Source organism: Collinsella sp. HCP28S3_B9 (genome assembly GCF_052066095.1).
Taxonomy (GTDB): Bacteria; Actinomycetota; Coriobacteriia; order Coriobacteriales; family Coriobacteriaceae; genus Collinsella.
In genome coordinates, this window is the sequence record NZ_JBQHST010000013.1 from 1 (window position 1) to 54746 (window position 54746).

A 54746-nucleotide genomic window follows, 5' to 3' on the forward strand; every position below is an offset into this window, starting at 1 on the left:
TCAACTGGGAAAATGGCGCCCCCGGGGCCCGAGAGGGGCCGCGGGGGCGTTCGGTTAACTGCGGGAGCGTGCCGTCAGCTCAATGTGTTCGGCTGAGATCGGAAATCAACCTTGTTGCAATGGGGACAGATCGCTTTGCCCAATAGATGCGATGCGGAACAACCAGGCGCGGGAGGGGATTCCGGGACACGGTTTCCCAGACGGCACCCTTTCGGAAACCGCGCCCCACTATTCAGGCGAATTCCGGGATGCAGTTTCCCGATGGGGGCTCCTGGGGAAACTGCATCCCACTCCGAAACGCTAAAACGGGATGGGCTTTCCGACTGAGGTCTCTAGCGGAAACTGCGTCCCGGAATAGGCGCTCGTACTGGGACGTATTTTCCCGATCGAGCCCCTCGGGGAAACTGCGACCCGGAATCTGTGCCCGAAACGGGACGTGGTTTCCCCGAGGACCGAAACAGCCGCCCGCCCCTCGTCAAAATCATCCGCTTTCCTCCGTTGTATGCGGAACATCCAAGGAGTGTCCCAGAGTGCCGGCAATAGGAACGTCCCCAGCTGCCGGTAGCATTTCACCGCAACTGCAAAAACCCGCGCAGGCAACCGTAGTCACCTGCGCGGGTTTAGTGGGCGCTCACAAAGGTGCGTTACAGAGGCCCACGTCAGTTATGGATTACCGAACGGCACCGGCACGCGATGCCTCAGTCGGCTTACCAAGCGATGAAGCTTGCCGCAGTCCTAGACAATCGGCGCAATGCCGGCAAAGTGCAGATACAGCGAAATAATTGCCACGACAATGACCACCGCTGCGATCAGCTTGTCGTGCAGATGCGGAAGCACCGGCTTACCGCGGCCTCGCTCACCCAGCATATAGACGGGAATGGCCGGAGCAAAAAGAATCGTCGTGATCATAACGCCCTGAAGACCCGTCGACCACACCAGGAACAATGTGTAGATGAAGCCGAGCGTACCGAAGAAGCGGGCTTTGCCGACGCTGGGCGCATGCGGCCCGTCCAGATGCTCGTTCTTCCAGCCAATCACCATGTAATAGGCAGCCGAGCAGACATACGGAACCAGAATCGTGTTGACTGCGCAGCTATAGAAGAACTGGTAGGTGCTCGCCGCCACATACGACACGATCAAGAAGAGCTGCGTGATGCCGGAGCTCACAAGAACCGTTACCACCGGGGCGTCGTGCTTGTTCGTCTTGGCAAACGCCAGAGGGAAGGATCCCTGGCGCGCCGCCTCGAACGGCGTCTCGGACGCAATGATGACATAGCCCAGCAGCGCGCCGACCAGCGAAAGGATAACGCCAAGGTTTACGATGGCAGCGCCAACCGGACCGATTGCACACTCGAGAATTCCCGCCATGGAGGGCGTTGCGAGCTGCGCCATCTCCTCGCGCGGCATAATGCCGAGTGACAGCATCGAGATGATCAGATACAGCGTAAATACAGCCGCAAATCCGAGCGCCGTCGAGCGGCCGACGTCACGCACGTACTTTGCACGGCCCGAGATAACGACAGCGCCCTCGATGCCCGTGAAGACCCAGACAAGGGCGATCATGGTCGAGACAACCTGCTCGCCAAAGCCAGGACCAGCCGGCTCTCCCCAGAAGTTGTCCATAAAGATATCGACGTTGAACTTACCCAGGAGCACGATGCTCAGCACAAAGAGCCCCAGCGGCACCAGCTTCGCCAACGTGACGATAGTGTTAATGCCCGCAGCCTCCTTAACGCCACGAAGCACAAGGACGGTAAGGAACCACAAAAACACGCTGGCGCAGACGATGGAAAGCAGGTTGTTACCCGCGCCAAACGCAGGGAAGAAATAGCCCAGCGCGCTAAACAGCAAGAGCGCAAAGCTCACGTTGGAAAGACATGCGCTGATCCAGTAACCCCAGGCGGAGTTGAATCCAATGTAATCGCCAAAACCGGCCGCAGCGTATGCATAGATGCCGCCGGTCAGGTCGGGACGAGCCTGAGACAAACCGTTGAACACCATCATCAGCGCAAAGACGCCGATAAAGCAAATTCCCCACGAGACGATAACCGCACCGGTATTTGCCCCGCCTGCTGCCATATCGCCGGCAAGCGAAAAGATACCGCCACAAATACTGGCGGTAATGACCATCATGGTCAGACGAAAGAGATCGAGGCCATTAGGGTCGATAATCTCGTCGTTTTGAGCTTTAGAGGCCATTGTATGTGCACCCCCTTCATCATGTGATCGAACGAAAGATGGCCCGGACGTCCCGAATCGGGTGCCGGGCCATCGGTCAAGCGATCATCAGACTGTTACAGCTATCGCGTTAGAAGCGCAGCGATAGGCAAGAAAGGCCGCCGTCGACCTTGCGATACTCGGAGGTATCGACGACGAGCGTCTTGTAGCCCAGATCCTGCACGGCCTTGAGCACGGTCGGATAGCCCTCGGCAACGATGACCGTACCGTTGACCCAGATGCAGTTGGCGCCGTAAGCCTCGTCCTCGGGCACGACGATCTTGTTGTACTGGGCAAAGTCGGGTTTATCGATAAACTCACCGGAAACGAGCATGTTGTTGTCCTCGATGTAGTTGACGCCCGTCTTGAGGTGTAGGACCTCCTCCAGCGGAACCTCGGAACCCTCGAGGCCCCAGCCCTCGAGAATCTCACAGAACTGTCGGATGCCCTCTTCGTTGGTGCGAGCGGAGCGACCGACGTAGAAATGGTCGCCGACCATCATGACGTCGCCGCCGTCGAGCGTACCCGGAGAAACGATGTGCTTGACATGCTCGTCGTCAAAGAAGCGACGGACAGCCGGTTCGATCTCGTCCTTCTCGCCGTTGCGGCTGTCGGCACCGGGGTTGGTAATGATGGCGCCGCAGCGAGTGATGACGGCCGGATCCTCGACAAAGCAGCTGTCGGGATACTGCTCGAGCGCCGGCAGCACCGACACGTCAACGCCGCACTGCTCGAGCGCATGCTCGTAATCGTAATGCTCCTCGATGGCGCGCTCGTAGATGGGCTGGCCAAGCTCGGGGGCGCTCGTGATGCCATTGCTCAGGGACTTGCCGGGACGACGGATGATGACGTGGCTGAACTTGGTCATGGTGATCCTCCTTGGATCTCTTAGCAGAGAGCGGGACTTCTTTGCGCCCGCCTTCCTTTCGATGGCTTTATCTTAGGGCGGTTTTCCTATTTTGTATATTGTATACAATCCTGAACGGTAGGTATTCATCGGTAAGCGTATTCTCACCTATCGGCGCAAAGTAGCGAAATTTAACTGGTCGTTCTATAATTCAACAGAGCTATTCAATCGAAACGTATTTAATTTTGAAAATATACAGTTGAGGAACACAAGCTCATGGAAACACTCAGAAGACCCTTGAAGGATCATGTATACGACTATATTTCGAGCCGCATAGATGCCGGTGAGCTTTCGGCTGGCGACCGCGTGAGCGAGCAAGCGATCTGCGATGCCATGGGCGTGTCGCGCACGCCGGTTCGCGAGGCGCTCATTCAGCTGGCAAGCGATGGCTACCTGGACAATCTCCCCCGTCGCGGATTCCGTGTCCGTGGGTTCGATCAACAAAACGCCGTTGAAGTCTTTGAGATTATGGGGCCGCTCGATGGGCAGGCGGCATACCTCGCCTGTCCCCTCCTGACAAAAGAGGACATCATGCAGCTGAAGTTTTTGGTTGGGTCCATGGACCTTGCGATCCAAGGCGGTCTTATCCGAAAGTACGACGACATTCAGCGAGACTTTCATCTGACGTACTTCAACCGCTGCGGCAACGATCGTCTACGCGATATGATTTCGCAGCTCGAGCGCTGCTTTATCAAACGCGATTACGAGACTGTCGATCAAGAGACGGCGTGCAAGCTGCTCGATAAAGCCAATGCCGAACATGCCCATATTCTTGAGCTGTTCGAAGCGCGGGACGCGGCAGGCGTGCGCGATTACGTACGCGATGTCCATTGGAACACGGAGAACGCCCAGTTCACCGTTTGGTAGGAAAGCAGCGGGCGGTAGCGGACCAATTCTTGGCACCGCCGCTCAAAATGATTCATTTCCCTCCGTCACCAAGGGATCATTGGTGCAATGGGAGCAGGTTACTTTGCGCCAATAAGTAGGATGCGGAGCAACCAAACGGCGGGACTCCGGGCCGCAGCTTCTCAAACGACACCCTTCCGGAAACCGTGTCCCACTATCCGGGCGAATTCTGGGATGCAGCTTCCCAATGGGGCCCCTTGGGGAAATCGCATCCCGGAATTCACGCCCGAAACGGGATGTAGTTTCCCAAACGGACCCGCCGCGGAAAATGCATCCCGGAATCGTCGCTCAGACCGGGACGCATTTTCCCGATCGACCCTCTGCGGGAAACTGTATCCCACCTTGAGGGACAAAACTGGGACGCGGTTTCCGGTCCGGGCATCAAAACGAAGTTACGGTGGAATAGTTCCTGTTTGGGGCTTTAACCAGCAAAAACAGGAACTATTTCACCGCAAGTTATGAGGGACGGGATGGGGCTGGCCCTCTTACTCTCTTACAGATGGCGCTCCAGGAAGCGGAAGGCTAGGCGAATCCAAGGGCGGACTGCCACCTGCTTGTCCTCGTTGTCGACCGCGGTATTGGCATTGCCGAGCGAAAGGCCGTGACCGCCTTGGTCAAAGACGTGCATCTCGCAAGCGACGCCCTCCTCGGCCATGCGTTGAGCAAACGGATAGACCTGCGCGATCGGCGCCGTTTTGTCATCGGACACGCCCCACACAAAAGTCGGGGGCATCTGGCGCGAAACATGCGTGGTAGGGCAGATATCGGCCAGGTGCTCTTCGGTGGCCTCGCCGCCGGTCACCATCGACAGGTAATCGTTGAGCAAATCGCGCCCCGTCTTGCCACCTGTCTTGGGCACGCGCAAGTCGATGCGCGGATCGCGCGTCTGCATGTCGCGGACATAGGCAAAGTCGAGCAATGGATAGCCCAGCACCACGGCATCGGGACGAATGTCGTCCGGACGCGCCCCGACAAGTGCCGCGAAGGGGCCGGTCTTCCACTGCGTTGCCAGCGAGGCGCAAATCATGCCGCCCGCCGAAAAGCCCACAACGCACACGCGCTTGGGATCGACATGCCACTCGTCGGCATTCGCACGAACCGTGGCGACCATCTTGGCAAGATCTGCCTGGGGGTGCGGAAAGCTCACGTCACCCGTGCCACTCGTGACATAGTTGAGAACAAAGGCCTGGTACCCGTGATCCAAAAATGCAAACGCCACCGGGTCCTGCTCGTGCGGAGCGATGTGCGTAAACGCGCCTCCGCCGCAGATGATCACTGCCGGGCGACGACCATTGGGCTTGCCGGGCAGCGGTTCGGCCCCCATATAGGTAAACGTCGCCGGATATTCCTCGGTCGGCTCCTCGCCCCACAGCGCATGGCTCTCGACGATCATATATGCTCCCTTCGCGCGATTCGTGCGCACGTTATGTATCGCCTTCAAGCGTACCCCACTTGGACGCACGGCATCGAAACGTATCCGCAATAAGTTCCCTTCAACTGATATATCACATAATCCCAGCTCAGGGACGTCGTTGAGCAGCGTAAAATAGAGACGCTGACCGAGCCGGTAACACACACGAAACGTTTCCGGCAAAACTACGCGTGCGCCACATGCGCACTTGATACGTTGGAGGCATCTATGGGTCTGCTCGATTCGCTCAAGTCCACGTTCAACTCGTCGGGCGAGGCGTCCGTACCGCCCGCAGCAAGCTTCGCCACCCGCGAAGGCGTCATCTACGCTCCCGTTAACGGTGTGCTCGTCAATCTAAACGAGATTCCCGACGAGACCATCGCCTCGGGTATGCTCGGCCAGGGCTACGGCATCGAGCCCATCACCGGCACCATCTATGCGCCCGCTAACGGCCGCATCGGCGCCACCACCGTCACCAACCACTCTATTGGCATGATCACCGAGGACGGCCTTCGCGTGTTCATCCATGTCGGCCTGGGCACCGTACAAATGAACGGCAAGGGTTTTGCCCGCTTTGTCGAGATGGGCGATGTGGTCAAGGCAGGCCAGCCGCTCATCAGTTTCGACCGCGATGCCATTAAGGCCGCTGGCCACGAGGACATCGTGACCGTCATCATCTCCGAGCTCGATCGTCTTAAGAGCATCGACCATGTCGGCGAGTCTGGAACGCTTATCGGCGGCAACCCGCTCGTCAAGCTGGGCGACCCGCTGCTGGTGGCTAAGACCAAGTAACGAGTCCTGCGCCGTACAGCCAATAGGCAACACGTAAGCGCCCACGACCATCTGGCCGCGGGCGCTTTTCGTTTGAAAACCGTCCCGTCAATGCCTTATCTGTATAGCCCAAATGAGCCGAGTTGCTAGAATATCGAACTGTATGGATAACTATCATTCAACCGTTATGGGAGGATACGTGAACCGCACCAAAATCGCGCAGCTCTATGCCGATTCCGAGTCGCTCGGCGGCCAGACCGTCACCGTCGCCGGCTGGGTCAAGTCCGTCCGCGACATGAAGAACTTTGGCTTCGTCACGCTCAACGACGGCAGCTGCTTCCGCGACCTGCAGGTCGTCATGAACCGCGAGGCGCTCGGCAACTACGACGAGATCGCCCACCAAAACGTCTCGGCTGCACTCATTTGCACCGGCACCGTCAAGCTGACCCCCGATGCGCCCCAGCCTTTCGAGCTTTCTGCCACCTCCATCGAGGTAGAGGGCACGAGCGCCCCGGACTACCCGCTGCAGAAGAAGCGCGCAACCGTCGAGTTCCTGCGTACCCAGCAGCACCTGCGCCCGCGCACCAACCTGTTCCGCGCCGTGTTCCGCATCCGCTCTGTCGCGGCTGCCGCCATCCACCGCTTCTTCCAAGAGCAGGGCTTTGTCTACGTCAACACCCCCATCATCACCACGAGTGACTGCGAGGGCGCCGGCGAGATGTTCCGCGTGACCACGCTCGACCCCAAAAATCCGCCTCTCACCGAGTCCGGAGAGGTCGACTGGAGCCAGGACTTCTTTGGCAAGCACGCAAGCCTTACCGTGTCCGGCCAGCTCAATGCCGAGAACTTTGCCATGGCCTTTGGCGACGTGTACACCTTTGGCCCCACCTTCCGCGCCGAAAACTCCAACACCACGCGCCACGCCGCCGAGTTTTGGATGATTGAGCCCGAGATGGCCTTTGCCGACCTGAACGACTACATGGATAACGCCGAGGCCATGCTCAAGTACGTTCTTAAGGACGTTATGGCCACTTGCCCCGACGAGCTCAACATGCTCAACAAGTTTGTGGACAAGGGCCTGATCGAGCGCCTGAACCACGTTGCAAACTCCGACTTTGCCCGCGTCACCTACACCGAGGCCGTCGAGATCCTGGAGCAGGCCGTCGCCGCCGGTCACAAGTTTGACTATCCTGTCAGCTGGGGCATTGACCTGCAGACCGAGCACGAGCGCTTCCTGACCGAGGAGCACTTTAAGCGCCCGACCTTCGTGACCGACTATCCGGTCGAGATCAAGGCCTTCTACATGCGCATGAACGATGACGGCAAGACCGTCGCCGCCGCCGACTGCCTGGTTCCCGGTATCGGCGAGATTATCGGCGGCTCCCAGCGCGAGGAGCGCCTGGATCTTCTCGAGGCCCGCATCAAGGACCTTGGCATGGCCCCCGAGCAGTACAAGTACTATCTTGACCTGCGCCGCTATGGCTCCTGCAAACACGCCGGCTATGGCCTGGGCTTCGAGCGCTTGGTAATGTACCTGACGGGTGTGGGCAACATCCGCGACGTCCTTCCGCACCCCCGCACCGTGGGCAACGCCGATTTCTAATCGCCACAACTCCGTCCCGCGCGTTACAGCGTGTCGCACCAGCGCCTCTCGGCAAGCCGAGGGGCGCTTTTTTCAACAGCATCCGTCAAGCTTTTGTCAAGCTTTTGGTCAGCTGATCAGGGCTGTTAAAAACTCGACCCGCCGCTTGCCGACGACTACCGACCACCCAGAGTGCCCTGTGCCCCTAAGCAAACCCCGTGTCCTAGGCTCCGTAGCGTCATCACCCAAAAACGGAAAGGACGTGAACGCAATGGCCAAACCCGCTGTTGAGAACTACGAAGCCACGACCAGGGGTGCTGCTTCCATGGCAGCCTATCGCGCTGTGCGCATCCTGCAACTCTTAAGCGAGCATACCGGTGAGGACAAAGCGCTTCCTCCCGATGAGCTGATCGAGCGTCTCGCCCATCCCGACGACCCCGCTCGCATGCCCATCTCGGCAGCGCGGCGCAGTATCCATACCGCGATTTCCGCCCTGCGACATGCCGGATACGAGATTGAGTACAAGCGCGGCGCGGGTTACCGACTTCTCACCCGACCGCTCTCCGACGAGGAAATCATTCGACTCCATGGCATGGTCATGCGCAACCGCTCCACACCCATCGAGACCAGGAAAAGCATAGCGCGCCATCTGGTCGCCATGGCAAGCGCCGACGTTCGCGGCTATCTCGATACGTCCGAGCCGGCACCAAGCTCAGAAGGCAAACCCGCCAAGACCACGCGACCGCCCGCCAAACACATCGATACCTGCGAGCTCATCGAGCGGGCCATCGACCACGGAACCACGGTGAGCTTTGACATTTCAAGCGTCACGACACACGACAAGATCGAAGTGACGAGGATGACCGTTCGGCCTTTTGCCATCAAACAGCGAGACGGCGTCTCGTATCTGCTGGGAACGGTCGTCGACGGGCACGGCTCCGACGACACCCTACGCACCGTCGAGGTCAGCCGCATGAGAAACGTTAGTACGCGCCTGCTCGACGGCAAGAAGCTCTTTGCCGCGCTGGACGAGGGGGAGCGGCCCGCGCCCGCCGCCTAAGTCTTGCCGTTGCCCGCCGAATCCCCCGCCGTCCATCCGGTTCAGTATTAAAAAACCCGACAGGTTGTTGAAAAAATGGGCATCGGCGCTACTATAGACCCACTTGCACTTTGTTTGAGTGCAGTGTTTCCAGCAATTTCTATACTGGGGGTAATGACATGAACGACATCACCATCAGCCGCAGGAGCCTTCTGGTCTCCGCCGGCCTGCTCGCACTGGCCCCGCTCGCCGGATGCGGCGGCAACTCTGGTTCCGGCTCTGCAGCCGCCGGTTCCGACTACACCATCGGCGTTCTGCAGCTCACTGAGCACTCCGCGCTCGACGCCGCCAACGACGGCTTTGTCAAGGCCATCAAGAAGAGCGGACTCAAGGTCAAGATCGACCAGAAGAACGCCCAGAACGACCAGTCCACGTGTAAGTCCATCGCCGACAAGTTTGTGGGCGACAACGTCAACTTGATCTACGCCATCGCCACGCCTGCCGCACAGGCTGCCGCCGGCGCCACGGCCGATATCCCCATCGTGGGCTGCGCCATCACCGACTACGCCGCCTCCGGCCTGGTCCAGGACAACGACAAGCCCGGCACCAACGTCACCGGCGCCTCCGACCTCACCCCGGTCGCCGAGCAGCTCGAGATGATGCAGAAGGTCCTGCCCGACGTTAAAAAGGTCGGACTGCTCTACTGCACCGCCGAGTCCAACTCCGACGTCCAGATCAAGGCCGCCAAGAAGGAACTCGACAAGCTGGGCCTGGAGTACACCGATTTCACCGTCTCGAGCTCCAACGAGATCCAGTCCGTCGTCGAGTCTGCCGTGGGCAAGGTCGACGCGCTCTACTCTCCCACTGACAACACTATCGCCGCGGGCGCTTCGCAGGTCGGTCAGATCTGCAAGGAGAACAAGCTTCCCTTTGTGACCGGCGAGGAGGGCATGTGCATGGCCGGCGGCCTGTTCACCCTTTCCATCAACTATGAGGACCTGGGCTACGCCGCGGGCGAGATGGCCGTTAAGATTCTGAAGGGCGAGGCCAAGCCCGAGGATATGCCGATCAAGCACCTCTCGAGCAAGGATCTGGTCGTCGTCAAGAACGACGAGATGGCCGAGGCCCTGGGCATCGACCTTTCCGCTCTAGACGAGTAGCGCCATGCGCGGTAACGCAGCTAGGCACGCGCTTGCGCCATAGCTGTGTTATTCAATATCTGAGTCATTGGGGCGAACGCTAAAGACCGGCGTTCGCCCTGCTTGTTTTTGGTAAAACAAAATGTCCGTCCGCTGCTCTTTTATGCATTGGTACCGCTATTATGGAAAATCACGTGTCCACCCTATCCTAGGAGGTATGAAGCATGCTCATTGCATTGCAGGGCGCCGTTTCGCAGGGTGTCCTCTGGGGCATTATGGTGCTTGGCGTGTTTATCACGTTCCGCCTGCTCGACATCCCCGATATGACCTGCGACGGCAGCTTTGCCCTCGGCGGCTGCGTCTGCGCCGTGCTCATCGTCAACAACAATGCCGACCCGTTGCTCGCCGTTTTGGCCGGCATGTGCGCCGGCGCCATTGCGGGCGCGGTCACGGGCATTCTGACCACCGTCTTTGAGATTCCCGCGATCCTCGCCGGAATCCTCACCCAGATCAGCCTGTGGTCCATCAACCTGCGCATCATGGGCAAATCCAACACGCCCATCCTTGCCAAGGGCACCGTGTTCTCGGCCGTCAGCAATATGACGGGCCTGCCGCAGTCCACCGTTGCCATCATCCTGGGCATCTTGCTCGCCGTGGCTATCGTTGCCATCCTGTATTGGTTCTTTGGCACCGAGATCGGCTCGGCGCTGCGCGCCACCGGCAACAACGAGTACATGATCCGTGCCCTGGGCGTCAACACCAACTCCACTAAGATGATCGCCCTCGTGCTCTCCAACGCCCTCATTGGCCTTTCGGGCGCGCTCATCTGCCAGAGCCAGAAGTACGCCGACATTGGCATGGGCACCGGCGCCATCGTTATCGGTCTCGCCGCCATTGTTATCGGCGAGGTGCTCGGCCGCCTGCTGCCCGGCGGTCTCACGCAGTTTAGCGTCCGTCTTGCCTCCGCCGTCTTTGGCTCCGTGGTGTACTTCCTCATCCGCGCCATCGTGCTGCAGCTGGGCATGGACGCCAACGACATGAAGCTGCTCTCCGCCGTGATTGTCGCCGTGGCCCTATGCGTGCCCGTGGTTTGGGAGCGCTATAAGCTCCGCAGCTCCTACACGAAGGGGGATGAGGCAGATGCTTAAGCTCTCGCACGTCAAGAAGACCTTTAACAAGGGCACCGTCACCGAAAAGCGCGCTCTTACCGGCGTCGACCTTACCCTCAACGATGGCGACTTTGTAACCGTGATTGGCGGCAACGGCGCCGGCAAGTCCACGCTGCTCAACATGATCGCCGGCGTGTATCCGCTCGATTCGGGCGTTATCGAGCTCGACGGCACCGACATCTCGCGTCTGAGCGAGTCGCAGCGTGCCAAGTACCTGGGCCGCGTGTTCCAGGACCCCATGCGCGGCACCGCAGCCGACATGCAAATTGCCGAGAACCTGGCACTCGCCAAGCGTCGCGGCCAGCGTCGCGGCCTTTCGTGGGGCGTCACCAAGGCCGAGAAGGACGAGTACGTCAAGCTGCTCAAACGCCTGGACCTTGGTCTGGACACGCGCCTCAACGCCAAGGTCGGCCTGCTCTCGGGCGGCCAGCGCCAGGCACTCACCCTGCTCATGGCCACGCTCACCAAGCCGCGCCTGCTGCTGCTCGACGAGCATACCGCGGCACTCGACCCCAAGACGGCCTCTAAGGTGCTCAATCTGACCGAGGAGATCGTCGACGAGAACCACCTGACCACGCTCATGGTCACGCATAACATGAACGACGCTATCCGTCTGGGCAATCGCCTGATCATGATGCACGAGGGCCACGTAATCTACGACGTGGCGGGCGATGAGAAGAAATCGCTCACCGTGGCCGACTTGCTTCAGAAGTTCGAGGAGGTCTCGGGCGGCGAGCTCGCCAACGACCGCATGCTGCTGAGCTAAACCTACCAAAAAGGGACAGGTTTATTTTGGCAGGTTTTATCTGCGCAGACGTCAAAACCGCCGCAAAGGGACAGACACCTTTGCGGCGGTTTTTGTTAAAGAGTAAGGAGACCGCCATGAAAAGACTCCCCCGCCTTGCGTTAGCTGCCGCGTTGTTTGCCGGCGCGCTCACAGGCATCCCAAGCCTCGCTTTCGCGGGGAACCTGCCCGCCGCTATTGACGGCTCCGTGGCCGTCATGCACACCAATGATATCCACGGCAGCTACAAGTACAGCTACAACGCAAGCAAGGGTACCGGCACTGTCGGCTTTGACGGGCTGGCAGTTCTCTATAGCGCTCAAGGCAGTGCCCCCGATCTTTTGCTCGATGCGGGCGATACCTTCCACGGGCAATCCTTCGCCACTATGAGCGAGGGCAAAAGCATCGCCGAGCTCATGGACACCTTTTATGCGAACGGCTACGACGCGACCACGCCGGGCAACCACGACTGGAGCTACGGCGCGGACAAGCTCCGCACCATGACCGGCTACAGCACCACCGGCACGCCCTTCGCCATGCTCTGCGCAAACGCGAAGTCTACGAGCGGCGTATGGAGCTCGAGCATCACCAAGACGCTCGACCGTACCTGGGAGGACAGCGAAGACCACTCCACATTCGACTACAAAATCAAGGTCGGCGTCGTGGGTGCCATGGATGAGTCGCTGGGATTCTCACTGCGCGAAGGCCTTGTCCAGGACACGTCGTTCTCGGATGCGGCAGCCGCCATCAATGCCGAGGCCAAGCGACTGCGCGAGGATGAGGGCTGCAACGTTATCGTCTGCATCGCGCACACGCTCAACGCCAAGGCCTTTGCTGCAAAGCTCGTTGGGGTCGATGCACTGGTCGCGGGCCACGAGCACATCAACTTAGACGAAAACGTGACGGGGGCCGACGGCAAGCCGGTCCGCGTCGTCGAGGCGGGCAGCGCCTTTGCCGAGGTCGGCCTGCTTTCCATTCCGTACAAGTACGACACGAATGGCACCGTGACGACCGACGATGACACGGTCACGATCCCCGCAGACGACAGCGACGAGAAGCTCTACACCGCCAAGAACGTCAACGACCTTTTGGCAGACCCCGACAAGGGCGCCTTCTACCAGAGTCAACTCGATGAGGTTCGCAATAACAAAATCAAGCCACTCGACGACGCCTTTAAAATCGAGTCGAACAAAGTGATCGGCATATCCGCCACTGACTATTTCTACGGCGAAGACGCCGCGGGTACGCATGGCTGGGAGATGGTGCGCACCACCGATTTGCGTCCCAGCAAAGCGAGCGACACCACCAAGGCCCAGACCATCGGGCATGTGATCTGCGGCTCTTATCTTGCCCTGACGGGGGCAGACCTCGCCATCGAAAACGCGGGCGGCATCCGCGGCGGCATCGCGGCGGGCGATGTGACCGCCGGCAACGTCATCGCCATCTCGCCTTATGGCAACACCGTGGAGACCTGGACCATGACCGGTGCAAACTTCCTCGCAGCGCTTGAGCACTCACTGCAGATCAGCGACGATTGCAATCACAGCTACGAGCTTCAGCAAGCCTACGTGGCAGCCGGCCATACCGAGCAGGAGGCGCAAGACAAGTACAAGTGGCGCGATGACTCTGGCAGCGTTCTCTCCTTTGGCGGCATTAACGTGACGATTGATTGGACGCAGCCCGAAGGCAAGCGCATTGTGAGCGCCACACTCACCAAGGATGGCAGCGCGCTCGACCCCGCCAAGAACTACGCCGTCGCCACCAATAACTACATCATTACCAACACGACCGTCTTTCCCACCTTTGCAAAAGCTAAGAAGTGCGCCGAGTGGAGTACGTGCGAGGCAGCGCTGAGGGCACTGATCGGGCAGGACGACTGGGAGAACAAGATGGCCTCGCTCGCGGGCACCATCAGCTTTGGCTCCGCCGAGAGCCCCGCACCCCATCCGACCCCAACGCCTGAGCCCTCATCCAAACCCGGCACGACGACCACGCAGATCACCACCAAGAAGACGGCCGGTAAGCTTGCCGCAACGGGAGACCGTACGCTGACCGTGGTCGGTGCATGCCTCATCGGCGGCGTCATCGTCATCATGGTCGGCATTATCTGGAAGCGCCGCCGCTAAGCTACGCCGCCGGGCCTTGCAGCCCCGCCGTACAAACCTTATATCGAGCGCAAAAGCCCGTCCGTTGTGATCGGACGGGCTTTTTGGTGGGTATCATGGTTGAACGATCTTGAGGAGGTTTTCCCTACATGGAATTGTTTGAGCCGATTCTTCATTTCTTTGAGCAGCGGTGGGTCCACAACATCATCTGGGCTGGCATCTTGGCGATAGGCACCGCCGTCGCCGCCAAAGTCGTTTCCAAGACGCTGCGTCACCTGCTCAACCGCGACGATAACCCGCTTCCGGCATCGAGCATCTTCATCAACATTGCGCGCGCCGTCATCTGGATGATCGGCGGCAGTTTTATCCTCGACAACTGCTTTGGCATTAACGCAAACGCGCTCGTCGCCGCTCTTGGCGTCGGCGGCATTGCCATCTCGCTCGGCTTTCAGGACACGCTGTCGAACCTTATCGGCGGCATGCAGGTGACCTTTATGGGCATCATCAAGCCCGGCGACAATATCGAGGTCGGCGGCGTGTCGGGCGTGGTACAGGACATCACCTGGCGCCACACGACCATCGAGGATGCCAACGGGCAGACCATCATTGTGCCCAACTCCAACATCTCCAAGGACACGCTCGTGCATCTGATGCCCTTTGGGCGCGTGGCCGTGCCCGTTGCCGTAAAGGACACGTCTAAATGGGTTTCCCTTGACGCGCTGGCAGACGAGCTGACCAGCGCCACCAAGGCCGCCGTGCTTCCCATCTCGGGCTTTGACCAGGAGCCCTACGTGCTCTTTAGCGAAATCGGCGACTTTGGCATCAAGGGCAAGATCATCTTTATCGTCAGTGACGACAGCACCACACTCACCGCTGCCGACGCCTGCATCCGCGCTATCGCTCCCATCATCGCCTAAAGCACCACAAAGGGGACAGTGAACTGCCTCCCATTTCTTTGACATCGGAAAATGGGAGGTTTTCATTCGTGGTACCATAGTTCATACAGTTGTTTAAACGACTAAGGGAGCAAACTATGGAAGAGGCCTACCGTCAAGCACGCAAGCGCGGCGAGCAAGGACGTCGACGCGCCATTAGCCAAAGCGAGCATCCATACCTTACGGACCTCGACAGTTTGGTTGCCCAGCTCCCCCTAGGTCAGCGAGAGAATGTCGGCCTGCGGGATATTCCGCTCGAAATGGTTGTCGGCACGGTTACCAAGGGCCGTCAGTCCGCCTTTTCATGCAACTTTATGCCCCTGCTGCCGTTTAGCACCGAGTTCGCCCGCAAGTGGTCCAACCTCTACGACATTCAGGTAACCGAGGGCTATCGCGACCCCATCATCGTCACCGAGTTCATGCATCGGTTCTATGTCCAGGAGGGCAACAAGCGCGTCAGCGTCCTCAAATTCCTGGACGCTCCAACGGTTTCGGCTAGGGTCACCCGCCTCTACCCCGGCAAATGGGATTCCGTCGAAAGCCGCCTGTACGGCGAGTTCTGCGCGTTTTGGCGCGTCTGCCCCCTATACGAGATCGAGTTCTCGCGTGAGGGAAGCTACGAAACGCTCGCCAAGATGCTCGGTCAGAACCTTATCGAAAAATGGCCCCAGAAAAAGGTCGATTACCTGCGCCACACCTTCCTACTCTTTAAGCGCGCCTACCTTCGCGCGGGCGGCGACCACCTGGACATTACGCCCGCCGACGCCATGCTCGTCTACCTCAATGTGTACAACCAGGACCGCCTGCTGGATACGCCGACAGATATCGTCGTAAACCGCCTGTGCAAGATCTGGCGCGAACTGGTCATTGCCGGGAAAAGTGACGAGGACAAGGTCGATCTTGTCGAAGCGCCAAACGTCGATGAGGAGGAGTCGCCCGCCAAGTCCACCTCCGGCATGCTCAACTTCTTTATGGGCAAGACCATCTATTCGGCGGCCAACCCCCTGCGCATCGCCTTTATCCATGAATTCACCTGTGCGACGTCGAGCTGGGACAGCCTGCACGACCAAGGGCGTCAGTATCTCGATGAGCACTTTGGCGGTATCGTGCGCACCGAGGCGTTTGAGGACTGTCACGACCCGGACGTGTTCTACGCCGCCGTGGAAACGGCTGTCAAACATGGAGCAAACGTCATCTTCTCGACCTCGCACCGCCTGATGGAATACACGCTCAGGGCTGCCGTTGAATATCCCCGGGTTCGGTTCCTTAACTGCTCCATCGGCCTTCCCCACCAAAGCGTCCGTTCGTACTTTGGCAAGATGTACGAAGCCAAGTTTCTCCTGGGCGCCCTTGCCGCCAGCATGGCGGACAACCACCGCATCGGTTACCACGCGTCGGTCTTCGCCTCGGGTGCACTCAGCGAGATCAATGCCTTTGCGATTGGCGCCTCGCTGCTCGACCCCCGTGCGCAAATTATCCTGACTTGGGGCGATGTGCCCGCCGGAGGCCTTGCCGAGGCCATGCGTCGCGAAGGTGTGAGCGTCATGACCGGCGCCGACATGTCAAAGTCGCTCGAAGACCCCACGGCCTACGGACTCCACCGCCTGGTCGATGGCAAGGTTGCCGGCATTGCCATGCCGGTATGGAACTGGGGCCGATACTACGAGCTTATCGTGCGAAGTCTACTGCATGGCACCTGGGACGAGACCAGTGACGACAGCCAGGTTCGCGCCGTCAACTACTGGTATGGCATGAGCTCGGGCGTTATCGATATTCGCTACGCTCCGGGTCTGCCCTATCAGACGCGCAAGCTTGTTCAGCTCCTCCGCAATGGCATCGTCGAGGGCTCCATCAATCCATTTGGCGGCGAGCTCCATAGCCAAGACGGCGTGGTGCAGATTGAGGGCTTTCCCCCACTGCCGAGCACGCAAATCGTCGAGATGGACTGGCTGGCAGACAACATGGTGGGCACCATTCCGCAGCCCGACGATGAGCCGAAGGTCCGTGCTCTATGAAAATCCTTGCCATAGCCGATACCGAAGAGCGATGCCTGTGGGAGTGCTTTCGCAAGGAACGCTTTGAGGGTGTAGACCTAATTTTGTCCGCTGGCGATCTGGACCCGGACTATCTTGAGTTTTTGGTCACGGTCATCAACAGACCGCTCATCTACGTGCGTGGCAATCACGATGACCGCTACGCGCGTCATGCACCGGGCGGCTGCATCTGTGTCGAAGACACCGTGTACGTGTATCGCGGCGTCCGCATTGCGGGGCTTGGCGGCTCCATGCGCTATCGAGATGGCGCTAACATGTACACCGAGCGCGAGATGGCCAAGCGCATGCGTAAGCTGTCCCGCAAAGTGAGGATGGTCGGCGGCTGCGACATCTTGCTCACCCATACGCCCGCCGCCGGCATGGGCGATCTGGACGATCTGCCGCATCGAGGATTCGAATGCTTTAACACAGCACTCGAGACATGGAATCCCGACTACATGGTGCACGGGCATGTGCACCAATGCTATGTTCGCGACTTTCAACGCGAACGCCAGCACGCATGCGGGGCAACGATCATCAACGCCTGCGGCTATACGCAGTTTGAGCTTGACGAGGCGCGCTACCCCATCCGTGGCTGGCAGGCAGCCTGGCTCAATTCGCAAACCATGCGCCGCGAGCTCAAGCGCCACGAGGCAATAGAGTCCTCAACCGCCAGAACCCCCTGGTAACCACCACAAAGGGGACAGGTGCCTTTGTGGTGGTTCCGGACATCTCGACGCTACAGTGCAGCGATGACCTTATCGCCCATCTGGGTCGTGCCGAGGATCTTATCGGCAGGGGTGCTGGCGTCGGCGATGTCGCGGGTACGCCAGCCTTCGTCAAGCACACGTGCCACGGCATTTTCGATCCAAGCAGCCTGCCCACCCATGTCGAGCGCGTACGTGAGCAGCATTGCCGCCGACAGGATCTGCGCGAGCGGGTTAGCGATACCGAGCCCCGCGATGTCGGGCGCGCTGCCGGCGCTCGGCTCAAACAGCGACACACCATCGCCTAGCGAAGCCGAGGCAAGCATGCCGAGCGATCCGGTAATCTGCGCCGCCTCGTCGGAGAGAATGTCGCCGAACATGTTCTCCGTAACTACGACGTCAAAGTCGGCCGGTCGGTTAATGAGCTGCATGGCGGCGTTGTCGACGAGCAGGTCCTCAAGCTCTACATCTGGATACTCATCGTCATGCACGCGATGCACGACCTCACGCCACATGCGGCTCGTCTCCAATACATTGCGCTTGTCCACGCTTGTCACCTTGCCGCGACGCTTGCGAGCTGCCTCGAACGCCTGGCGGGCGATGCGCTCAACTTCGTACTCGCGGTACTCCATTACGTCAACCGCGCGCTGGCCAGCCACACCGTCGGTGCCCGCACCGCCCTCGTCATAAAAGCGCTCGTGCTTGCCAAAGTAAATGCCACCGGTAAGTTCGCGGACGAGTACCATGTCAACGCCCTTGATGACTTCGGGACGAAGCGTCGATGCGCTGGCAAGTGCGTCGTAGATTTTTACGGGGCGAAGGTTGGTATAGAGGCCGAGTTCTTTGCGGATACGCAGCAAGCCTTGCTCGGGGCGCGGGGCCGCCGGATCGGTCGAATCCCACTTTGGGCCACCGACGGATGCCAACAGCACGGCGTCCGACGCCTTTGCCGCCACAAGGGTTTCATCGGGCAGCGGATTGCCGCACGCATCGATCGCCGCGCCACCAATCAGGTGATCCTCAAAGGCAAACTCTACGCCAGCGCGCTTGCCCACGGCAGCCAGCACCTTCTTACCCTCGGCAATGACCTCGGGCCCAATGCCGTCACCAGGAAGACAGCAGATCTTATAGGTCTTCTTCACGTTGCAGCTCCAGCTCTCGCTACTCGGCCCGTTTGCAAACGGATTATCCAGCTTGACCGTCATAATCGCTTACGCCTCCTGACCCTTTGCCGCGACAATCTTGGCACGCGTGCGCGCAACCAAACCGCCGGCCTCGATAATCTCGGCAATAAATGGCGGGAACGGCTCAGCTGTAAAAGTCTCGCCAGTACGCTCGTTGGTGATGACACCCGCATCGGTATCGACCTTCACGGTATCGCCGGCACAAATCGCATCGACAGCTTCGGGGCACTCCATAATGGGCAGGCCCACGTTAATGGCATTGCGATAGAAGATGCGTGCGAAGCTCTTAGCAATAACACACGACACCCCTGCAGCCTTAATGGCAACCGGGGCATGCTCACGCGAAGAACCGCAACCAAAGTTCTCCTCAGCCACAATGATGTCACCGGGGCTCACGGCAGAGGCAAACGCGGGATCAATATCCTCCATAGCATGCGCCGCCAAGTGCGCATGATCCGACGAGTTCAAATACCGAGCAGGAATGATGACATCCGTATCAACGTCACGACCATATCGAAAAACCGAACCTTCAAAGTTCATATCATTCTCCGTTCAAACATGGAATGCGGGGGATTTGATATTTACTTACTTACTCGGACAGTCCTGCTCGCACGGAGAGCACATTAAGTGCTCTCCGGCTCGTGCGTAACTCGACGCAAGCAAATATCAAATCCCTCGTTCGCGTTTCGGCTACAAAAAAGCTAATGGAAAGTTAGCGTTCGCCTTCGGCGAACAAAAAAAGTGCCAGGACTGTCCGCAGTAGCGAGCAAAGGTCGAAGGACCCCGTAGCCCCTACAGGTCAGACGGCAAGCATATGTGCCCCGCCACGGCAGAAGCAGCCGCCACGGCCGGCGAGGCCAAATAGACCTCGGACGTGGGGTCGCCCATACGGCCGACAAAGTTGCGGTTGGTCGTAGAAACGCAACGCTCCCCCGCCGCCAAGATGCCCATGTAGCCGCCCAGGCACGGACCGCACGTGGGCGTGGAGAACACACAGTTGGCATCTAGGAAAATGTCGGTCAATCCCTCCTTCATGCACTGGCGGAAGACCGCCTGGGTCGCCGGAATCACGATGCAACGCACCCCGTCGGCAACCTTATGGCCGCGCATGACTTCGGCCGCAGCACGCATATCCTCGATACGTCCGTTGGTGCACGAGCCGATTACCGCCTGGTCGATCATGATGTGACGGCTCTCGCTCACCGGATGGGTGTTGCTGGGCAGATGCGGCCACGATACACACGGCTTAATGTCGGCCGCGTCAATGGCAATAACCTGGGCATACTCGGCGTCTGGATCGGCGTGATACTCAACGTAATCGCGCTCGCAGCGCCCCTTGAGCCAGGCGCGGGCAACATCATCGACCTCGATAATGCCCGCCTTGCCGCCCGCTTCGATCGCCATGTTCGAAATTGTCATGCGACCTTCCATCGACAGGCCCTCGATGGTGCTGCCGGCAAACTCCATGGCCTGGTACAGGGCACCGTCCACGCCGATCATGCCGATAATGTGCAGGATGATGTCCTTGGCGGTGGCACCGTCCTCAAGCTCGCCATTAATCTCAAAGCGAATCGTCGGCGGAACCTTAAACCATGCGCGCCCCGTGGCAATGCCCACGCCGGCGTCTGTTGAGCCCACACCGGTCGAAAACGCACCCAAGGCGCCATACGTGCAGGTATGCGAGTCGGCACCGATAATCAGATCGCCCGGGACCACCACGCCGCGCTCGGGCAGCAGGGCATGCTCAATGCCCGCGCAGCCTTGCTCGTAATAGTGCGTCACATGCTGCTCGTGCGCAAAATCTCGCATCTTCTTGGTCTGCTCGGCGCTCTTGATGTCCTTGTTGGGCGCATAGTGATCGGGCACCAGGCAAACGCGGTCGCGATCGAACACCTCGGTGGCACCCAGCTCGCGAAAGACATCGATCGCGATAGGTGCGGTAATATCGTTGGCGAGCACGATGTCCAGGTCGCATTCGACCAGCTGGCCCGGCTTTACCTCATCGAGCCCGGCGTGTGCCGCCAAAATTTTCTCTGCTACGGTCATGGGACGTGCCATGTGATTCCCCTCTCAAGCGGGCTTTGCCCTGCCGAATATCGTTACTTTCCCGCCTTGGAACGGTTGGTCTGAATCATGCGGTTAATAGCGTTGATGTAAGCCTTGGCCGAGCTCACGATAATGTCGGTATCCGCGCCGCGGCCGGTGTAGATCTTGCCGTCCTCGGCGGTGATGCGTACCGTCACCTCACCGATAGCGTCGATGCCACGCGTGATGGCTTTAACGTTGAACTCCGTCAGCTCGCCATGGGCAGAGATGGCCTTGTCGACCGCCTTGTAGGCCGCATCAACCGGACCAGTACCCGTCGAGCAAACCACCCGTGTCGCGCCGTCCTCGTCCGTGATGGTTGCCGTGGCCGTAGGAATAAGCGGGTCGCCGCAGGAAACCTGGAGCGCGTCGAGGGTGTAGATCGCCTTGACCTCGCGCTGGCGCTCCTGAATCATCGACTCCAGGTCCTCGTCAAATACTTCCTTCTTTTGATCTGCAATCTCCAAGAAGCGCTGGTAGATCGACTCGAATTCCTCATCGCCAAACGTATAACCCAGCTCGGCGAGACGATGGCGCAGTGCCGCATGGCCCGAACGTGCCGAAAGGATAATCTCGGATCCCGCTGCACCCACGTCCTTGGGATCGATAATCTCGTAGGTGTCACGCGCCTTGAGCACGCCGTCCTGGTGAATACCCGAGCTGTGGGCAAACGCATTAGCGCCCACAATAGACTTGTTGGGCTGCACGTTAATACCAGTAATTGAACTGACGAGCTTGGATGCGCGCGTGAGCTCGGTCGTCACGATATCGGTATGTGCATCCAGGTCCTGCTCGTGCATCCTCATGGCCATGACGACCTCCTCGAGCGCCGTGTTGCCCGCGCGCTCGCCCAAGCCGTTGACGGTGCACTCGATCTGCGTCGCGCCATTGCGGACCGCCTCGAGTGCAAGGGCTGTGGCCATGCCCAAATCGTTATGCGTGTGGACCGAAATCGTAACGTCCTCGATGCCGGCCACGCGCTCGCGCAGATCGCGAATACGGGCGCCAAACTCCCAAGGCATGTTATAGCCCGTGGTGTCCGGAATATTCACGACCGTAGCGCCGGCCTTGATCGCTGCCTCGATAATGCGGACCAGGAACTCCTGATCGGAGCGGCCCGCATCCTCGGCATAAAACTCGACATCGTCGACAAACTTACGAGCGTGCTTTACGGCGTGAATAGCGCGCTCGATAGCCTCGTCTTCGGTCATATGGAGCTTGTCGCGCAAATGGCTGGGACTCACACCCAGACCGGTGTGGATACGGGGCCTCTGAGCCGTCTTGAGGGCTTCTGCGGCCACTTCGATATCCTTATCGACCGCACGGGTGAGACCGCATACCGTGCACCGGTCACCCGCGATCTTGCCAATCTCCTGTACGGAACGATAATCACCGGGGCTCGAAATAGGAAATCCCGCCTCGATCACGTCGACATTCATACGTACCAGCTGGCGTGCAATAACGAGCTTTTCCTCGGTATTCATGCTGGCGCCGGGAGACTGCTCCCCGTCACGAAGCGTTGTGTCAAAGATTGCGATTTTGCGGCTCATGATTTCCTCCTGACAGGCTAAAGATACAGATGGCTTTCAGGAGAGATGGAGTGCCTCAAGATAGAATAATACCCGTGTCGCCCATCACGCCCAAAAGCGGCGGAAGATAGCGCACCCGGGTACAACTAATCGTTATAGCGAAATTACAACCCTAGCGCGCTATCCAATCTAGTAGCGCTAGGCCTAGGAGCTGCTGTTTGTTATAGAACATGTCTGGCTCCTTTCAGCCTCGGGTATTCACTACATTGGGCTAAAGTGTAACACAGGCAAAACGACGCGCAACGGGGATTTTGAACCAAAACCACCACAAAGGCGCCTATCTCCTTCGTGTTGGTTTTGGCCCGAAACAGCAAGGAACCCGGTCCTGCACGAGACAGAACCGGGTTCCTTTAGCAATGCTTGCTTTGCTCAGGCAGTAACTAGAAGTTACTCAGCCAGGAAGTCACGCTGGACAGCGGGATCGACCTTGACGCCAGGGCCCATGGTGGAAGACACAGAGATGGACTTGACGTACTTGCCCTTAGCAGAAGAGGGCTTGACGCGCAGGATCTCGGTGTACAGGGCAGCGTAGTTCTCAACGAGCTGCTGCTCAGAGAAGGACTTCTTGCCCAGGGGCACGTGGCAGATGCCATAACGGTCGGCGCGATACTCAACGCGGCCGGCCTTGAGCTCGGAGACCATCTTGGCGACGTCCATGGTCACGGTGCCGAGCTTGGGGTTCGGCATGAGGCCACGGGGACCAAGGATCTTACCGATGCGGCCAACCTTGGCCATCATGTTCGGCGTAGCGATAGCGGCGTCGAAGTTGATCTCGCCCTTCTGGATCTGGGCGACGAGCTCGTCGGAACCGATGATGTCGGCACCGGCAGCCTCGGCCTCACGGGCCTTCTCGCCCTCGGCGAAGACGGCAACACGAACGGTCTTGCCGGTGCCGTGGGGCAGGGAGATGGAACCACGGATGTTCTGGTCAGCCTTACGAGTATCGATGCCCAGACGGAAGTGGGCCTCGACGGTCTCGTCGAACTTGGCGGTGTCGAGCTCCTTGATGAGCTTGGCAGCCTGAAGGGGGGTGTAGAGCGTGGCGCGGTCGACCTTCTCGGCAGCGGCGTTATAGCTCTTACCATGCTTAGCCATGTGCATTACCTCCTGTGGTTAAACGGGCGTGAGCCCTCCCACATCGTATCGTGTGCCCGATTGCACACATTTAACGGGCGCCCCGGTCGGAGCATCCGTCGTTACCTAGAAAAACGCTACTCAGCGATGGTGACGCCCATGGAACGGGCGGTACCGGCGATGATCTTCTTGGCGGCGTCAATGTCGTTGGCATTGAGGTCCGGCATCTTGATCTCGGCGATCTTGGTGAGCTGCTCCTGAGAGAGCTGGCCAACCTTGTCGGCCTGGGGCTTAGCGGAACCAGACTTGAGGTTCAGCTCCTTCTTGATGAGGTGAGCCGCCGGCGGAGTCTTGGTGATGAAGGAGAAGGACTTATCCTCGTAGACAGAAATCTCAACGGGGATAATGTCGCCCTTCTTGTCCTGCGTCTCGGCGTTAAAGGCCTGGCAGAACTGCATGATGTTCACGCCAGCAGCGCCCAGGGCGGGGCCGACGGGAGGAGCGGGGTTAGCGGCACCAGCAGGAATCTGGAGCTTAATGACGTTGGCAACCTTCTTCTCAGCCATGGTCATTCCTTTCGAATCACGAGTGTGAAGTACTTGCTATATCGTAAGCACGCACGTGTTAGAAGCACTCCTGAGATGAGCAGTCACAGAAGAAGCACGCTCGCGCGAACGGACGAAAACTTAAGCGATGACAGCGACCTGGTTAAAGTCAAGCTCGACCGGCGTCTCGCGGCCAAAGATCATCAGCGTGACCTTGAGCTTGCCTGCCTCGGCGTTAACCTCGGAGACCTTGCCATCAAAGTCGGTAAGCGGGCCATCGGTGACGCGGACGGACGTACCAACCTCAATATCAACCGACGTACGCTTGGGCGAATCGCCCTTACCGGGACGACGAGTCATCTTATTGTACTCGTCGCGGGAAAGCGGAGCGGGCTTGCCGTTGCCGCCCAGGAAACCGGTGACGCCGGGCGTGTTGCGAACACACGTCCATGCATCGTCATCCATCTCCATGCGAACCAGGACATAACCCGGGAAGATCTTAGAATCCTTGGTCTCGCGCTTGCCACCCTCTTTGATCTCGGTGACGCGCTCCATAGGAATCTCAATATCAAAGATACGATCCTGCATGCCCATGGTCTCGATGCGATGCTCGAGATCGGACTTAACGCGGTTCTCGTATCCAGAGTAAGTGTGAACGACGTACCAACGCTTAGACATGGTTTAGCCCCTCAATCCAGAGAACAGAGCAAGAGCCTCGCCAAAGCCAGCATCGAGCAGAGCGATGACGACGCCGACGACGATCAGAGAAGCGCAAACGACGACCGAGTAGTTCACGAGCTCCTTCTTATCGGGCCACGTGACACGCTTCATCTCGGACTTCACCGAAGCAAAATACTTCTTGGTGCGGGCGAAGAAACCGGGCTTCTCGTTCTTCTTGGACTTCGCAGCCTTCTCGCTCTTCTTGGCAACGGCCTTCTTGGCCTCAACCTTGGAGTTGGCGGCAGCTTTGTTGGCAGGCGCCTGCTGCTGTGCCTTCTTCTTGTTCTTCTTGTTGGCCATTTGGGTTACCTCCGCGCAATGCGCTTATACATGAGTAAACCGTAAGCCCCCAAATGGGAGCTTACGGAATAATGACTGGCACGCCAGGAAGGACTCGAACCCTCAACACTCGGTTTTGGAGACCGATGCTCTACCAATTGAACTACTGGCGTATGTGACTAGAGACTAGCGAGTCTCTTTGTGCAGCGTGTGGTGACGGCACCAGGGGCAATACTTCTTGATCTCCATACGATCAGGCATGTTCGCCTTGTTCTTAGTGGTCGTATAGTTGCGGCGCTTGCACTCAGTGCACGCAAGAGTAACTAGAGTACGCATGTATCCTGAACCTTTCATATCCGCCCCGTACGGGCACGAGTTGGTACTTTATCAGCTCTACGTAAGTGCTGTCAATGAAAACCTCGCATCAATTGGTTCTCGGTAGATCCATTCATATTTGGAACACATCAATGGAGCCAACGAGATCTAATCGATTCCTCACGCTCAACTTAAGAGCGAGCTAAGCGTAATCATCAGGCAAAAAGACCCACGTAGAAAAGAACCCGGCACCCATATAAGTGCCGGGTTCTCTAAGTCAGCTGTATCAGAGAGCTAATTTACTCAATGATCGTGGAGACGATGCCCGAACCGACGGTGTGGCCACCCTCGCGGATAGCGAAGCGCAGGCCCTCCTCCATAGCGATCGGGTGAATGAGGTCGCCCTCGATGGTGATGTGGTCACCAGGCATAGCCATCTCGGTGCCCTCGGGGAGCTTGACCGTACCGGTAACATCGGTGGTACGGAAGTAGAACTGAGGACGATAACCATCGAAGAACGGGGTGTGACGGCCGCCCTCCTCCTTGGTCAGAACGTAGATCTCACCGGTGAACTTGGTGTGCGGGGTAACCGAACCGGGCTTGCAGAGAACCTGGCCGCGCTCGATGTCCTCGCGCTTGATACCGCGGAGCAGCAGACCGACGTTGTCGCCAGCCTCGCAGAAGTCCATGGACTTACGGAACATCTCGATACCGGTAACGACGGTGTTCTGGGTATCCTTGATGCCGACGATCTCGACGGGCTCGTTGAGCTTGAGCTCACCGCGCTCGACACGGCCGGTAGCAACGGTACCACGGCCGGAGATGGTCATAACGTCCTCAACGGCCATCAGGAACGGGAGGTCGTTGTCACGAGCAGGCGTCGGGATGTACTCGTCGACGGCAGACATGAGCTCGCGAATGGCGTCCATCCACTTGGCGTCGCCCTCGAGAGCGCCCAGAGCGGAACCACGGATGACGGGGATGTCGTCGCCGGGGAATTCGTACTCGGAAAGGAGCTCACGGGTCTCCATCTCGACGAGATCGATGAGCTCGTCATCGTCGACCATGTCGCACTTGTTCAGGAAGACGACGATGTAGGGAACGCCGACCTGACGGGCGAGCAGGATGTGCTCGCGGGTCTGAGCCATGGGGCCGTCGGTAGCGGCGATGACCAGGATAGCGCCGTCCATCTGAGCAGCACCGGAGATCATGTTCTTGACGTAGTCAGCGTGGCCCGGGCAGTCAACGTGAGCGTAGTGACGGGCAGCAGTCTCGTACTCGACGTGGGAGACGGAGATCGTAATGCCGCGCTCGCGCTCCTCGGGAGCCTTGTCGATGTTCTCGAACGCAGTGAAGTCAGCCTTGCAGCCCTCGGTCTCGGAGAGAACCTTGGTGATGGCAGCGGTCAGCGTGGTCTTGCCGTGGTCGACGTGACCAATGGTGCCGATGTTAACATGCGGCTTAGTGCGCTCAAACTTCTCTTTGGCCATAAAGCCCTCCTCTAAACAGGTCGTCCCCGGACGGGACTATGCCTTTATACCATAGTGGCCTCTCAACATACTATTGAGAAGCCACCGTGTTACCTATGGTAGCGGTGACTGGATTCGAACCAGTGACGCCACGGGTATGAACCGTGTGCTCTAACCAACTGAGCTACACCGCCGGATGGAGCCTGCAACCAGACTTGAACTGGTGACCTCTTCGTTACCAACGAAGTGCTCTACCGACTGAGCTATACAGGCACTTGACGGGTGGGAGCTATAGGATTCGAACCTATGTAGGCAGAGCCAACGGGTTTACAGCCCGTCCCCATTAACCACTCGGGCAAACTCCCAATCGTTCAAGTATCCGCAGGTTCTTTGGTCTTTTGGGCCTCCGCCCCCGCGAACGAAAAAGATAATACGATGCAACCTTGGGGGCTGTCAACGAAAACCTCTAAATACACGGTGCCGGGCGTATCTATATACCTTTGACCTGCGGTTTTGCTGAATTTAGATATGAAGGACGGCGGATTTGGCTGCGCTGGCGACATTTCCCGAGGGAACACTTTTGTGTGGTGGAGTACCCTTGCGGTATCGACTTTCGATAACGATCCTCGTGCGTCCGAATATCCTCGCTCAACCAGGATGGCTGGGACCGGTCCGGCCTTTGTCTCGATCTGTAACATTTAGAGAACATTTTCTCCCCTATTTGTTACAGATCGAGATGTTTCGCAGAGACTCTGGCTTACGTCTCATTCTGTAACAGTACGAACGGTTTTCCGCCCCTTCGTGTTACAGATCGAGATATTATCGGCCAACCCTTGGCATTGTCTCAATCTGTAACTATAAGGAGGGTTTTCAGCCCACCCGTGTTACAGATTGAGACAAACCTGAAGCTTGGTGGGAGTCAAACCCGCTTACATATCGACATAAATAGAAACGGACCCTGTCCCACAAGGAACAGAGCCCGAAACTCTCATGGAGCCAGTGACAGGAATCGAACCTGCAACCCACTGATTACAAATCAGTTGCGCTACCGTTGCGCCACACTGGCACACTTGGCGCTTTCGCGCGAAGCCAATTAAGAATAAAGGAATTGCGGGCAAGGCGCAACAGGCCTTTGATCGACCACATCTCAAAACTATTCGTCAGAACGAATAGTATTAATTACAATGGAATAGATAAAACTATTCGTTCTGGCGAAGGGTTTCGCGATGTTGACCACGAAGGAAGCTGCAGAGCTACTCGACATCACCCCGCGCAGGGTGCAAGAGCTCATAAAAAACGGAGCACTTGAGGCACGCAAGGCTTCTGGTGTATGGCTCATCGACAAAGGCAGCGTCAACGCACGACTCCGCTCCGTGACCAAAGCGGGGGGACGTCCCCGTCGAGGCCATGGAAAAAGCGAGATTACGTTTACCCTCATGAACCGCACGCACGAAGTCGCCCAGCTGGTCTACAGCACATCGCGAAAAGACTTTACCCACATCGGTGCCGACATCGATTACACCCACGCCCCTATTGGAATACTTGGCCCCAATAGTCCCGTGTCGCTCGACTCTTTCCGCATTTGGTGGCGAGGCCGCGGTATCCCGCTCGCGCGCATAGGACTTGCATCCCTGTTGGCAGAAGCAGCAGTCGATGTTCCCGACGAACTCATCCAGCGAAATCTCGGCCTCTCCCTATCCGACCAGTATTGGATTAGACCCCAAGATTCCGGTCTCGCGTGGGAGGATATTAACTTCTTCAATAATGCTTTTGACGACGTCTCTCTGTCCATCGCACCCTTCGCCCCAGAGGGTAAAGCAGCCGCCGCAAAGCCCGATAACACCTCGGACGGCAACCTTCAGAAGTATTGGACATGCGAGGGCGGGCGTCGAATTCTGCACAAGGCAGGAGCGCACCTGAACCAAGAACCATATAACGAGCTGGTAGCGACCGCGCTCCATCGTCGCATCCTAAACGCCTGCGATTATGTGCCTTACTCGCTCGAGGGCACGGGCACTTCCGCCCTGAGCATATGCGATGTCTTCTTAACTGATGAAGAAGAGTATGTCCCTGCGTTCTATGTAAACCAGTACGCAAACGCAGATGAAAGACTAACCGACTACGAGCGATATGTAGCAAACTGCGAGAAGCTCGGGGTAACAGGCGTCAAGGATGCCCTTGACCGCATGATCGTGTGCGACGACATCATCGCCAACTATGATCGTCATTGGCGTAACTTTGGCCTTGTGCGAAACGTCAACACGCTAGCCTGCAGACCTGCCCCCATCTTCGATTCGGGCTCATCGCTCTGGTGCAACGTTTCTCTAGAGGAGCTTAAGGCAGGGGAGCACAGTTTTACCAGCGCGCAGTTTCATTCAAGCCCCGCGAAACAAATGCTGCTTGTCGAGGATATGAGCTGGTTTGACGACGGCAAGCTCGAGGGTTTCGTTGACGAGGCAATCGAAATCCTATCCAAAAACGACGCTCTTACAGCAAGACTGCCTTATCTAAAAGAGGCGCTAACATGGCGCCTCAAAAGAATGATCGACATCGCTGAATGGAGTTAGCGAAACAGTATCGCCCCGCCAACTCCCCTACCTCCCGCGCAGTGCCTTGAGCTTGGCCAGTGCCTCGGGGCTCAGGCGACTGCCCAGAGTCATCTTGATCTGCGGAGCTTCCTCTGCCTCGCGGACGTCGTTATCGATCTGTTTGATCTCGTCCACCAGCATGCGGCTCGATATGCGCGTAACGCCCTTGCCCATGACGACGGCTTGAATTGTGCCGTCACTCGATACCACGGAGCACGCGCGACCTTCCTCGCGCGCCTCGATGCAGAGCTTTTGCACCACGGTATCGGCCGATACGCCCGTCGGCGAAAACTCGATGCGCACGCCGCGAGCCGGCAAGTTGGGACGCTCGCTGGAGATATTGCCTGCACCGTCAAACACGATTACGGCCTCGTAGCGGCCCTGGGCAAAGGCGGCGACGTCGTTGATAAGGGCGGTGCGCGCCATATCGTGAACGTCGCTGGAATACGGATCGTCGGAATGGTCGTACACGAGCTTTTCGTAGCGCGGCGTGCAGTGGATCACGTTGTAGCCGTCGACCACCAGCAGCTCGGGCTTATTGGAGTGCACCGTCGAGACCGGGTCGGCGATAGCCTGCGCAAACGCATTGCCGCCCACGCCATAGGTCGCGGCCGAGACAATCGGCTTGGCCGAGCCTTCGCCAAAGCGCTTGGCCTTAGACTTGGCGCGGTTCTTCTTGGACATGCGCTACTCCTCCCCCATGAGCTCGCCGGCGTTGCGACGTAGCCACTCAAAGCACAGTGCCGTCGTTGCCTGGGCAACGTTAAGGCTCTCGGTCATGCCACGCTGAGGAAGCTTGGTCAAAAAGTCGCATTTCTCGAGCACCAGGCGCGAGATGCCGTCGCCCTCGGAGCCCATGACAAGCGCCACGCGGCCCTCGAAGGGAGCATCCCAGCAACTGCCCTCGGCGTGCTCGGAGGCACCACCCACCCAAAAGCCAGCGGCCTTAAGATCGTCGAGTGCACGAGCGATATTGGGGACCTGCGCGATAGGCAGATGCATGACGGCGCCGGCGGAGGTCTTGTAGCTACCCACGGTCACGCCGGCAGCGCGCTTGTTGGCAATAATGACGCCCGCCGCGCCCACGACCTCGGCGGAGCGCACGATAGCGCCAAAGTTACCGTCGTCGGTCACGTGGTCGAGCACCACGACAAGTGCCGGACCCTCGCCTGCACGGTCGAGGATATCGGCGACATCCGCATAAGGGAAGTTGCCCACCTCGAGTGCAATACCCTGGTGAGCGCCGTGGCTCGACAGCGCATCGAGCTGCGCGCGCGGCACGTACTTAATGCGGACACACGCGGCGTTGAGGTCATCGACCAGACGAGACAGGGCGGCATCGCGCTCCCCGCCCTCGGCAATGAGCGCGCACTTGATGGGAAAACCGGTGCGCAGCGCCTCGACGGCAGCACGACGGCCTTCGATAAACTCGCCCTTGGAAGCCTGGACAGCGTCGCGGTTGCGATCGCGCTGCGGACGCGCAGCTTGGGTGCGATCGCGCTGGCCCTTGGAAGCGGCAGCGCGGTCATTTCGGCGAATCGGACGCGAGCCAGAAGCGGCCTGCTTGCCGCCACGAGGCGCACGCTTGCGATTGTCGGCCATAGGACGGCCTCCTAAATACAACTATCAAACGAAACAAATAGACCGACCGCCCGAGGTGCGGCAGATTGCCTTGAAAGAAGAGGGCATAGACCTTGAGGTCATGCCCGACGATTGAAAGGCAAGGTGCCGTGGCTCGGGCGGTCGGGTGCTCGGGAAACCCGCAGGGGTTAGAGGGATTTGATACGGGTGCCGGCGGCGGTATCTTCAATCGTCAGGCCCAGGTCCTTGAGTTGATCGCGGATGGCGTCTGCCAAGTCCCAGTTCTTGGCGGCACGGGCCTCGGCGCGAGCCTCGAGAATCTTGGCAGCGGCCTCGTCCACGTCGTCACCAGTGTAGGCGACCAAGCCGGCGGCAACGCCCAAAAGGCCCAGCGGCAGCTCGACCTTGGGCTCGGGAAGCTCAACGCCAAACGTATCGAGCAGCTCGACCAGCGTATCGGCGGCAGCAAGAGCCGCGGCCTTGTCGGCAGCGTCGCCCGCCTGCTCCAGATACTGATTGCACTCGGTGACAAAACCAAAGACGGCGCCCATGGCACCGGCGGTGTTAAAGTCGTCGTCCATGCACTCCTTAAAGGTGGCACGGGTCTCGGCAGCCTTGGCGGCAAACGCCTCGGCGGCAGCCGCATCGGCATCGGCCGTCGCATGGTTCGCGGCCCAGCGCAGGTTCTCGACCGTACCGGCGATACGCGTGAGCGAATTCTCGGCACCCTCCAGGCGCTCCCAGGAAAAGTCGAGCGGCGAGCGATAGCTCGTCTGCAGCATCAGCAGGCGCAGGGCGGCAGCGGAGTGCTGCTCGAGCACCTCGGCCAGCGTAAAGAAGTTACCAAGCGACTTGGACATCTTCTCGCCGTCGACCAGCAGCATGCCCGTGTGCATCCAGGTGTTGGAGAAGCCCTGGTGCCAGGCGCAGGCAGCCTGGGCGCACTCGTTCTCGTGATGCGGGAAGGCAAGGTCGGAGCCACCGCCATGAATGTCGATCGGGGTACCCAGGTAGCGGTGCACCATGGCGGCGCACTCGGTGTGCCAACCGGGACGGCCCTCGCCCCAGGGGCTCGGCCAGCTGGGCTCGCCGGGCTTGGCGGCCTTCCACAGCGCAAAGTCGAGCGGGTCGTTCTTGTCCTCGTTCTCCTCGATGCGCGCACCCACCATAAGGTCGTCGATGTTGCGGCCCGAGACCTGACCGTAGTTGGGATCGCTGCGCACGGCAAAGTACACGTCGCCGTTATCGGCGGCGTAAGCGTGGCCCTGCTCGATGAGCGCCTTGATCATGGCAATCATGGGGCCGATCTCCTTGGTGGCGCGGGGGCGCACATCGGGATCGAGCACGTTGGCAGCGCGCATGACGCCAATAAACTTATCCGAGAACTCCGTCGCAACCTCGGCGGCCGTACGGCCCTGCTCGTTAGCGCGCTTGATGATCTTGTCGTCGACATCGGTAAGGTTCTGGGCGAACGTGACCTCGTAGCCGCTCGCGATGAGCCAGCGTCGAATCACATCGAAGCTGATGAACGTGCGGGCGTTGCCGATGTGGATGTTGTCGTAAACCGTGGGTCCGCACACGTACATACGGACCTTGCCGGGCTCGATGGGCTGGAACTCTTCCTTTTTATGGGTAGCGCTGTTGTAGATACGCATTCGTTACTCCTTAACGGTTTTCTGTAGCAGGCAGACGGCCCAGGCGCCAATTCCCTCGCCTTGACCTTCCCAACCGAGCTTTTCGGTCGTGGTGGCGGCGACGCCCACGTTTTCGACGTCAACGCCCAGGGCATGGGCCAAGTTGGCACGCATGGCATCGCGGTGCGGGGTGATCTTAGGCTGCTGGCAGGCAATGGTGCAGTCGGCATCGACAAACTCAAAGCCCAGCTCGCGCGCATAGTCCATTACGCGGGCAAGCAACACCATCGAGTCGGCACCCTCGTAGGCGGGGTCGGTGTCGGGGAACAGCTTGCCAATGTCTCCCCCGCGGCAGGCGCCCAGAATAGCGTCGGCCAGCGCGTGCGCGAGCACATCGGCATCCGAGTGGCCCAGCAGGCCGCGCTCGTAGGGAATGTCGACCCCGCCGATGATACATCGACGCCCCTCCACCAAACGGTGGACGTCGTAGCCGTGGCCAATGCGCAGGTTACTGAACATGGGGAAGGTCCTCTCTCTCGGCCATCCGCCCGAGCAAAATCGCGGTTACGGGACGCAAGTCCTCGGGCACCGTCACCTTAAGGTTGTCGCGCGGGCTCTGGACGCAGCGGACGCGCCCACCCATGCGCTCGACCAGTGACGAATCGTCCGTACCGATAAAGCCCTCGGCAATCGCCGCGGCATGGGCGCGTTTCATGGCGTCGACACTAAAGATCTGCGGCGTCTGCGCGGCCCAATAGAGTTCGCGTGGCGGCGTCTCGACGATGTTGTCCCCATCGACGATCTTGAGCGTGTCGATCGCGGGCTGGCCACACACGACACCGTCGAGCGAGCGGTCACTCACGAGCACGTCGATAGCGTGATCGATGGCCTCGGTAGTAATGAGCGGACGAGCGCCGTCGTGAATGGCGACGTATTCAAAGCCTGCCGGCACCGCATGCACGCCGGCACGAGTGGAGTCCTGGCGAGTATCGCCGGCATCGGCGAAGCTGATGGGCGTGTTATACGAATACGGGCTGATGGCCAGGCGACGCATCTCGGCACGACGCTCGGCAGGGCAAACCACGACGATATGGCCGACCTTATCGCTACGGTCAAACGCGCGGATGGACCAGCTCATAAGCGGACGGCCAGCTACATTGACGAGCTGCTTGCCACCGGGATTACCAAAGCGCTGGCCGCTGCCACCGGCAACGACCACGGCGCATACGGGCGCCATTATGCGTTCCCCTGTTTGGTGCCCTTCATGCGGTACAGGGAGTCCGCAAGAATGGCAGGGTTGTTAACGCCAAAGTCGCCCAGGCGCTCCGGATCCTTGCTGATGTCGTCCATGAGCTCCTGCAGCGAGCCATACTCGTCGACGATCTTCTCGGCCACGCCGTCGCGCACGACGGACACGCGCGAAAGCGTGCGCAGGCCCAGCGGCGTCATGACGGAGTCCTCGTCCAGGTCGTCGTAACCCAGAACCGCCGCCACATGCTGCGGGTCGGACAAGTCCTTGGGCGTCATGCGGCTAAGCTCGGCACGGATCTTCTCGGCGTTTGCCTCGGAGGAATCGCTTGCGTAGTCGCGAATCATCAAGTCGTACTCGGTATCCATGCTGGAGCCGGCGAGCTGCTCGAGCTGCATCTGCACGAGCTTGCCCTGGTTGCCCAGCTTGACAATGCAATCCTTAAGCTCGGTCTTTGCCTGCTGCATGATCTCGAAACTCGAGAAAATGCCGGTGATGTCGGCGAGCGTGACGTAGTCGTCCAGCTCGAGGGCCGTCAGACGCAGCAGGGAGCGGTCGAGCGACTGACGGGTGGTCTGAAGCGTAGCGACGAGCTGGTTGACCGAGCTCATGATGGTGGTGACGGGCTGAATCTCATAGCTCTTGCCGTGCACATACACGTTGACGACGGCACGACGGGCCGAGACCGAGATCACGATGGCGTCGGTGAGCACCGACATGCGAGCGGCAGTACGGTGACGCATGCCCGTCTCGCTCGTGGCGAGCGAGGGATCGGGATTGAGGTGGAAATTGGCGCGCAGAATCTGGGTAAGGTCGCCGTCGATGACGATGGCGCCGTCCATCTTGGAAAGCTCGAACAGGCGGTTCGAGGTAAACGAAATGTTGAGCGGGAAGCCGTCGTTACCGGCAGCAAGCACGTTTTCGGTGTCGCCGACGCAGATAAGGGCGCCCAGGTGACCGGCGATGATCATGTCAAGGGCGGTGCGGATCGGCTGACCAGGTGCCGTCAGGCGGATGGCCTGTTCCATACGCTTTTGCAGCTCGTTCTTATCCAAGGCATCGCTCCCATCGTATACGCTCCATAAACGTCAATAAGTTTCTCACGGTTTGCCCCTGTGACGCCCGCAAATTCCGATGCTTACAGAATGAGCGAACACCGCTTAGGTAGCTCATTTGGGACGGGGCTCTTTTGGCTGCTCATGTGGTAGCATCGGGTCTCATATAAATGAGGGAGTGGTCGTGTAATCGGGTTCGCCCGCAGAGAGGGGGCCAGACTATGGGACTCGCAGAGCTCGTGTTGCTCGCCGTTGGCCTTTCGATGGACGCCTTTGCCGTTTCTATCTGCAAGGGTCTCGGCATGAAAAAGATCAACCTTAAAGTCGCCGTTGTGCTCGGCCTGTTCTTTGGCGGCTTTCAGGCCGGCATGCCCGTAATCGGTTGGGCACTCGGCAGCCAGTTCATGGGCATCATCGGTCCCATAGACCATTGGATCGCCTTTATCCTTTTGGCCTTTATCGGCGGCAAGATGCTGTGGGAAACCTTTACCGAAGACGAGGATGAGGACGAAGGCGACGGCAAGGATGCCGAAAAGATCGACCTGGGCGAGTACCTAATCCTTGCCATCGCCACCTCGATTGACGCGCTCGCCGTGGGCATCTCGTTTGCCGCGCTCTCGGTCGATATCGTGCCCTCTGTATCGCTTATCGGCGTCACAACGTTTATCTTCTCCGTCGCCGGCGTAGCGATCGGCCACACCTTTGGCGCGCGCTACGAAAAACCCGCCACCATCGTGGGTGGCGTCGTACTCGTCCTCATCGGGCTTAAGATCCTGCTTGAGCACCTTGGGATCCTCGCACTGTAACGAATAACGGCCGCCCGGCATTACGCCAGGCGGCCGTTTTCATAGCCAGCCGTTTTAGAGCGGCTTAACCAAGGCGACCTTTACGCGGCAAGGCGCTTGAGGACGTCGATGAGCAGCTCGTAGAAGCGCTCGGCAGAAGCGAGCTCCATGCTCTCGTCCGGGGTGTGGACATCGGAGAGCGTCGGGCCCACGGCGATGGCGTCCAGGCCGTGCAGGGCCTCGGCAAACAGGCCGCACTCAAGGCCGGCGTGAATGGACTCGATGCGCAGCTCGGAGCCAAAGAGCTCGCGATAGCTCTCGATAAAGACGTCGCGGACCGGCGAATGCTCGGCATAGCTCCAGCCGGGATACTCGAACTCAAACTTGGCGTCGAAGCCCAGGACATCGGCCAGCGTCTGCAGGCGGTCCTTGAACTCGTTCTGCAGCGAGGTGATCGAGGAGCGCGGGGACAGCATGATCTTGACCTCGTCGTCAGAAGTGGCAACCACACCGATGTTGGAGGAAACCTCGACGGAGCCGTCGGTAGCGACGTTGCGGCGGATCACGCCGTTGGGGGCAAGACGCAGGGCGCGGATGAGGGCAAGCGCGGACTTCTCGTCCATGGCCTCGACCTCGGCGTCGTCGGCAATCTCGACAGTGCAGGTAAAGCCGGGGTCGAAGACCTCGAGCTCGGCAGTGACGTCGGCGATAATGCCCTTTGCGATCTGGGCCGCGGCCTCGGCGGCAGCGTGGTCGGCGTAGACCAGAACAGCCTTGCACTCACGGTTGATGGCGTTGTCCTTGGTGCCGCCGTTAAAGCTAACGATGGCGGGCTCGCCGGCAACCATCAGGCGGTCGATGATGCGGGCCATGATGAGGTTGCCGTTGCCGCGCTCCAGGTGGATATCGCTGCCGGAGTGACCGCCCAGCAGGCCGGAGATGTCGAGCGTGAGGGTGCTACCGGTCTTGTGCTCGCGCGCGATCGGGCAGGTGTAGGTAACGACGACGCCGCCGGCGCAGCTGACGGTGGCAACGCCCTCTTCCTCGGAGTCAAGGTTAATCATGGTGCGGGCGCTAATCTGGGACTTGTCGAGCGTCTCGGCGCCGACCAGGCCAGTCTCCTCGTCGGTGGTGAATACGCACTCGAGGGCCGGATGGGCAATCGAATCGTCGTTGAGCACGGTAAGCATAAGCGCGACGGCGATGCCGTTGTCAGCGCCCAGCGTAGTACCGTTAGCGGTGAGGACGCCGTCCTTGACGACCAGGTCGATACCATCGGTCGTAAAGTCGTGCTCAACGGAGCCCAATTTGTCGCACACCATATCGATGTGGCCCTGCAGCATCACGGTCGGGGCATTCTCGGCACCGGCAGATGCGGGCTTGCGAATGATGACGTTGTAGACCTCGTCCTGGTACACATCGAGGCCGCGCTCCTTGGCAAACGCGACCAGGAAATCGCTGATGCCCTTCTCGTTGCCAGACCCACGGGGAATCGCGCTGACCTCCTCAAAGAAATGGAACAGCTGGGCGGGCTCGTAGCCGGTAATCTTGTAGTCCATAGTGCCTCCTTGGCGCAACTGGTTAGACAGTAAGACATGCGCCTTGTATATTCCCAGACTTCGTTTGCATAAACCAGTCGAAAACGCCGAGCGCTCTCGCATCATCGGCTAACGGCGGAGAAACGTCACTTTATTAAGATAAAGCAGGTAGACGGACCGCGTCGAAGGGACGTTGGACCCTTCAACCAACCTCAACGCTTGATCAACGCTTATGCATACGCCGTTGGTATGTTTAATGAGATTTACTTTGAACGAGGGGCCTTTCCAACAAAAAAAGGGCGCTCCTTTGGAACGCCCTCGTGGACACAAGGTTTTGTTACGCCCTACAGCGCGCCGGAACCGGCTTGCATCATGCCGCCGGGGCCCGAGCTTACGCCACTGCTCACAGGCGCGGCGTTTCCGGTGTGCGGCGCTTCCGGAGCGGTATCGCCCCCAAGCGCACCTGCCGGACGCGGCGCTGGGATCTCGCCCGTACCGTGGCTAAAGACGAACTTGCCGTCGGCCACGTCGCACATGACGGTATCGCCGCTGCCCCACTCGCCGGCCAGCAGCTCCTCGGATAGCGGATCCTCGATGAGCTTTTGGATGGCGCGGCGCAGCGGACGTGCGCCGTTGGTGAGGTCGGTACCCTCGGCTACGATCTTGTCGTAGGCCGCATCGGTGAGTTTGATGTTCATGCCGTTGGCAATCAGGCGCTGGCGCAGGTCGTCCACCAGCAGGTGAGCGATCTTGGTCAGGTTCTCGCCCGAAAGCTTCTGAAACACCACGATGTCATCGATACGGTTGAGCAGCTCGGGGCGGAACAGGCGCTTGAGCTCGCCCATCGCACGGCCCTTAATCTCGCTCGAGGTAAGACCCTGCTCACCGGTGGTGCCAAAGCCAACGCTCGCATCCTGCGCAATCTCGCGGGCGCCCACGTTGGACGTCATGATGATCACGGTGTTGCGGAAATCGACCGTCTTGCCCTGGCTATCGGTCAGGCGACCCTCCTCAAGCACCTGCAGCAAGATGTTGAAGATATCTGGGTGCGCCTTCTCGATCTCGTCGAACAGCACGACCGAGTACGGGTGACGGCGAACGGCCTTGGTGAGCTGACCGCCCTCGTCGTGGCCCACGTAGCCCGGGGGGCTACCGATAAGCTTGGAGACCTCGAACTCGCTGCCAAACTCCGACATGTCGAAGCTGATGAGCGCGTCCTTGCTGCCAAAGAGATACTCGGCGAGCGTCTTGGCGAGCTCGGTCTTGCCTGTGCCGGTAGGACCCAAGAAGATGAAGCTGCCGCCGGGACGACGCGGGTCCTTGAGCGGCGAGCGGCTGCGGCGCACTGCCTTGGCCACGGCCTCGACAGCTTCATCCTGGCCAATAATGCGGGTCTTGAGCACGCTTTCGGTCTGCAACAGACGACGGCTTTCGCTCTCGGTGAGCGAAGACACCGGCACGCCCGAGGTCACGGACACGATGTCGGCAATCTGGGCGACATCGATGGTGAGCGGGCTGGCGTCGAGCTCGGCCGTCCAAGCTGCCTTGGCCTCGGCGAGCTCAATCTCGGCAGCCTTCTGCTGCTCGGTAATCTCGGCGGCCTTGTTCATGTCGTCACCCTCGGTGGCCTCCTGCGCGGCAGCCTTGAGCTCCTCCACGCGATGCTCGGCCTCGCGCACCGGCTCAGGCGCACGGTTGGCGGCAATGCGGGCGCGGGCGCCGGCCTCGTCGATGAGGTCGATGGCCTTATCGGGCAGGAAGCGATCCTGGATGTAGCGGTTGGAGAGGTTCGCGGCAGCCTCGATGGCACCCTGCGTATAGCGCACGTGGTGGTGCTCCTCGTAGCGCGGCTTGAGCGCGGTCAGGATCTTGACCGTGTCCTCGACGCTTGGCTCCTCAACATCGATGGTCTGGAAGCGGCGCTCGAAGGCCGGGTCCTTGGTGAGGTACTTGCGGAACTCCTCGGCCGTGGTGGCACCGATGATCTGGAAAGCGCCGCGCGCGAGCACGGGCTTGAGCATGGAGCTTGCATCGATGGATCCCTCGGCAGAACCGGCACCGATGATGGTGTGCATCTCGTCGATAAACAGGATGACGTCGTCGGCTTCGGTTGCCTCCTGGATTACGTTCTTGAGACGCTCCTCAAACTCACCGCGATATTTGGCGCCCGCGACAAGACCCGGCAGGTCGAGCGTCCAGATGTTCTGGTTCATAAGGTTCTCGGGCACGTTGCCGGCAGCGATCTGCTGCGCCAGGCCCTCGACGATGGCCGTCTTGCCCACGCCGGGGTCACCCAAGATAAGCGGGTTGTTCTTGGTGCGGCGCGAAAGGATCTCCATCATGCGCTGGACTTCCTTTTCGCGACCGATCACCGGGTCGAGCTCGCCGTCGCGCGCCTTCTGCGTAAGGTTGGTGGCGAACTGCTTGAGCGTGTCGGTGCCGCTCCCCTTTTGCTGCGAGGCGTCCGAGCCGCTAAAGAACGGCAGGCCTGTACCGGGACGCCCGGCACCGGCACCGGCGAGCGGGCGCTTCTTGTCTTGATCCTTGGCGGTAAGCTTCTCGATGGCTTTTTTAATGGAAGCGGACGAAACACCCAGGCGCATGAGAATGTCCATGGCCATGCCGTTGCCCTCTTCGACGATACCGATGAGCAGGTGCTCGGTCGACACATAGGTCTGGTTGTTCTCGCGCGCCACGCGGAAGGAACGCTCCATCACGCTGATGACGAGCGGCGTAAAGGCGAGCTTAGCGGCCTCGGTCTCCTCGCTGGGCTCGGGAACGGTGGTCTGGACCTCCTTGAGCGTGTCCATGATGTCATCGTAGGAGATATCGAGTGAGCGCAGTGCCTCGGCGGCAATGCCCTCGTCCTCCTTGGCGAGCGCGAGCAGCAGATGCTCGGTACCCACCTTATTTGAGTGAAGATCGAGCGCCTCCTGCTTGGCCATGGACATGACCTTGCGCGCGCGATCGGTAAAACGGTCCAACATGCTAGTTCCTCTTAGACGAGCTAGTTTTTCAAACGCAAAGCGCCACTCGTGGCGGCGCTTTGGTCTCTTTACCCATATGGAGTATATGTTAACCGCTGTGGCCTTTTCCGCGTGCAGCCATACGACAACGTCTACAAAAAAGGAATCGCCGGGTGCGGCGGGCGCTCTAGGTTAGAGGCTCTTGCCTAGCAGGCGGGCTCGGCGTCCATGCTCTCGGCAACGTCATCGTCGACATCGGCAGCGGGAGCGCCCGGCATACGTACGAGCTCCATATGCTGCTCTTCAAAGACGGTTCCCATGGGGAAGGCGCGTCGGAAGACAAAGCGAGCAACCCCGGCGTGACCAGGAATTTAAAAGCGAAACCCTTGGCAAGGGGGCTGGCAACAAACCAGTCGCAGCACATGGCAAAAATGTAGGCAACGGGGAAGCCGAGCCACGCGGCGGCAATGACCTCGCCGTTGATGGCCCCGTGCTGCAGGGCAACGTTGTAGATGCTCATCCAGAGCACCATGCAAAAGCACATGATAAAGGTAAACAGCAGGCTCTCTCGTTTATTGATAGGCATAAAGGGCAAAATCCTTTCTGTGTTACGCCGCGGTGCACAACAAAAACGGGCGGGCGAGATGGAGCTACTGGGACTTCATCTCGCCCGCCCGTGGTACGTGCGTCTGCGACTACTTATGTGGTGGAACTACCCTAACACGAACAGCACACGCTTCGTAAGCGTTGAGTTTATGAAGATGCAGGGCACCAATAATCCCCCCGACCCCATAAGTTGCGGTGGAATACGAAGTGCCAACCAGAGCAACGCCGCAGGTAGAGGACGGACAGCGAGCGACGTCCAGGGCGAACAAGTTGGCATGAAAAAGGCAAGGCATAGACCTTCTGGTCATGCCTTGCCTTTTGAATGACAAATTGTCGCCCTGGGCGGCGCGCAGCGTCGGCTGGTCCGCCGTTCGGTAGAACGGCGGAACCAATTAGTACATCTTTGCGCCAGCAGGAATGGAGGCGTCGAGCTGGATCAGGTTGAGGCGCTCCTCGCCCTCCTCCTCGTGGATGGCACTGATGAGCATGCCGCAGCTGGGGATGCCCATCATCTTGCGCGGTGGCAGGTTGGTGATGGCAAGCAGGGTCTTGCCGACCAGGTCCTCGGGCTCATAGTATTCGTGGATGCCGGAGAGGATGGTGCGGTCGGCACCGGTACCGTCGTCGAGCGTAAAGTTCAGCAGCTTCTTGGACTTCTTGACGGCCTCGCATGCCTTGACCTTCACAGCGCGGAAATCGCTCTTGGAGAAGGTATCGAAGTCGACGAACTCCTCAAACAGCGGCTCAACGGCGATCTTGGAGTAATCGAGCGTGGGCTTAAGCGACTTAACGAACGGGCTCGCGGCGTTGCCGGCCTCGGCAGCCTTGGCGGCAGCGGCACCGGACTGGAAACCCTTCTCGGGCTTCATGTGCGGGAACAGCAGGACATCGCGGATAGAAGCCTGGTTGGTGAGCAGCATGACCACGCGGTCGATACCGATGCCAATGCCGCCCGCGGGAGGCATACCGTACTCGAGGGCGCGCACGTAGTCCTCGTCATACTCCATGGCCTCATCGTCGCCGCCGGCCTTCTCGGCCATCTGGGCGGCAAAGCGCTCAGCCTGGTCGACCGGGTCGTTGAGCTCGGAGAATGCGTTGGCGTACTCGTGGCCGGCGATGACCAGCTCAAAGCGGTGGGTCAGACGCGGGTCGTCCTCAAAACGCTTGGCGAGCGGGCTGACCTCGATGGGGTAATCGCACACGAAGGTCGGGTTGACGATGGTGTCCTCGCCCAGCTCATCGTAAATCTCGGCGATGATCTTGCCGGCAGTCCACTCGGGCTTGATCTCCAGGCCCTTCTCGCGCGCGGCGGCAGCAAGCTCCTCGACAGGCGTGTCGATGGTGACCTTCTTGCCGAGCACGTCAGAGACAATATCAGTCATGGGACGACTTGCCCACTCACCGGACAGATCGATGGTCTGGCCCTGGTACTCGATGACCTCGGGGTTGCCGATGGCCTTGTTGGCAGCCTTGATGACGCCCTGGGCGAGCGCCTTCATGCCCTCGAGATCGGAGAAGGCACGGTAGGCCTCCATCGTGGTGAACTCGGGGTTGTGGGTGAGGTCCATGCCCTCGTTACGGAAGATACGACCGATCTCGAAGACGCGCTCAAAGCCACCGACGATGCAGCGCTTGAGGTGCAGCTCGGTAGCAATGCGCAGGTAGCACTCCTGATCGAGAGCGTTAAAGTGCGTAATGAACGGCTTAGCCGTAGCGCCACCCTGAATGGTCTGCAGGATGGGGGTCTCGACCTCCATGTAGCCGTCGGACTCCATAAAGCGACGGAAGGTGGAGAGGATCTGCGAGCGTTTGCGGAAGGTCTCGCGAACATCGTCGTTGGCGATCAGGTCGACATAGCGCTGACGATAGCGGGTCTCCTTGTCGGAGAGACCGTGGAACTTCTCGGGCAGCGGGCGAACGGCCTTGGAGAGCAGGGTCGCGCTCTTAGGGGCGACGGAGAGCTGGCCGCGCTGAGTGCGCACAACCACACCGGTCACACCCAGGATATCGCCAAGGTCGAGGGCCTTGAGCGTATTCCAGGCTGCCTCGTCCATGTCGTTGATGCGGCAGAACAGCTGAATCTCGGCCGTTGCGTCGCGCACGACGATGAACATGATCTTGCCCTGACCACGCTTGGCGACCACGCGGCCGCCGATCTTCACGACGTCCTCGGTGTCTTCGCCATCGGCAAGATCGGCATACTTAGCCTCGATGTCGGCAACGTAGTCCTCGATCTCGGAGTGCTCGGGATAGGGGTTCTGGCCCGCCTCGAACAGGGCGGCGCGCTTGGCCAGGCGCGTGGCGCGCTCGTCGTTGAGCGTCGATGCCTGCTCGGCGGCGTTTTGGTTCTCTGCCATAAGTTAGCTCCTCAAACTAAAACGCTCCCCAGGATTCGGTCCCAGGGAGCGAAAACATACCTTTACGCGGGACCGTGGTCTAGCGTGCGATCTTGGCGATGGTGTAGACGCGAGTCTTGCCGGAAGGCGTAACGACCTCGACGGAGTCGCCCTCGCCGTGGCCGATGATGGCGTGGCCGACCGGGGACTCGTTGGAGATCTTGTGCTCGAGCGAGTTGGTCTCGGTGGTACCGACGAGCGTGACTTCCATGACCTCACCGTTGGGATCAATCAGCGAAACGGTGGAACCGATGGAGACGGTCAGATCGCCCGTGGTGGCAGCAACCTGAGCGTTGGCGAGAATAGCCTGAATCTCGGCAATGCGAGCAGCATTCTGAGCCTGCTTGTCCTTGGCGGCATCGTACTCGGAGTTCTCCGAAAGGTCGCCAAACGCGCGGGCTTCCTTGATGTCCTCGACGATCTCCTTGGCGTAATCGCCCTCACGCCAAGCGAGCTCCTCGACGAGCTTCTGGCGGCCCTCAGCGGTCAGTACGATCTGGCTTGCGTCCATACGGATATCTCCCCAACTATGATGTAACAATCAACTGTCAACATAACGAAAAAGACCGGCTAGCCTGCGGGCAAGCCGGTCAGGTGCTCACCCCAAAGGGATGGGACTACTCTGCGTCCGCGTCGCCGTCCTCTGCCTTCTTTTTCTTGGCGGCGGCGAGCTGGGCCTCGAGCTCTGCGATCTTCTTGTCCTCCTCGGACTCCTCGACCACAACGTCCTCGGCCTGCTTGGTCTCGTCCTTATCGTCGCCCTCCATACCCTCGCGGATATTCTTGACGGTAGAGCCGAGGGACTTGCCGAGCTTCGGCAGGTTCTTGGGCCCGAAGATAATCAGGACAACGACGAGAATAATGATGAGCTCAGGAGCCCTCAGTCCAAACATGTAGACCTCCACAAAACAGCGAGACAAGCTCGAATGAGTATACCGCGGGTATCGCGGTATCACAACAATAGCTAAAAAAAGGGACCGCAAGAAGCGGTCCCTCCTCATGCTCTGGTCGGGTTGACTGGATTTGAACCAGCGACCCCTGCGTCCCGAACGCAGTGCTCTACCAAACTGAGCCACAACCCGTTAGCTCGACTATAGTAACAAAGATTTTCGCCGCGTGCTAGAGAATTTTTTATTTCTTTGGCGCGTCGATTTGTACCGTGTTGGGAATAAGCTCAGTCGCGCAGGACCACCAGCCATTTTGCTGGGCGGCGTCGACAAGCCTTTCGGCCGTGGCGGCGGTGTCGCAAATGGCAAACGAGCAGGCACCCGACCCACACACGTCCACGGCAACGGTTCCCTCCTGTGCGCGCAGCCAGTCGAGAACCGCCTGGATCTGCGGCTCCATCAAAGCAGAAATGACGCCCAAGTTGTTATGGATGAGCGAATACGCCATCTTCGCATCACTCACGCTAAGAGCCGATGCAATGGCACCGGGCGCAGTCGCGGGCACCGGGGCCTCGTCAAAACGTCGATAGGCCTCAATTGTCGAAACGCTCGCCTCCCGCGGCTTGACCAGCACAACGGGCGTCACAGGAAGCGCGGGGTACTCAGTTGCCAGAACGTCTCCCCCACCCACGTAGAATGCGGGGCTCGTATGCAAAAAGAACGGCACGTCGGCGCCGATGCCACGCGCAATCTCATCCAGCGCAGGATCAGTGCGGTCGATGCCCCACAGCTCAGCCAGGGCAACGATAACCGCCGCGGCATCCGTCGAGGGGCCGCCCAGGCCGGCGCACAGCGGGATGCGCTTCTCAATCGTCACGCACACGTTTGCCTCGCGCCCGAAATGATCGGCCATGGCGACGGCGGCGCGGTAGGCAGTATTCTTTTGCATGGGAAAATCTGATGCCGGAACCGTCTGGACGGTCAACGCCTGCGCCGGCGTGACCGTCACGGTATCGGCTAGGCCGACAGCTGCCATCAGGGAATCGACTTTGTGGTAGCCGCGGGTATCGCGCTCGGTATGAACCCCCAGGTAGAGGTTAATCTTTGCCGGCGCAGTAAGGATGAGGGACCGATCGGTCACCGTTAATGCTCCTCGAGCTGGTTGCCGAGCGGAGTAAAGATGTGCTCGCCGCTCTCGGGGTCGAACAGTTCAACCTGACCGGTAAGGACGTCGATGTACTGGTAGGACTGACGCGACTTGCGGCCGCGGCGCTCGTCAACCTCGACGATAAAGACAGCCGGGTGGACGCTCTTGATGGTACCCATGCGCTCGACAACGCGGGTACGGCCCATGTTGGCCTTCACCTTGACGCGATCGCCCACCATATCGGTCAGCTTCTCGTGGATGTCGTCGACGTAATTGACTTCCATCTCTTCCATGAACAGGGCCTCCAGAAGGTGCAATTCAAAAAGGGGATAATACCCCTAAGATAGACAAAACTCTAATACTATAGCACCCTGTTACAACCCCACGCAAGTAGCTAATTAGGCTACTTACAGATTGTCGGTATCGAGGACAATGGTGAACGGGCCGTCGTTGACCAGGTCGACTTTCATGTCGGCGCCAAAGATGCCGTGCGCCACGTGGTCGACGTCCTGGGCGACGAGCGTCAGAAAGTACTCATAAAGCTCGTTGGCGACATCGGGCGCGCCAGCATCCGTAAACGACGGACGACGGCCGTGGCGGCAATCGGCAAACAGCGTAAACTGCGACACCACGAGCACCTCGCCGTCGACATCGGCAAGCGCCAAGTTAGTCTTGCCGTTCTCGTCCTCGTTGATACGCAGCCCGCGGAGCTTGCCCCATAGTTTATCGGCCTCGGCACGCGTATCGCCATGGCCCACACCCAGCAATACCAGATAGCCGCGCCCAATGCGGCCCACGCACTCGCCGTCGACCGTCACACCGGCGTTGAGCACGCGCTGCACCACCGCACGCACGGCCTACTCCTCGCCCGTGAGTTTGGCGGACAGGTGCTCGAGTGCATGGAAACGATGGCTGATGGCGTTCTTCTCGTCCGCTGTGAGCTCGGCCATAGTCTTGCCCGGCGTATCGACCGGCAGGAACAGCGGGTCGTAGCCAAAGCCGTGGTCGCCGCGGCCCTCGTGTGCGATAACGCCCTCGCAGGCACCCTCGCCATAGGTGACCAGGCCGTCTTGGTCGATGAGCGCAACGACGCTCATAAAGCGTGCGGTGCGATCCTCGTCTGCCACGCCTTCCAGATTAACGAGAAGTTTGGCATTGTTGGCGGCATCATCGCCGTGTACGCCCGCATAACGCGCGCTATACACACCCGGCTCACCGTCCAGCGCGTCGACGACCAAGCCGGAATCGTCGGCGATGGCCATAAGGCCCGTCTCCTCGACCGCAGCCTGCGCCTTGATGATGGCGTTCTCCAAAAACGTCGTGCCGTTTTCCTCGGGGTCCTCAAAATCGCCCAGCTGGCCGAGCGCCACAAAGCGCACCTCGGGCATGACCTTGCCCAAAATGGCCTCGATCTCGGTGAGCTTATGGGCGTTACCCGTGGCCACAACAATGGTCGCCGCCGGGTCGAGGGTGTCGATGTCAATCTTCTCAAGTGCCATAGCTGGCCTCCTTGTCTCTTATAGCAATGCCGTGTAGAGGACGACGAGGGCCTCGGCCTCTCCCCTCTCAATCAACGGCAGTCTTATACTTCGGCGTTTTCGCAGATTAAACCTGCCAAAATCAACATCACCTTTTGGCAGGTTAGGCGAGGGCTTGACGCTGAAGCTCGATGAGCTCGGCGATGCCCTTGTCGCCCAGATCGAGCAGGGCGTTGAGACGCTTGCGGTCGAAGGGCGCCTGCTCGCCGGTACCCTGGAGCTCGATCATCTCGCCGGAGTCGGTGGCGACGAGGTTCATGTCGACCTCAGCGTGGCTGTCCTCGGAATAATCCAAGTCGAGCAGGGTGTTGCCGTCGACGACGCCCATGGAAATAGCGGCAACCTGACCGGTAAGCGGAATGCGCTCGAGCTTGCCCGCCTCGACCCACATGGCAAGGGCGTCGTGCAGCGCCACCCAGGCGCCGGTGATGCTCGCCGTACGCGTGCCGCCATCGGCCTGGATCACATCGCAGTCAACGGTAACGGTGTACTCGCCGAGCGCCTTCATGTTGACGACGGTGCGCAGGCTGCGGCCGATCAAGCGCTCGATCTCCATGGAACGGCCCTTTCGGTTGGCATGTTCGCGCTTGCAGCGCTTGCCGGTCGACGCCGGCAGCATCGCATATTCCGCCGTTACCCAACCGGCCTTGGCGCCCTTGCGCCAGCCCGGAACGCCCTCCTCGATGGTGGCGGCGCACAGCACGCGCGTGTCGCCAAACTCTGCCAGGCACGAGCCGTGGGCGTGCTTCATGACGCCGCGGGTGAGCTTAACGGGACGCAGCTCGTTTGCGGCGCGGCCGTTGGCGCGATTGACCTGCATATATTCCATGGAACTATCCTTTCGGCAAAAGATGTGGCGAAGACTCCGGCGACATTGCGTGCCTAACCGAGTTCGTCGATATCGACATGCTCGATGCTTTTGAGCGGCTGGCCAAAGATAAAGCTGCCCGCCACCGCAAACTCGGCAATGTTGTCGGACGTGGTGGCAAAGCGATGCTGCGGCTCGGCGGTGTTGCCCGCCAGCTGCTCACGGCGCGTGAGGATATCGGTCAGCTCGCGGGTGGTCTCCTCGGCGGAGCTCACCACGCGCACCCCGGGCCCCAACGCATGACGGATGGGGCCCACCAGCAGCGGAAAGTGCGTACAGCCGAGCACCACGGTATCGATGCCACGATCGTGCAGTGGCTCGACTGTGGCGTTGACCAGCGCGCGAACGGCTGGCGTATCAAAAATATCCTCGTTCTCGAGCCACTGCTCCTGCAGATGCGCGCCCGAGGCGAGCTCGTGCTCGACAACCTCGACAAAGCTCGAGGCAGGGCAGCCATACACGTCCACGCCGGCATCCAAGTCCTGGATGGCGCGCGTGTAGGCGCCCGAGCGGATGGTGAGGTTGGTGGCGAGCACGCCCACACGGCGCGTGCGGGTGCTGTTGATGGCGGCACGCGCGCCCGGCGCGATTACGCCAATCACGGGGACATCGAGCACCTGCTGAGCCAGGCGAAGCGCCGCTGCCGTCGCCGTATTGCAGGCGATGACCATGATCTTGACGTCGTGTCTCGAAAGCCAGCGCCCCGCCTGTAGCGCAAACGAGCGCACCTCATCCTCGGTGCGGGTGCCGTAAGGGCAGCGCTTGGTATCGCCAAAGTAGTAGACGGACTCGTGCGGAAGCGCCGTCGCAATCGCGCGCGCAACCGTCAAGCCGCCCAGGCCCGAGTCGAACACGCCGATGGGGCGCGTATCACCGGCCAGATTTTCGATATCGGACATTACCTCACCAGATTCTCTCTCGAAAAGATATGGCCAAGCGTAACGGCACTGCGCTATGAACGGGCCGCGACGAGCAGCTCCGCCGTCGCCGCCCAGCCGTCAACGATCCTGCCGCGCGTGACAAAGGCGTTATCGCAGGACGCAAGAAACTCGGACGCGCCGGCGCTGGTCAGACCGTTCTCGACCAGGCAGAACGTGCCCACGTGGTCGGCCATGTAGAAATCAGACTCGGAATCGCCGAGTGCCAGCGTCTCGTCGCGCTCGATGCCCAGACGCTCGCAGAAACGCGCGACCGCCACGCCCTTGTCGAGACCCGACGGATTGATGTTAAAGGCACGACCGTCCTCGACGCGATCGAGCTCGAGGGTCGTCGGCTTGGACAGATGAGTCAAGTGGCCGTTGCAGGCCCAGACCAGACCGCAGCCGGCCTCGTCGAGGATGGCCTGCGCCTCGTCATCGGGAATATCGCCGCGCATGCCGACGGTGACCTCGCGGTACTTATAGCCAGTCGACATGTCGTTGTGGTACTCGATCTTGTGCGGCCAGCGAGCGAGAATCTTCTCGCACACGCCGGTCTGCTCAATCACCTGGTGCGGCGTAAGGCCGCAGGCGGGGTCGTAAGGCATGTCGCCGGTCAGATACTCCCAGTCGTTGGCCTTGAGGTCGTACATGACCAGGCCACCCATCTCGCCAATGTAGGAGTTGAGGCCGAGCACGCGGGCATCTTCGTGGATCATGGTGCGGTTGCGACCCGAGGTGGGAATTACCTGGATGCCAGCGCGGGCAAGCGCCACGACGGCCTCGACGAGCTTGGTCGAGGGATTGCCGTCGTTGTCGCGCAGCACGCACGAGCCGGGCGCGAGCATCGTGGCGTCCAGATCGGTAAAGACGTACTTGACCTTAGCAAGGCGCTCGCGCATCTCGCCCGAAAGCTCGGCAACGGTCGGCAGGGTGTTGTGGGACATGGTCACTCCATTTATTACGTAGGAAAAGACTTAATCTTGGTACCGCGTTTTCCCTAAGGTGAACACGCTTGAGAGGCACTGCATCATCGGGCGTCGATGATTCGCAAACGCCATCCTAAAGGCAGCAGCGCCTAGGCGTCGTACGCCGCAAGGATGCGCTTGAGAACCGAGCCATCACGCTCGCAGGGCTCGGGTCCGTTCTTGCGCAGCATGCACTCCTCCTCGCCCTTGCCGGTCACGATAACCACGGCGGGGCGGTCGGTCTCGCGCACGGCTGTCTCGATAGCGGCGGGGCGGTCGCACACGATCTGCCAGCTATCGTTTCCCTGCGCCTGGATATTGCGCGCAATCTCGGCGCAGATGTCCTCGACGTTCTCGGGGCCCGGGTCATCCTCGGTAATCACGATGCGATCGGCGTACTTGCCGGCAGCGATACCCATCGTAGTACGGCGATCGACACCCTTGCCTCCCGTTGCACCAAAGACAACCGCCAGCTCGCGCTCGGGATAGTTCTCGCGCAGGTCGCGCAAAAGCGTCTCGAGGCTCATGCCGTTGTGCGCATAGTCAACGACGCCCAAAATCTTGCCCGATGCAGACGGATAGAGCTCCATGCGACCGGGAACAAAGACGCCCTCAAAGCCATGGACGATGCCCTCTTCGGAAATGCCGAGGGCCTCGGCGCAGGCAATGGCGGCAAGCGCATTGGACACGTTGAACTTGACGGGCGTGGGGATCACGATGTCACGCGTAAAGCGCGGCGTGCGGACCGTGGCGATCACGCCGCAATCGCCGTTGCGAATGGCCAACGCACGCACGTCGGCGCGTCCATCGGTCAGCGAGAACGTCACCGTGCGCTCGCAGCGGGACGCCGCCTCGAGCACGCGGTCGACGTGGTCCATATCGAGGTTGACCACGGCAAAGCGGCTCTGCGAAAAAATCTTGAGCTTGCTGGCAAAGTAATCCTCGAGCGTGGGGTGCTCGATCGGCGAGATATGGTCCTCACCGATATTGGTAAAGGCGCCCACTTCAAAGTCAATCTTGCCCGTACGCTCGTATTTGAGGCCCTGGCTCGACGCCTCCATGACCAGCCACGGAGCGCCCGCCTCGGCGGCATGTGCGATACGCGACTGCAAAAGGAAGGACTCGGGGGTCGTTAGCTTAGAAGGACCGGCCTCGATACCGTCATCGAACTCGATACCCGTGTTGAGGGCTGGTCGATGACGGCCCGTGAGCTTAGCCTCGTTGGCAAGAATGCCACGCAGATAAAAGCTGCAGGTCGACTTGCCCTTGGTGCCCGTAAAAGCGCAGACCTTCACCTTGCCCGAGGGATGACCGTAATAGGCGTCCGCCACCACAGCGAGCGTGCGGCGGATATCGTTGACGATCACAGCGGGAATATCGACGTCGTAATCAACCTCGGACACGTACGCCACGGCGCCTTCGGCAATCGCCGAGACCAGATACTCGGGCTTGAACGCACGGCCCTTGCAGACAAACAATGTGCCCGGACGTACCTGGCGCGAGTCGTCGGTCGCAAACTCGATGCGCTGGTCGCAAAGAGTATCCGGCTTGGAAACAACAAGGGCCTCGGCCTCGAGCAGCTCCACATAGCGCATCAAAGCCAGCTTCTCCTTCGTCGTACCCGACATATAACGACCTTTCTCGCTAAACCTAACCTTAAAAGAGCAAAAACCGTCCCAGATGAATCCGGTCGCGCCCCTGTATTATCAACCATCCTAATATGCCACCTGACCTTGCGAGTGTCTCAGCACCCTAAAAACTTGCAAGGACCAGCGCACGGTTAATTCGAAATAACAAAACCCCCGCCCTACAAATGCGCGCGATGCGGGGATGACCAGTGAGTTTGTCATGCTCTACAAGGACACGTCGCTGCTTTCGAGCGTCGGCGTCATGGAACTCATGCTGTTCTCCAAAAACCTCACGGCCACCACGGGCAACATCACACCCTACATTTGCGCCGCACCCTACTATCTGGTTGTGACGATTCCGCTCATCCACGTCGTCACCAAGGTAGAGCACCGCCTTGCCAAGCGCGGCAAGCGCTAGCCCCTCTCGCGCTCTCGCACACAGCAATCGTCGCAGTCACGGCCCGCCGCTTCACCCAACGTGCGGGCCGTGGTTTTTCGGTCCCCTCGGCGCTTATGCCCCATCACGAAGCAAAAGATTGGCATGATAGTAAGGATTGATTGATATCGACTGCTGCAAACCTTGCGGCAGCGCACCTAAGCCGTCAGCAGAAAGGATCTTGCATGTGCGGTTTTGTCGGTTTTACCGGTACAGATGAACAGAGTGAGCTGGTTCTCACGGCCATGATGAATCGCATCATCCATCGCGGGCCGGATATGGGTGGCCAGCACATCGTCGATAACGTCGCCCTCGGCTTCCGCCGTCTTTCGATTCTCGACCTTTCCGAGGCTGGCGCTCAGCCCATGTCGAGCGATGACGGCAAGGTCACCATCGTCTTCAACGGCGAGATCTACAACTTCCAGGAGCTTCGCGCCGAGCTCGAGGCTGCCGGCTACGTCTTCCACTGCAACGCCGACACCGAGGTCCTGGTGCACGGCTACGAGGCGTGGGGCGAGGACCTGGTCAACCGCCTGCGCGGCATGTATGCGTTCGTGATTCACGACCAGAACAGGAACAAGCTCTTCGGCGCCCGTGACATCTTTGGCATCAAGCCGTTCTATTACTACCGGGCCTCCGACGGCTCGCTGCTGTTTGGCTCCGAGATCAAGAGCTTCCTGGACCACCCCAAGTTTGAGAAGGCCGTCAACCGCGACGCGCTGCGTCCCTACCTCACGCTGCAGTTCCCTGCCACGGAGGAGACGTTCTTTAAGGGCGTGTTCAAGCTTGCCCCCGCGCATTGCTTTACGTACGACCTTACGACCAAAACTATGGATATCAAGCGCTACTGGAGCTGCGACTTTACCGATGACAATTCCAAGAGCTTCGAGGAGTACGTGGACGAGTGCGACAAGGTCGTGCACGAGAGCGTTGCCGCGCACCGCATCGCCGATGTTAAAGTTGGCTCGTTCCTCTCCGGCGGCGTCGACTCCAGCTACATTGCCGCCTGCCTCATGCCCGACACCACGTATTCCGTCGGCTTTGACTACAAGAACTTCAACGAGACCAACTACGCCGCCGAGCTTTCCGACAAGCTTGGCATTAAGAACGTGCGCAAGATGATCACCGCCGACGAGTTCTTCGACGCGCTACCCGATATCCAGTACCACATGGACGAGCCGCAATCGAACCTCTCCAGCGTACCGCTGTACTATCTGGCACAGATGGCCGCCGAGGAAGTTACCGTCGTCCTTTCGGGCGAGGGCGCCGACGAGCTGTTTGCCGGCTACGAGTGGTACGAGGACACCCCCGAGATGCGATCCTTCAAGAAGCGCGTGCCGCTCGGCGTGCGCCGTGCCCTGGGCTCGCTCGTTCAGCATCTCCCCTACTTTAAGGGTCACAACTTCCTGACCAAGTGCGCCGAGGTCCCCGAGCGCTGGTACGTGGGCCAGGCAAAGGTGTTCGACCCGTCCGAGGTTGACGAGGTTCTCAAGCCAGCTTACGACACCGGCAAGAACGCCTCCGAAATGTGCGCAGAGTACTACAAGCAGGTCCCCGACTGCTGCGAGCTCTCTAAGAAGCAATATCTGGATATGAACATGTGGCTTCCGGGCGACATTCTGCTCAAGGCAGACAAGATGTGCATGGCACACTCCCTGGAGCTCCGCGTTCCGTTCCTGGACAAAAAGGTCATGGAGTTCGCCGAGCATATTCCCGCCAACTACCGTGTCAACGAAGAGGGCTGCAAGCTTGTCCTGCGCCACGCCGCCAATCGCACGCTGCCCGATGAGTGGGCAACACGCAAGAAGGTTGGCTTCCCGGTGCCAGTTAAGTTCTGGCTGCGCGAGCAGAAATACTACGACTACGTCAAGGAGTACTTCACCGCACCGTGGGCTGCCGATTTCTTTGACACCGATGCGCTCATGAAGCTGCTCGACGATCACTTTGAGGGCCGCGCGCTCAACCAGCGCAAGATCTATACCACGCTGACGTTCCTCATTTGGTACAAGCGCTTCTTTATCGACGAGAACAAGGGCACCGAAGTCTCCGCTTAGATTTCGTTATGAATTAGCGGTGAACCCCGCAGGGTTTCCGCTATACTCAATTCCCGCGGGCGATTGGCGCAACGGTTAGCGCAGGTGCTTTACACGCACAAGGCTGGGGGTTCGAATCCCTCATCGCCCACCACTGAATTGGAAACGGTCCTCGCAAGGGGACCGTTTTTGTTTGCGCCCGTTGCATGGGATTCGAACCCGCAAGGGTGCGGAGCTGAGGAAACGCGAAGCGTTTTCCAGCGCAGCACGCGAGGAGCGGAGCGACGAAGCGGGGCGCGGGCGGCGCCAGCCGCACGCGGACATCCCTCATCGCCCACCACTGAATTGGAAACGGTCCTCGCAAGGGGACCGGTACCGTCAAGATTCTTTCGCAAATTGATTTAGCCGTCTCCGGCCCCGTCCTCTTCTAGCCCTCCGTCTTTCCCCTCAGCTCGTCCATCTCCTCCAGCTTCGACATGTCCAAGTACCTCCTCTTGCCCCACTCGTGCTCCACTATGTACTTCAGCCTCGCCGTCACCAACATGAGGGCCGAATTGCCGTCTGGGAAGGTCCCGACGACCCTCGTCCTCCTCCTGATCTCGCGGTTGATGCGCTCGATCCCGTTGTTCGTCCTGATCCGGCGCCAGTGCTCCGGCGGGAATTCCGTGTAGGCAAGCGTCTCGGCGAACCCGTCGCGCACCGTCCTCGCGGCCGCCCCGAGCCTCATCGACTCCAGCTCCTCCGCCACCTCCTCGGCCTTTCTGGCGCATGCCTCGCGCGATTCCTGCGCGTGGATCGCCTTCAGCATGCGCGCCGCGGCCTTCCGCCTGGTCACGGGAACCCTTCCCAACACGTTGCGGTAGAAATGCACCGTGCAGCGCTGGTAGCGGGCCCCGGGGAACACCTCCTCGAGCGCACCGAGCATCCCCGCGCACTTGTCGCCGGTGACGAGCCGCACGCC

Annotated in this window: 48 protein-coding genes and 7 tRNA genes; 16 read left to right on the forward strand and 39 right to left on the reverse strand. The window is 59.7% G+C overall.

Annotated features, from left to right (window positions below; genetic code table 11):
• Positions 1 to 735 precede the first annotated feature (735 nt).
• The gene (locus ACTNBB_RS04385; protein WP_441056787.1) at positions 736 to 2199 is read right to left on the reverse strand and encodes a basic amino acid/polyamine antiporter; all 1464 of its coding nucleotides are present in this window, start codon (positions 2197 to 2199) and stop codon (positions 736 to 738) included.
• A 109-nt stretch (positions 2200 to 2308) separates the two neighbouring features.
• Positions 2309 to 3085: a dimethylarginine dimethylaminohydrolase family protein gene (locus tag ACTNBB_RS04390; protein ID WP_117583089.1), complete on the reverse strand. Its 777-nt coding sequence runs from the start codon at positions 3083 to 3085 to the stop codon at positions 2309 to 2311.
• Positions 3086 to 3361: 276 nt separating this feature from the next.
• Here ACTNBB_RS04390 and ACTNBB_RS04395 point away from each other — a divergent pair, with 276 nt between their 5' ends.
• The gene (locus ACTNBB_RS04395; RefSeq protein ID WP_441056789.1) at positions 3362 to 3991 is read left to right on the forward strand and encodes a GntR family transcriptional regulator; all 630 of its coding nucleotides are present in this window, start codon (positions 3362 to 3364) and stop codon (positions 3989 to 3991) included.
• Positions 3992 to 4523: 532 nt separating this feature from the next.
• On the opposite strand, the gene ACTNBB_RS04400 is transcribed toward ACTNBB_RS04395, so the two are convergent.
• Positions 4524 to 5423 (reverse strand): alpha/beta hydrolase, encoded by a 900-nt coding sequence (locus tag ACTNBB_RS04400; protein WP_441056791.1) that lies wholly within the window; start codon positions 5421 to 5423, stop codon positions 4524 to 4526.
• A gap of 246 nt (positions 5424 to 5669) precedes the next feature.
• Here ACTNBB_RS04400 and ACTNBB_RS04405 point away from each other — a divergent pair, with 246 nt between their 5' ends.
• The 10 genes from ACTNBB_RS04405 to ACTNBB_RS04450 all read left to right on the forward strand — a co-directional run bounded on the left by ACTNBB_RS04405 (position 5670) and on the right by ACTNBB_RS04450 (position 17687).
• Entirely contained in the window at positions 5670 to 6233 is a 564-nt protein-coding gene (locus ACTNBB_RS04405) for a PTS sugar transporter subunit IIA (protein ID WP_154514730.1), read from the forward strand.
• Between the two features lie 178 nt (positions 6234 to 6411).
• Positions 6412 to 7815 carry an asparagine--tRNA ligase gene (asnS, locus tag ACTNBB_RS04410; protein ID WP_441056793.1) on the forward strand — a complete coding sequence of 468 codons (1404 nt, stop codon included), beginning with the start codon at positions 6412 to 6414 and terminating at the stop codon, positions 7813 to 7815.
• 250 nt (positions 7816 to 8065) lie between these two features.
• Positions 8066 to 8854, forward strand: a complete 789-nt coding sequence (locus ACTNBB_RS04415; protein WP_441056795.1) for a hypothetical protein — start codon at positions 8066 to 8068, stop codon at positions 8852 to 8854.
• A 158-nt stretch (positions 8855 to 9012) separates the two neighbouring features.
• Entirely contained in the window at positions 9013 to 9993 is a 981-nt protein-coding gene (locus ACTNBB_RS04420; RefSeq protein WP_427718396.1) for an ABC transporter substrate-binding protein, read from the forward strand.
• A 203-nt stretch (positions 9994 to 10196) separates the two neighbouring features.
• On the forward strand, positions 10197 to 11120 hold the full coding sequence (locus ACTNBB_RS04425) for an ABC transporter permease (protein ID WP_427718394.1): 924 nt from the start codon (positions 10197 to 10199) through the stop codon (positions 11118 to 11120).
• Positions 11113 to 11907 (forward strand): ABC transporter ATP-binding protein, encoded by a 795-nt coding sequence (locus ACTNBB_RS04430; RefSeq protein WP_117839998.1) that lies wholly within the window; start codon positions 11113 to 11115, stop codon positions 11905 to 11907. The genes ACTNBB_RS04425 and ACTNBB_RS04430 overlap by 8 nt, the downstream gene beginning before the upstream one ends.
• A gap of 116 nt (positions 11908 to 12023) precedes the next feature.
• The gene (locus ACTNBB_RS04435) at positions 12024 to 14051 is read left to right on the forward strand and encodes a bifunctional metallophosphatase/5'-nucleotidase (protein WP_441056797.1); all 2028 of its coding nucleotides are present in this window, start codon (positions 12024 to 12026) and stop codon (positions 14049 to 14051) included.
• 128 nt (positions 14052 to 14179) lie between these two features.
• A complete protein-coding gene (locus tag ACTNBB_RS04440) occupies positions 14180 to 14947 on the forward strand; it encodes a mechanosensitive ion channel family protein (protein WP_441056799.1) in 768 nt (255 codons plus the stop codon).
• Between the two features lie 116 nt (positions 14948 to 15063).
• Positions 15064 to 16980 carry a BMP family ABC transporter substrate-binding protein gene (locus ACTNBB_RS04445; RefSeq protein WP_441056801.1) on the forward strand — a complete coding sequence of 639 codons (1917 nt, stop codon included), beginning with the start codon at positions 15064 to 15066 and terminating at the stop codon, positions 16978 to 16980.
• A complete protein-coding gene (locus ACTNBB_RS04450) occupies positions 16977 to 17687 on the forward strand; it encodes a metallophosphoesterase family protein (RefSeq protein WP_441056803.1) in 711 nt (236 codons plus the stop codon). Before ACTNBB_RS04445 ends, ACTNBB_RS04450 begins: the two co-directional genes overlap by 4 nt.
• Before the next feature lie 50 nt (positions 17688 to 17737).
• Here ACTNBB_RS04450 and leuB read toward each other — a convergent pair whose 3' ends face one another.
• The 15 genes from leuB to ACTNBB_RS04525 all read right to left on the reverse strand — a co-directional run bounded on the left by leuB (position 17738) and on the right by ACTNBB_RS04525 (position 28031).
• A complete protein-coding gene (leuB, locus tag ACTNBB_RS04455) occupies positions 17738 to 18910 on the reverse strand; it encodes a 3-isopropylmalate dehydrogenase (protein WP_441056805.1) in 1173 nt (390 codons plus the stop codon).
• Positions 18911 to 18916: 6 nt separating this feature from the next.
• Complete coding sequence (locus tag ACTNBB_RS04460) at positions 18917 to 19429, reverse strand: 3-isopropylmalate dehydratase small subunit (RefSeq protein WP_441056807.1); 513 nt, start codon at positions 19427 to 19429, stop codon at positions 18917 to 18919.
• 252 nt (positions 19430 to 19681) lie between these two features.
• Positions 19682 to 20947: a 3-isopropylmalate dehydratase large subunit gene (gene leuC, locus ACTNBB_RS04465; RefSeq protein ID WP_441056809.1), complete on the reverse strand. Its 1266-nt coding sequence runs from the start codon at positions 20945 to 20947 to the stop codon at positions 19682 to 19684.
• Positions 20948 to 20988: 41 nt separating this feature from the next.
• Positions 20989 to 22524 (reverse strand): 2-isopropylmalate synthase, encoded by a 1536-nt coding sequence (locus ACTNBB_RS04470; protein ID WP_441056811.1) that lies wholly within the window; start codon positions 22522 to 22524, stop codon positions 20989 to 20991.
• A 426-nt stretch (positions 22525 to 22950) separates the two neighbouring features.
• Entirely contained in the window at positions 22951 to 23658 is a 708-nt protein-coding gene (gene rplA / locus ACTNBB_RS04475; RefSeq protein WP_154514750.1) for a 50S ribosomal protein L1, read from the reverse strand.
• A 116-nt stretch (positions 23659 to 23774) separates the two neighbouring features.
• A complete protein-coding gene (gene rplK / locus ACTNBB_RS04480; protein WP_022093893.1) occupies positions 23775 to 24203 on the reverse strand; it encodes a 50S ribosomal protein L11 in 429 nt (142 codons plus the stop codon).
• 120 nt (positions 24204 to 24323) lie between these two features.
• Positions 24324 to 24860: a transcription termination/antitermination protein NusG gene (gene nusG / locus ACTNBB_RS04485; RefSeq protein WP_427718370.1), complete on the reverse strand. Its 537-nt coding sequence runs from the start codon at positions 24858 to 24860 to the stop codon at positions 24324 to 24326.
• Between the two features lie 3 nt (positions 24861 to 24863).
• A complete protein-coding gene (secE, locus tag ACTNBB_RS04490) occupies positions 24864 to 25202 on the reverse strand; it encodes a preprotein translocase subunit SecE (RefSeq protein ID WP_154514754.1) in 339 nt (112 codons plus the stop codon).
• A gap of 76 nt (positions 25203 to 25278) precedes the next feature.
• Positions 25279 to 25354, reverse strand: a tRNA-Trp gene (locus ACTNBB_RS04495).
• Positions 25355 to 25367: 13 nt separating this feature from the next.
• Positions 25368 to 25517 carry a 50S ribosomal protein L33 gene (gene rpmG / locus ACTNBB_RS04500; RefSeq protein ID WP_102372646.1) on the reverse strand — a complete coding sequence of 50 codons (150 nt, stop codon included), beginning with the start codon at positions 25515 to 25517 and terminating at the stop codon, positions 25368 to 25370.
• 278 nt (positions 25518 to 25795) lie between these two features.
• On the reverse strand, positions 25796 to 26986 hold the full coding sequence (gene tuf, locus ACTNBB_RS04505; protein WP_154514756.1) for an elongation factor Tu: 1191 nt from the start codon (positions 26984 to 26986) through the stop codon (positions 25796 to 25798).
• Between the two features lie 96 nt (positions 26987 to 27082).
• Positions 27083 to 27159 (reverse strand) — tRNA-Met (locus tag ACTNBB_RS04510).
• 3 nt (positions 27160 to 27162) lie between these two features.
• A tRNA-Thr gene (locus tag ACTNBB_RS04515) sits at positions 27163 to 27238 on the reverse strand.
• Between the two features lie 10 nt (positions 27239 to 27248).
• Positions 27249 to 27330 (reverse strand) — tRNA-Tyr (locus ACTNBB_RS04520).
• A gap of 626 nt (positions 27331 to 27956) precedes the next feature.
• Positions 27957 to 28031 (reverse strand) — tRNA-Thr (locus ACTNBB_RS04525).
• A 160-nt stretch (positions 28032 to 28191) separates the two neighbouring features.
• On the opposite strand from ACTNBB_RS04525, the gene ACTNBB_RS04530 reads away from it, so the two are divergent.
• Complete coding sequence (locus ACTNBB_RS04530; RefSeq protein ID WP_441055520.1) at positions 28192 to 29532, forward strand: DNA-binding protein; 1341 nt, start codon at positions 28192 to 28194, stop codon at positions 29530 to 29532.
• 27 nt (positions 29533 to 29559) lie between these two features.
• On the opposite strand, the gene ACTNBB_RS04535 is transcribed toward ACTNBB_RS04530, so the two are convergent.
• The 6 genes from ACTNBB_RS04535 to disA all read right to left on the reverse strand — a co-directional run bounded on the left by ACTNBB_RS04535 (position 29560) and on the right by disA (position 35045).
• Entirely contained in the window at positions 29560 to 30237 is a 678-nt protein-coding gene (locus ACTNBB_RS04535) for an NYN domain-containing protein (protein ID WP_154514764.1), read from the reverse strand.
• A gap of 3 nt (positions 30238 to 30240) precedes the next feature.
• Complete coding sequence (gene rlmB, locus ACTNBB_RS04540; RefSeq protein ID WP_441056813.1) at positions 30241 to 31155, reverse strand: 23S rRNA (guanosine(2251)-2'-O)-methyltransferase RlmB; 915 nt, start codon at positions 31153 to 31155, stop codon at positions 30241 to 30243.
• A 167-nt stretch (positions 31156 to 31322) separates the two neighbouring features.
• Entirely contained in the window at positions 31323 to 32789 is a 1467-nt protein-coding gene (cysS, locus tag ACTNBB_RS04545) for a cysteine--tRNA ligase (protein ID WP_427718353.1), read from the reverse strand.
• 3 nt (positions 32790 to 32792) lie between these two features.
• Positions 32793 to 33287, reverse strand: coding sequence for a 2-C-methyl-D-erythritol 2,4-cyclodiphosphate synthase (gene ispF, locus ACTNBB_RS04550; protein WP_006234975.1), 495 nt, complete (start codon positions 33285 to 33287; stop codon positions 32793 to 32795).
• Positions 33277 to 34005, reverse strand: coding sequence for a 2-C-methyl-D-erythritol 4-phosphate cytidylyltransferase (ispD, locus tag ACTNBB_RS04555; RefSeq protein WP_154514770.1), 729 nt, complete (start codon positions 34003 to 34005; stop codon positions 33277 to 33279). The genes ispF and ispD overlap by 11 nt, the downstream gene beginning before the upstream one ends.
• Positions 34005 to 35045: a DNA integrity scanning diadenylate cyclase DisA gene (gene disA / locus ACTNBB_RS04560; protein WP_370450554.1), complete on the reverse strand. Its 1041-nt coding sequence runs from the start codon at positions 35043 to 35045 to the stop codon at positions 34005 to 34007. The genes ispD and disA overlap by 1 nt, the downstream gene beginning before the upstream one ends.
• Before the next feature lie 248 nt (positions 35046 to 35293).
• On the opposite strand from disA, the gene ACTNBB_RS04565 reads away from it, so the two are divergent.
• Positions 35294 to 35878, forward strand: a complete 585-nt coding sequence (locus tag ACTNBB_RS04565; protein WP_427793585.1) for a manganese efflux pump MntP family protein — start codon at positions 35294 to 35296, stop codon at positions 35876 to 35878.
• Between the two features lie 80 nt (positions 35879 to 35958).
• On the opposite strand, the gene ACTNBB_RS04570 is transcribed toward ACTNBB_RS04565, so the two are convergent.
• From ACTNBB_RS04570 to ACTNBB_RS04635, 14 genes are all read right to left on the reverse strand, one after another.
• Positions 35959 to 37416, reverse strand: a complete 1458-nt coding sequence (locus ACTNBB_RS04570; protein ID WP_441056815.1) for an aminoacyl-histidine dipeptidase — start codon at positions 37414 to 37416, stop codon at positions 35959 to 35961.
• Between the two features lie 323 nt (positions 37417 to 37739).
• Entirely contained in the window at positions 37740 to 40382 is a 2643-nt protein-coding gene (locus tag ACTNBB_RS04575; RefSeq protein ID WP_441056817.1) for an ATP-dependent Clp protease ATP-binding subunit, read from the reverse strand.
• Between the two features lie 977 nt (positions 40383 to 41359).
• Entirely contained in the window at positions 41360 to 43324 is a 1965-nt protein-coding gene (lysS, locus tag ACTNBB_RS04580) for a lysine--tRNA ligase (protein ID WP_154514782.1), read from the reverse strand.
• Positions 43325 to 43403: 79 nt separating this feature from the next.
• Positions 43404 to 43874, reverse strand: coding sequence for a transcription elongation factor GreA (greA, locus tag ACTNBB_RS04585; protein ID WP_006234960.1), 471 nt, complete (start codon positions 43872 to 43874; stop codon positions 43404 to 43406).
• 106 nt (positions 43875 to 43980) lie between these two features.
• Complete coding sequence (gene tatA, locus ACTNBB_RS04590; RefSeq protein ID WP_195838497.1) at positions 43981 to 44256, reverse strand: twin-arginine translocase TatA/TatE family subunit; 276 nt, start codon at positions 44254 to 44256, stop codon at positions 43981 to 43983.
• 112 nt (positions 44257 to 44368) lie between these two features.
• Positions 44369 to 44445, reverse strand: a tRNA-Pro gene (locus tag ACTNBB_RS04595).
• A gap of 49 nt (positions 44446 to 44494) precedes the next feature.
• Positions 44495 to 45391, reverse strand: a complete 897-nt coding sequence (gene ispE, locus ACTNBB_RS04600; RefSeq protein ID WP_441056819.1) for a 4-(cytidine 5'-diphospho)-2-C-methyl-D-erythritol kinase — start codon at positions 45389 to 45391, stop codon at positions 44495 to 44497.
• 2 nt (positions 45392 to 45393) lie between these two features.
• On the reverse strand, positions 45394 to 45690 hold the full coding sequence (locus ACTNBB_RS04605) for a Veg family protein (RefSeq protein WP_118206416.1): 297 nt from the start codon (positions 45688 to 45690) through the stop codon (positions 45394 to 45396).
• A gap of 114 nt (positions 45691 to 45804) precedes the next feature.
• Positions 45805 to 46251, reverse strand: a complete 447-nt coding sequence (dtd, locus tag ACTNBB_RS04610; protein ID WP_117797049.1) for a D-aminoacyl-tRNA deacylase — start codon at positions 46249 to 46251, stop codon at positions 45805 to 45807.
• Positions 46252 to 46254: 3 nt separating this feature from the next.
• Positions 46255 to 46896: an RdgB/HAM1 family non-canonical purine NTP pyrophosphatase gene (gene rdgB / locus ACTNBB_RS04615; RefSeq protein WP_118206636.1), complete on the reverse strand. Its 642-nt coding sequence runs from the start codon at positions 46894 to 46896 to the stop codon at positions 46255 to 46257.
• A 142-nt stretch (positions 46897 to 47038) separates the two neighbouring features.
• The gene (gene rph, locus ACTNBB_RS04620) at positions 47039 to 47764 is read right to left on the reverse strand and encodes a ribonuclease PH (protein WP_117799672.1); all 726 of its coding nucleotides are present in this window, start codon (positions 47762 to 47764) and stop codon (positions 47039 to 47041) included.
• A 53-nt stretch (positions 47765 to 47817) separates the two neighbouring features.
• Complete coding sequence (murI, locus tag ACTNBB_RS04625; protein ID WP_117769301.1) at positions 47818 to 48702, reverse strand: glutamate racemase; 885 nt, start codon at positions 48700 to 48702, stop codon at positions 47818 to 47820.
• Positions 48703 to 48755: 53 nt separating this feature from the next.
• Positions 48756 to 49667, reverse strand: a complete 912-nt coding sequence (locus ACTNBB_RS04630) for an HAD family hydrolase (RefSeq protein ID WP_427747684.1) — start codon at positions 49665 to 49667, stop codon at positions 48756 to 48758.
• A 131-nt stretch (positions 49668 to 49798) separates the two neighbouring features.
• On the reverse strand, positions 49799 to 51316 hold the full coding sequence (locus ACTNBB_RS04635) for a Mur ligase family protein (RefSeq protein ID WP_441056821.1): 1518 nt from the start codon (positions 51314 to 51316) through the stop codon (positions 49799 to 49801).
• A gap of 202 nt (positions 51317 to 51518) precedes the next feature.
• On the opposite strand from ACTNBB_RS04635, the gene ACTNBB_RS04640 reads away from it, so the two are divergent.
• The 3 genes from ACTNBB_RS04640 to ACTNBB_RS04650 all read left to right on the forward strand — a co-directional run bounded on the left by ACTNBB_RS04640 (position 51519) and on the right by ACTNBB_RS04650 (position 53939).
• The gene (locus tag ACTNBB_RS04640) at positions 51519 to 51734 is read left to right on the forward strand and encodes a hypothetical protein (protein WP_441056823.1); all 216 of its coding nucleotides are present in this window, start codon (positions 51519 to 51521) and stop codon (positions 51732 to 51734) included.
• A 203-nt stretch (positions 51735 to 51937) separates the two neighbouring features.
• Positions 51938 to 53806: an asparagine synthase (glutamine-hydrolyzing) gene (asnB, locus tag ACTNBB_RS04645; protein ID WP_441056825.1), complete on the forward strand. Its 1869-nt coding sequence runs from the start codon at positions 51938 to 51940 to the stop codon at positions 53804 to 53806.
• Between the two features lie 57 nt (positions 53807 to 53863).
• Positions 53864 to 53939: transfer RNA gene (locus tag ACTNBB_RS04650), tRNA-Val, on the forward strand.
• 273 nt (positions 53940 to 54212) lie between these two features.
• Here ACTNBB_RS04650 and ACTNBB_RS04655 read toward each other — a convergent pair.
• Positions 54213 to 54746, reverse strand: a 534-nt coding sequence (locus tag ACTNBB_RS04655; RefSeq protein ID WP_441056827.1) for a transposase, incomplete at its 5' end; no start/stop codon positions are given.

What these genes read in the sequence shown, in the direction of transcription:
- greA (WP_006234960.1), bottom strand. Translation starts at nt 43,874, where the DNA reads ATGGACGCAAGCCAGATCGTACTGACCGCTGAGGGCCGCCAGAAGCTC.
- ACTNBB_RS04420 (WP_427718396.1), top strand. Translation starts at nt 9,013, where the DNA reads ATGAACGACATCACCATCAGCCGCAGGAGCCTTCTGGTCTCCGCCGGC.
- ispD (WP_154514770.1), bottom strand. Translation starts at nt 34,005, where the DNA reads ATGGCGCCCGTATGCGCCGTGGTCGTTGCCGGTGGCAGCGGCCAGCGC.
- ACTNBB_RS04445 (WP_441056801.1), top strand. Translation starts at nt 15,064, where the DNA reads ATGGAAGAGGCCTACCGTCAAGCACGCAAGCGCGGCGAGCAAGGACGT.
- disA (WP_370450554.1), bottom strand. Translation starts at nt 35,045, where the DNA reads ATGGAACAGGCCATCCGCCTGACGGCACCTGGTCAGCCGATCCGCACC.
- ACTNBB_RS04640 (WP_441056823.1), top strand. Translation starts at nt 51,519, where the DNA reads ATGACCAGTGAGTTTGTCATGCTCTACAAGGACACGTCGCTGCTTTCG.
- ispF (WP_006234975.1), bottom strand. Translation starts at nt 33,287, where the DNA reads ATGTTCAGTAACCTGCGCATTGGCCACGGCTACGACGTCCACCGTTTG.
- ACTNBB_RS04530 (WP_441055520.1), top strand. Translation starts at nt 28,192, where the DNA reads ATGTTGACCACGAAGGAAGCTGCAGAGCTACTCGACATCACCCCGCGC.
- ACTNBB_RS04460 (WP_441056807.1), bottom strand. Translation starts at nt 19,429, where the DNA reads ATGAACTTTGAAGGTTCGGTTTTTCGATATGGTCGTGACGTTGATACG.
- leuC (WP_441056809.1), bottom strand. Translation starts at nt 20,947, where the DNA reads ATGGCACGTCCCATGACCGTAGCAGAGAAAATTTTGGCGGCACACGCC.
- ACTNBB_RS04415 (WP_441056795.1), top strand. Translation starts at nt 8,066, where the DNA reads ATGGCCAAACCCGCTGTTGAGAACTACGAAGCCACGACCAGGGGTGCT.
- rph (WP_117799672.1), bottom strand. Translation starts at nt 47,764, where the DNA reads ATGGAATATATGCAGGTCAATCGCGCCAACGGCCGCGCCGCAAACGAG.
- tatA (WP_195838497.1), bottom strand. Translation starts at nt 44,256, where the DNA reads ATGTTTGGACTGAGGGCTCCTGAGCTCATCATTATTCTCGTCGTTGTC.
- ACTNBB_RS04570 (WP_441056815.1), bottom strand. Translation starts at nt 37,416, where the DNA reads ATGGACTACAAGATTACCGGCTACGAGCCCGCCCAGCTGTTCCATTTC.
- ACTNBB_RS04440 (WP_441056799.1), top strand. Translation starts at nt 14,180, where the DNA reads ATGGAATTGTTTGAGCCGATTCTTCATTTCTTTGAGCAGCGGTGGGTC.
- leuB (WP_441056805.1), bottom strand. Translation starts at nt 18,910, where the DNA reads ATGACGGTCAAGCTGGATAATCCGTTTGCAAACGGGCCGAGTAGCGAG.
- ACTNBB_RS04630 (WP_427747684.1), bottom strand. Translation starts at nt 49,667, where the DNA reads ATGTCCCACAACACCCTGCCGACCGTTGCCGAGCTTTCGGGCGAGATG.
- murI (WP_117769301.1), bottom strand. Translation starts at nt 48,702, where the DNA reads ATGTCCGATATCGAAAATCTGGCCGGTGATACGCGCCCCATCGGCGTG.
- rpmG (WP_102372646.1), bottom strand. Translation starts at nt 25,517, where the DNA reads ATGCGTACTCTAGTTACTCTTGCGTGCACTGAGTGCAAGCGCCGCAAC.
- asnB (WP_441056825.1), top strand. Translation starts at nt 51,938, where the DNA reads ATGTGCGGTTTTGTCGGTTTTACCGGTACAGATGAACAGAGTGAGCTG.
- rdgB (WP_118206636.1), bottom strand. Translation starts at nt 46,896, where the DNA reads ATGGCACTTGAGAAGATTGACATCGACACCCTCGACCCGGCGGCGACC.
- tuf (WP_154514756.1), bottom strand. Translation starts at nt 26,986, where the DNA reads ATGGCCAAAGAGAAGTTTGAGCGCACTAAGCCGCATGTTAACATCGGC.
- ACTNBB_RS04425 (WP_427718394.1), top strand. Translation starts at nt 10,197, where the DNA reads ATGCTCATTGCATTGCAGGGCGCCGTTTCGCAGGGTGTCCTCTGGGGC.
- ACTNBB_RS04450 (WP_441056803.1), top strand. Translation starts at nt 16,977, where the DNA reads ATGAAAATCCTTGCCATAGCCGATACCGAAGAGCGATGCCTGTGGGAG.
- ACTNBB_RS04385 (WP_441056787.1), bottom strand. Translation starts at nt 2,199, where the DNA reads ATGGCCTCTAAAGCTCAAAACGACGAGATTATCGACCCTAATGGCCTC.
- ACTNBB_RS04435 (WP_441056797.1), top strand. Translation starts at nt 12,024, where the DNA reads ATGAAAAGACTCCCCCGCCTTGCGTTAGCTGCCGCGTTGTTTGCCGGC.
- ACTNBB_RS04565 (WP_427793585.1), top strand. Translation starts at nt 35,294, where the DNA reads ATGGGACTCGCAGAGCTCGTGTTGCTCGCCGTTGGCCTTTCGATGGAC.
- ACTNBB_RS04470 (WP_441056811.1), bottom strand. Translation starts at nt 22,524, where the DNA reads ATGAGCCGCAAAATCGCAATCTTTGACACAACGCTTCGTGACGGGGAG.
- ACTNBB_RS04535 (WP_154514764.1), bottom strand. Translation starts at nt 30,237, where the DNA reads ATGTCCAAGAAGAACCGCGCCAAGTCTAAGGCCAAGCGCTTTGGCGAA.
- ACTNBB_RS04390 (WP_117583089.1), bottom strand. Translation starts at nt 3,085, where the DNA reads ATGACCAAGTTCAGCCACGTCATCATCCGTCGTCCCGGCAAGTCCCTG.
- ACTNBB_RS04405 (WP_154514730.1), top strand. Translation starts at nt 5,670, where the DNA reads ATGGGTCTGCTCGATTCGCTCAAGTCCACGTTCAACTCGTCGGGCGAG.
- ACTNBB_RS04400 (WP_441056791.1), bottom strand. Translation starts at nt 5,423, where the DNA reads ATGATCGTCGAGAGCCATGCGCTGTGGGGCGAGGAGCCGACCGAGGAA.
- rlmB (WP_441056813.1), bottom strand. Translation starts at nt 31,155, where the DNA reads ATGGCCGACAATCGCAAGCGTGCGCCTCGTGGCGGCAAGCAGGCCGCT.
- ACTNBB_RS04430 (WP_117839998.1), top strand. Translation starts at nt 11,113, where the DNA reads ATGCTTAAGCTCTCGCACGTCAAGAAGACCTTTAACAAGGGCACCGTC.
- ACTNBB_RS04575 (WP_441056817.1), bottom strand. Translation starts at nt 40,382, where the DNA reads ATGTTGGACCGTTTTACCGATCGCGCGCGCAAGGTCATGTCCATGGCC.
- ACTNBB_RS04635 (WP_441056821.1), bottom strand. Translation starts at nt 51,316, where the DNA reads ATGTCGGGTACGACGAAGGAGAAGCTGGCTTTGATGCGCTATGTGGAG.
- rplA (WP_154514750.1), bottom strand. Translation starts at nt 23,658, where the DNA reads ATGGCTAAGCATGGTAAGAGCTATAACGCCGCTGCCGAGAAGGTCGAC.
- secE (WP_154514754.1), bottom strand. Translation starts at nt 25,202, where the DNA reads ATGGCCAACAAGAAGAACAAGAAGAAGGCACAGCAGCAGGCGCCTGCC.
- rplK (WP_022093893.1), bottom strand. Translation starts at nt 24,203, where the DNA reads ATGGCTGAGAAGAAGGTTGCCAACGTCATTAAGCTCCAGATTCCTGCT.
- nusG (WP_427718370.1), bottom strand. Translation starts at nt 24,860, where the DNA reads ATGTCTAAGCGTTGGTACGTCGTTCACACTTACTCTGGATACGAGAAC.
- ACTNBB_RS04605 (WP_118206416.1), bottom strand. Translation starts at nt 45,690, where the DNA reads ATGGAAGAGATGGAAGTCAATTACGTCGACGACATCCACGAGAAGCTG.
- cysS (WP_427718353.1), bottom strand. Translation starts at nt 32,789, where the DNA reads ATGCGTATCTACAACAGCGCTACCCATAAAAAGGAAGAGTTCCAGCCC.
- lysS (WP_154514782.1), bottom strand. Translation starts at nt 43,324, where the DNA reads ATGGCAGAGAACCAAAACGCCGCCGAGCAGGCATCGACGCTCAACGAC.